At 42.1% G+C, this 52,278-nt stretch carries 79 protein-coding genes and 1 tRNA gene (1 of these 80 cut by a window edge); 39 read left to right on the top strand and 41 right to left on the bottom strand.

Features of this window, described 5'->3' with window-relative positions:
• The 28 genes from PR767_RS14500 to PR767_RS14365 all read right to left on the bottom strand — a co-directional run.
• Positions 1–1,155: the 5' portion of a hypothetical protein gene (locus PR767_RS14500; protein WP_272520512.1), read on the bottom strand. 120 nt of this gene lie to the left of the window's left edge; only the first 1,155 of its 1,275 coding nucleotides appear in the window; it begins with the start codon at positions 1,153–1,155; its stop codon lies off the left edge, out of view.
• Positions 1,156–1,157: 2 nt separating this feature from the next.
• The gene (locus PR767_RS14495) at positions 1,158–2,087 is read right to left on the bottom strand and encodes a phage minor head protein (protein ID WP_272520511.1); all 930 of its coding nucleotides are present in this window, start codon (positions 2,085–2,087) and stop codon (positions 1,158–1,160) included.
• A complete protein-coding gene (locus PR767_RS14490; RefSeq protein ID WP_272520510.1) occupies positions 2,023–3,393 on the bottom strand; it encodes an anti-CBASS protein Acb1 family protein in 1,371 nt (456 codons plus the stop codon). The genes PR767_RS14495 and PR767_RS14490 overlap by 65 nt, the downstream gene beginning before the upstream one ends.
• Positions 3,394–3,402: 9 nt before the next feature.
• Positions 3,403–3,546 (bottom strand): hypothetical protein, encoded by a 144-nt coding sequence (locus tag PR767_RS14485; RefSeq protein WP_184957470.1) that lies wholly within the window; start codon positions 3,544–3,546, stop codon positions 3,403–3,405.
• The gene (locus PR767_RS14480; protein WP_272520509.1) at positions 3,546–4,790 is read right to left on the bottom strand and encodes a PBSX family phage terminase large subunit; all 1,245 of its coding nucleotides are present in this window, start codon (positions 4,788–4,790) and stop codon (positions 3,546–3,548) included. Before PR767_RS14480 ends, PR767_RS14485 begins: the two co-directional genes overlap by 1 nt.
• On the bottom strand, positions 4,771–5,217 hold the full coding sequence (locus PR767_RS14475; RefSeq protein ID WP_196718618.1) for a ubiquitin carboxyl-hydrolase: 447 nt from the start codon (positions 5,215–5,217) through the stop codon (positions 4,771–4,773). Before PR767_RS14475 ends, PR767_RS14480 begins: the two co-directional genes overlap by 20 nt.
• Positions 5,218–5,356: 139 nt before the next feature.
• Positions 5,357–5,614: a DUF2560 family protein gene (locus PR767_RS14470; protein ID WP_105881130.1), complete on the bottom strand. Its 258-nt coding sequence runs from the start codon at positions 5,612–5,614 to the stop codon at positions 5,357–5,359.
• A gap of 269 nt (positions 5,615–5,883) precedes the next feature.
• Positions 5,884–6,570, bottom strand: coding sequence for a Rha family transcriptional regulator (locus PR767_RS14465; protein WP_004918425.1), 687 nt, complete (start codon positions 6,568–6,570; stop codon positions 5,884–5,886).
• Positions 6,571–7,030: 460 nt separating this feature from the next.
• Positions 7,031–7,396 carry a hypothetical protein gene (locus tag PR767_RS14460; protein ID WP_209102090.1) on the bottom strand — a complete coding sequence of 122 codons (366 nt, stop codon included), beginning with the start codon at positions 7,394–7,396 and terminating at the stop codon, positions 7,031–7,033.
• Positions 7,396–7,845, bottom strand: coding sequence for a lysis protein (locus tag PR767_RS14455; RefSeq protein ID WP_272520508.1), 450 nt, complete (start codon positions 7,843–7,845; stop codon positions 7,396–7,398). Before PR767_RS14455 ends, PR767_RS14460 begins: the two co-directional genes overlap by 1 nt.
• Positions 7,842–8,261, bottom strand: coding sequence for a structural protein (locus PR767_RS14450; protein ID WP_110732164.1), 420 nt, complete (start codon positions 8,259–8,261; stop codon positions 7,842–7,844). The genes PR767_RS14455 and PR767_RS14450 overlap by 4 nt, the downstream gene beginning before the upstream one ends.
• Positions 8,254–8,583, bottom strand: a complete 330-nt coding sequence (locus tag PR767_RS14445) for a phage holin, lambda family (protein ID WP_110732165.1) — start codon at positions 8,581–8,583, stop codon at positions 8,254–8,256. Before PR767_RS14445 ends, PR767_RS14450 begins: the two co-directional genes overlap by 8 nt.
• 470 nt (positions 8,584–9,053) lie before the next feature.
• Positions 9,054–9,872 (bottom strand): antitermination protein, encoded by an 819-nt coding sequence (locus PR767_RS14440; RefSeq protein WP_272520507.1) that lies wholly within the window; start codon positions 9,870–9,872, stop codon positions 9,054–9,056.
• The gene (locus tag PR767_RS14435) at positions 9,869–10,006 is read right to left on the bottom strand and encodes a hypothetical protein (RefSeq protein WP_336297929.1); all 138 of its coding nucleotides are present in this window, start codon (positions 10,004–10,006) and stop codon (positions 9,869–9,871) included. The genes PR767_RS14440 and PR767_RS14435 overlap by 4 nt, the downstream gene beginning before the upstream one ends.
• A 43-nt stretch (positions 10,007–10,049) precedes the next feature.
• Positions 10,050–10,415, bottom strand: a complete 366-nt coding sequence (locus PR767_RS14430) for a RusA family crossover junction endodeoxyribonuclease (RefSeq protein ID WP_272520506.1) — start codon at positions 10,413–10,415, stop codon at positions 10,050–10,052.
• Positions 10,412–10,702, bottom strand: coding sequence for a DUF1364 domain-containing protein (locus tag PR767_RS14425; protein ID WP_140171636.1), 291 nt, complete (start codon positions 10,700–10,702; stop codon positions 10,412–10,414). The genes PR767_RS14430 and PR767_RS14425 overlap by 4 nt, the downstream gene beginning before the upstream one ends.
• Positions 10,703–10,762: 60 nt before the next feature.
• Entirely contained in the window at positions 10,763–11,425 is a 663-nt protein-coding gene (locus tag PR767_RS14420; RefSeq protein WP_131681042.1) for a metallophosphoesterase, read from the bottom strand.
• On the bottom strand, positions 11,422–11,865 hold the full coding sequence (locus PR767_RS14415) for a YbcN family protein (RefSeq protein WP_154636502.1): 444 nt from the start codon (positions 11,863–11,865) through the stop codon (positions 11,422–11,424). Before PR767_RS14415 ends, PR767_RS14420 begins: the two co-directional genes overlap by 4 nt.
• Positions 11,866–11,874: 9 nt before the next feature.
• Complete coding sequence (locus PR767_RS14410) at positions 11,875–12,126, bottom strand: DUF4752 family protein (protein ID WP_272520505.1); 252 nt, start codon at positions 12,124–12,126, stop codon at positions 11,875–11,877.
• Between the two features lie 2 nt (positions 12,127–12,128).
• Complete coding sequence (locus PR767_RS14405; RefSeq protein WP_272520504.1) at positions 12,129–12,296, bottom strand: hypothetical protein; 168 nt, start codon at positions 12,294–12,296, stop codon at positions 12,129–12,131.
• A complete protein-coding gene (locus PR767_RS14400; RefSeq protein ID WP_272520503.1) occupies positions 12,296–12,490 on the bottom strand; it encodes a DUF551 domain-containing protein in 195 nt (64 codons plus the stop codon). Before PR767_RS14400 ends, PR767_RS14405 begins: the two co-directional genes overlap by 1 nt.
• Positions 12,491–12,523: 33 nt before the next feature.
• Positions 12,524–12,790 carry a hypothetical protein gene (locus PR767_RS14395; protein ID WP_272520502.1) on the bottom strand — a complete coding sequence of 89 codons (267 nt, stop codon included), beginning with the start codon at positions 12,788–12,790 and terminating at the stop codon, positions 12,524–12,526.
• Between the two features lies 1 nt (position 12,791).
• Positions 12,792–13,088, bottom strand: a complete 297-nt coding sequence (locus PR767_RS14390; RefSeq protein ID WP_272520501.1) for a hypothetical protein — start codon at positions 13,086–13,088, stop codon at positions 12,792–12,794.
• Positions 13,089–14,483: a replicative DNA helicase gene (locus PR767_RS14385; RefSeq protein WP_272520500.1), complete on the bottom strand. Its 1,395-nt coding sequence runs from the start codon at positions 14,481–14,483 to the stop codon at positions 13,089–13,091.
• Positions 14,480–15,364 carry a replication protein gene (locus PR767_RS14380; RefSeq protein WP_272520499.1) on the bottom strand — a complete coding sequence of 295 codons (885 nt, stop codon included), beginning with the start codon at positions 15,362–15,364 and terminating at the stop codon, positions 14,480–14,482. The genes PR767_RS14385 and PR767_RS14380 overlap by 4 nt, the downstream gene beginning before the upstream one ends.
• Positions 15,357–15,524: a hypothetical protein gene (locus tag PR767_RS14375; protein WP_272520498.1), complete on the bottom strand. Its 168-nt coding sequence runs from the start codon at positions 15,522–15,524 to the stop codon at positions 15,357–15,359. Before PR767_RS14375 ends, PR767_RS14380 begins: the two co-directional genes overlap by 8 nt.
• Before the next feature lie 48 nt (positions 15,525–15,572).
• Complete coding sequence (locus PR767_RS14370) at positions 15,573–15,920, bottom strand: hypothetical protein (protein ID WP_272520497.1); 348 nt, start codon at positions 15,918–15,920, stop codon at positions 15,573–15,575.
• Positions 15,921–16,026: 106 nt separating this feature from the next.
• Positions 16,027–16,257, bottom strand: coding sequence for a helix-turn-helix transcriptional regulator (locus PR767_RS14365; protein WP_316927703.1), 231 nt, complete (start codon positions 16,255–16,257; stop codon positions 16,027–16,029).
• 98 nt (positions 16,258–16,355) lie between these two features.
• On the opposite strand from PR767_RS14365, the gene PR767_RS14360 reads away from it, so the two are divergent.
• The 3 genes from PR767_RS14360 to PR767_RS14350 all read left to right on the top strand — a co-directional run bounded on the left by PR767_RS14360 (position 16,356) and on the right by PR767_RS14350 (position 17,627).
• Positions 16,356–17,003, top strand: coding sequence for a LexA family protein (locus PR767_RS14360; protein ID WP_272520496.1), 648 nt, complete (start codon positions 16,356–16,358; stop codon positions 17,001–17,003).
• 121 nt (positions 17,004–17,124) lie between these two features.
• Positions 17,125–17,259, top strand: a complete 135-nt coding sequence (locus PR767_RS14355; protein WP_255254513.1) for a hypothetical protein — start codon at positions 17,125–17,127, stop codon at positions 17,257–17,259.
• 26 nt (positions 17,260–17,285) lie between these two features.
• A complete protein-coding gene (locus tag PR767_RS14350; protein WP_442959053.1) occupies positions 17,286–17,627 on the top strand; it encodes a DUF3024 domain-containing protein in 342 nt (113 codons plus the stop codon).
• 106 nt (positions 17,628–17,733) lie between these two features.
• On the opposite strand, the gene PR767_RS14345 is transcribed toward PR767_RS14350, so the two are convergent.
• A complete protein-coding gene (locus tag PR767_RS14345; protein WP_211889549.1) occupies positions 17,734–17,940 on the bottom strand; it encodes a hypothetical protein in 207 nt (68 codons plus the stop codon).
• 346 nt (positions 17,941–18,286) lie between these two features.
• Here PR767_RS14345 and PR767_RS14340 point away from each other — a divergent pair.
• The 22 genes from PR767_RS14340 to PR767_RS14235 all read left to right on the top strand — a co-directional run bounded on the left by PR767_RS14340 (position 18,287) and on the right by PR767_RS14235 (position 28,454).
• Positions 18,287–18,354: transfer RNA gene (locus PR767_RS14340), tRNA-Tyr, on the top strand.
• Positions 18,355–18,410: 56 nt separating this feature from the next.
• A complete protein-coding gene (locus PR767_RS14335; RefSeq protein ID WP_136134175.1) occupies positions 18,411–18,614 on the top strand; it encodes a hypothetical protein in 204 nt (67 codons plus the stop codon).
• Positions 18,615–18,627: 13 nt separating this feature from the next.
• Positions 18,628–18,951 carry a hypothetical protein gene (locus tag PR767_RS14330; protein ID WP_272520494.1) on the top strand — a complete coding sequence of 108 codons (324 nt, stop codon included), beginning with the start codon at positions 18,628–18,630 and terminating at the stop codon, positions 18,949–18,951.
• 63 nt (positions 18,952–19,014) lie between these two features.
• The gene (locus PR767_RS14325) at positions 19,015–19,362 is read left to right on the top strand and encodes a hypothetical protein (RefSeq protein ID WP_272520493.1); all 348 of its coding nucleotides are present in this window, start codon (positions 19,015–19,017) and stop codon (positions 19,360–19,362) included.
• Between the two features lie 2 nt (positions 19,363–19,364).
• Positions 19,365–19,685 carry a hypothetical protein gene (locus tag PR767_RS14320; RefSeq protein ID WP_272520492.1) on the top strand — a complete coding sequence of 107 codons (321 nt, stop codon included), beginning with the start codon at positions 19,365–19,367 and terminating at the stop codon, positions 19,683–19,685.
• A gap of 17 nt (positions 19,686–19,702) precedes the next feature.
• Positions 19,703–19,894 carry a hypothetical protein gene (locus PR767_RS14315; protein WP_272520491.1) on the top strand — a complete coding sequence of 64 codons (192 nt, stop codon included), beginning with the start codon at positions 19,703–19,705 and terminating at the stop codon, positions 19,892–19,894.
• Between the two features lies 1 nt (position 19,895).
• Entirely contained in the window at positions 19,896–20,168 is a 273-nt protein-coding gene (locus PR767_RS14310) for a hypothetical protein (RefSeq protein ID WP_210835245.1), read from the top strand.
• Positions 20,169–20,250: 82 nt separating this feature from the next.
• Positions 20,251–20,433 (top strand): hypothetical protein, encoded by a 183-nt coding sequence (locus PR767_RS14305; RefSeq protein WP_131679861.1) that lies wholly within the window; start codon positions 20,251–20,253, stop codon positions 20,431–20,433.
• A 272-nt stretch (positions 20,434–20,705) separates the two neighbouring features.
• Positions 20,706–21,059 (top strand): hypothetical protein, encoded by a 354-nt coding sequence (locus PR767_RS14300; RefSeq protein WP_272520490.1) that lies wholly within the window; start codon positions 20,706–20,708, stop codon positions 21,057–21,059.
• A gap of 15 nt (positions 21,060–21,074) precedes the next feature.
• Positions 21,075–21,695 (top strand): ERF family protein, encoded by a 621-nt coding sequence (locus PR767_RS14295; protein WP_272520489.1) that lies wholly within the window; start codon positions 21,075–21,077, stop codon positions 21,693–21,695.
• Positions 21,696–22,133 carry a single-stranded DNA-binding protein gene (locus PR767_RS14290; protein WP_222960529.1) on the top strand — a complete coding sequence of 146 codons (438 nt, stop codon included), beginning with the start codon at positions 21,696–21,698 and terminating at the stop codon, positions 22,131–22,133. It abuts the gene before it with no gap.
• A 14-nt stretch (positions 22,134–22,147) separates the two neighbouring features.
• Positions 22,148–22,699: a 3'-5' exonuclease gene (locus PR767_RS14285; protein WP_210843802.1), complete on the top strand. Its 552-nt coding sequence runs from the start codon at positions 22,148–22,150 to the stop codon at positions 22,697–22,699.
• Between the two features lie 45 nt (positions 22,700–22,744).
• The gene (locus PR767_RS14280; protein WP_272520488.1) at positions 22,745–22,873 is read left to right on the top strand and encodes a hypothetical protein; all 129 of its coding nucleotides are present in this window, start codon (positions 22,745–22,747) and stop codon (positions 22,871–22,873) included.
• A gap of 45 nt (positions 22,874–22,918) precedes the next feature.
• On the top strand, positions 22,919–23,773 hold the full coding sequence (locus PR767_RS14275) for a hypothetical protein (protein WP_272520487.1): 855 nt from the start codon (positions 22,919–22,921) through the stop codon (positions 23,771–23,773).
• A 44-nt stretch (positions 23,774–23,817) separates the two neighbouring features.
• Positions 23,818–24,573, top strand: a complete 756-nt coding sequence (locus PR767_RS14270; RefSeq protein WP_272520486.1) for a hypothetical protein — start codon at positions 23,818–23,820, stop codon at positions 24,571–24,573.
• 90 nt (positions 24,574–24,663) lie between these two features.
• A complete protein-coding gene (locus PR767_RS14265; protein WP_272520485.1) occupies positions 24,664–25,356 on the top strand; it encodes a hypothetical protein in 693 nt (230 codons plus the stop codon).
• Between the two features lie 200 nt (positions 25,357–25,556).
• The gene (locus PR767_RS14260; RefSeq protein WP_272520484.1) at positions 25,557–25,745 is read left to right on the top strand and encodes a hypothetical protein; all 189 of its coding nucleotides are present in this window, start codon (positions 25,557–25,559) and stop codon (positions 25,743–25,745) included.
• Between the two features lie 44 nt (positions 25,746–25,789).
• Positions 25,790–26,488 (top strand): HNH endonuclease signature motif containing protein, encoded by a 699-nt coding sequence (locus PR767_RS14255; RefSeq protein WP_272520483.1) that lies wholly within the window; start codon positions 25,790–25,792, stop codon positions 26,486–26,488.
• A gap of 6 nt (positions 26,489–26,494) precedes the next feature.
• Positions 26,495–26,710 (top strand): DUF4060 family protein, encoded by a 216-nt coding sequence (locus PR767_RS14250; protein ID WP_336297928.1) that lies wholly within the window; start codon positions 26,495–26,497, stop codon positions 26,708–26,710.
• Positions 26,707–26,934, top strand: coding sequence for a hypothetical protein (locus tag PR767_RS14245; protein ID WP_272520481.1), 228 nt, complete (start codon positions 26,707–26,709; stop codon positions 26,932–26,934). The genes PR767_RS14250 and PR767_RS14245 overlap by 4 nt, the downstream gene beginning before the upstream one ends.
• Positions 26,927–27,163, top strand: coding sequence for an excisionase family protein (gene xisR, locus PR767_RS14240; protein WP_006659470.1), 237 nt, complete (start codon positions 26,927–26,929; stop codon positions 27,161–27,163). Before PR767_RS14245 ends, xisR begins: the two co-directional genes overlap by 8 nt.
• Positions 27,164–27,170: 7 nt before the next feature.
• Entirely contained in the window at positions 27,171–28,454 is a 1,284-nt protein-coding gene (locus PR767_RS14235; protein WP_272520480.1) for a site-specific integrase, read from the top strand.
• Between the two features lie 20 nt (positions 28,455–28,474).
• Here the strand turns inward: PR767_RS14235 and fliE are convergent, their stop codons facing one another.
• Entirely contained in the window at positions 28,475–28,786 is a 312-nt protein-coding gene (fliE, locus tag PR767_RS14230; protein ID WP_272520479.1) for a flagellar hook-basal body complex protein FliE, read from the bottom strand.
• A 246-nt stretch (positions 28,787–29,032) separates the two neighbouring features.
• On the opposite strand from fliE, the gene fliF reads away from it, so the two are divergent.
• From fliF to fliR, 13 genes are all read left to right on the top strand, one after another.
• Positions 29,033–30,718: a flagellar basal-body MS-ring/collar protein FliF gene (fliF, locus tag PR767_RS14225; RefSeq protein WP_164528946.1), complete on the top strand. Its 1,686-nt coding sequence runs from the start codon at positions 29,033–29,035 to the stop codon at positions 30,716–30,718.
• Positions 30,715–31,707, top strand: coding sequence for a flagellar motor switch protein FliG (fliG, locus tag PR767_RS14220; protein ID WP_004909913.1), 993 nt, complete (start codon positions 30,715–30,717; stop codon positions 31,705–31,707). Before fliF ends, fliG begins: the two co-directional genes overlap by 4 nt.
• Positions 31,700–32,428, top strand: coding sequence for a flagellar assembly protein FliH (fliH, locus tag PR767_RS14215; RefSeq protein WP_109911169.1), 729 nt, complete (start codon positions 31,700–31,702; stop codon positions 32,426–32,428). Before fliG ends, fliH begins: the two co-directional genes overlap by 8 nt.
• A complete protein-coding gene (gene fliI / locus PR767_RS14210) occupies positions 32,425–33,789 on the top strand; it encodes a flagellar protein export ATPase FliI (protein ID WP_004909909.1) in 1,365 nt (454 codons plus the stop codon). The genes fliH and fliI overlap by 4 nt, the downstream gene beginning before the upstream one ends.
• 11 nt (positions 33,790–33,800) lie before the next feature.
• On the top strand, positions 33,801–34,244 hold the full coding sequence (gene fliJ / locus PR767_RS14205; RefSeq protein WP_210838241.1) for a flagellar export protein FliJ: 444 nt from the start codon (positions 33,801–33,803) through the stop codon (positions 34,242–34,244).
• The gene (locus PR767_RS14200; RefSeq protein WP_272520478.1) at positions 34,245–35,612 is read left to right on the top strand and encodes a flagellar hook-length control protein FliK; all 1,368 of its coding nucleotides are present in this window, start codon (positions 34,245–34,247) and stop codon (positions 35,610–35,612) included.
• A 162-nt stretch (positions 35,613–35,774) separates the two neighbouring features.
• The gene (gene fliL, locus PR767_RS14195; protein ID WP_109911167.1) at positions 35,775–36,254 is read left to right on the top strand and encodes a flagellar basal body-associated protein FliL; all 480 of its coding nucleotides are present in this window, start codon (positions 35,775–35,777) and stop codon (positions 36,252–36,254) included.
• Positions 36,255–36,259: 5 nt separating this feature from the next.
• A complete protein-coding gene (gene fliM / locus PR767_RS14190) occupies positions 36,260–37,267 on the top strand; it encodes a flagellar motor switch protein FliM (protein ID WP_004909898.1) in 1,008 nt (335 codons plus the stop codon).
• Positions 37,260–37,676 carry a flagellar motor switch protein FliN gene (fliN, locus tag PR767_RS14185; RefSeq protein ID WP_004255621.1) on the top strand — a complete coding sequence of 139 codons (417 nt, stop codon included), beginning with the start codon at positions 37,260–37,262 and terminating at the stop codon, positions 37,674–37,676. Before fliM ends, fliN begins: the two co-directional genes overlap by 8 nt.
• Before the next feature lie 22 nt (positions 37,677–37,698).
• Positions 37,699–38,157, top strand: coding sequence for a flagellar biosynthetic protein FliO (gene fliO / locus PR767_RS14180; protein WP_272520477.1), 459 nt, complete (start codon positions 37,699–37,701; stop codon positions 38,155–38,157).
• Between the two features lie 13 nt (positions 38,158–38,170).
• Positions 38,171–38,914, top strand: a complete 744-nt coding sequence (gene fliP, locus PR767_RS14175; RefSeq protein ID WP_004909893.1) for a flagellar type III secretion system pore protein FliP — start codon at positions 38,171–38,173, stop codon at positions 38,912–38,914.
• A gap of 22 nt (positions 38,915–38,936) precedes the next feature.
• Complete coding sequence (gene fliQ, locus PR767_RS14170) at positions 38,937–39,206, top strand: flagellar biosynthesis protein FliQ (RefSeq protein WP_004255630.1); 270 nt, start codon at positions 38,937–38,939, stop codon at positions 39,204–39,206.
• Between the two features lie 2 nt (positions 39,207–39,208).
• Positions 39,209–39,988, top strand: a complete 780-nt coding sequence (fliR, locus tag PR767_RS14165; RefSeq protein WP_272520476.1) for a flagellar biosynthetic protein FliR — start codon at positions 39,209–39,211, stop codon at positions 39,986–39,988.
• A gap of 885 nt (positions 39,989–40,873) precedes the next feature.
• Here the strand turns inward: fliR and flgL are convergent.
• The 11 genes from flgL to flgB form a co-directional block, all read right to left on the bottom strand.
• Entirely contained in the window at positions 40,874–41,809 is a 936-nt protein-coding gene (gene flgL / locus PR767_RS14160; RefSeq protein WP_004909889.1) for a flagellar hook-associated protein FlgL, read from the bottom strand.
• Between the two features lie 28 nt (positions 41,810–41,837).
• Positions 41,838–43,481: a flagellar hook-associated protein FlgK gene (gene flgK, locus PR767_RS14155; RefSeq protein WP_110731852.1), complete on the bottom strand. Its 1,644-nt coding sequence runs from the start codon at positions 43,479–43,481 to the stop codon at positions 41,838–41,840.
• A 141-nt stretch (positions 43,482–43,622) separates the two neighbouring features.
• Positions 43,623–44,603 carry a flagellar assembly peptidoglycan hydrolase FlgJ gene (gene flgJ, locus PR767_RS14150; RefSeq protein WP_004909883.1) on the bottom strand — a complete coding sequence of 327 codons (981 nt, stop codon included), beginning with the start codon at positions 44,601–44,603 and terminating at the stop codon, positions 43,623–43,625.
• Positions 44,603–45,706, bottom strand: a complete 1,104-nt coding sequence (locus PR767_RS14145; protein ID WP_004909881.1) for a flagellar basal body P-ring protein FlgI — start codon at positions 45,704–45,706, stop codon at positions 44,603–44,605. The genes flgJ and PR767_RS14145 overlap by 1 nt, the downstream gene beginning before the upstream one ends.
• Positions 45,707–45,741: 35 nt before the next feature.
• The gene (locus tag PR767_RS14140; protein WP_004909879.1) at positions 45,742–46,524 is read right to left on the bottom strand and encodes a flagellar basal body L-ring protein FlgH; all 783 of its coding nucleotides are present in this window, start codon (positions 46,522–46,524) and stop codon (positions 45,742–45,744) included.
• A gap of 70 nt (positions 46,525–46,594) precedes the next feature.
• A complete protein-coding gene (gene flgG, locus PR767_RS14135) occupies positions 46,595–47,377 on the bottom strand; it encodes a flagellar basal-body rod protein FlgG (protein WP_004909875.1) in 783 nt (260 codons plus the stop codon).
• An 18-nt stretch (positions 47,378–47,395) separates the two neighbouring features.
• On the bottom strand, positions 47,396–48,151 hold the full coding sequence (locus tag PR767_RS14130) for a flagellar basal body rod protein FlgF (protein WP_109911160.1): 756 nt from the start codon (positions 48,149–48,151) through the stop codon (positions 47,396–47,398).
• 15 nt (positions 48,152–48,166) lie between these two features.
• Entirely contained in the window at positions 48,167–49,435 is a 1,269-nt protein-coding gene (gene flgE, locus PR767_RS14125; RefSeq protein ID WP_164528950.1) for a flagellar hook protein FlgE, read from the bottom strand.
• 27 nt (positions 49,436–49,462) lie between these two features.
• The gene (locus PR767_RS14120) at positions 49,463–50,320 is read right to left on the bottom strand and encodes a flagellar hook assembly protein FlgD (protein WP_198641273.1); all 858 of its coding nucleotides are present in this window, start codon (positions 50,318–50,320) and stop codon (positions 49,463–49,465) included.
• Positions 50,321–50,332: 12 nt separating this feature from the next.
• Complete coding sequence (gene flgC / locus PR767_RS14115; RefSeq protein ID WP_004909868.1) at positions 50,333–50,737, bottom strand: flagellar basal body rod protein FlgC; 405 nt, start codon at positions 50,735–50,737, stop codon at positions 50,333–50,335.
• Between the two features lie 5 nt (positions 50,738–50,742).
• On the bottom strand, positions 50,743–51,156 hold the full coding sequence (gene flgB / locus PR767_RS14110; RefSeq protein ID WP_004255669.1) for a flagellar basal body rod protein FlgB: 414 nt from the start codon (positions 51,154–51,156) through the stop codon (positions 50,743–50,745).
• 206 nt (positions 51,157–51,362) lie between these two features.
• On the opposite strand from flgB, the gene flgA reads away from it, so the two are divergent.
• On the top strand, positions 51,363–52,031 hold the full coding sequence (gene flgA, locus PR767_RS14105; RefSeq protein ID WP_004909866.1) for a flagellar basal body P-ring formation chaperone FlgA: 669 nt from the start codon (positions 51,363–51,365) through the stop codon (positions 52,029–52,031).
• The last annotated feature ends 247 nt before the right edge of the window (positions 52,032–52,278 follow it).

The raw sequence follows: 52,278 nt of genomic DNA, 5'->3' as shown, positions 1-52,278 counted from the left end.
TTGGCCTTGCAGTGAATTTGCAACCACTTCGCCATATTTAGCTGCTACCTCTTTGCGCATTTCTGTTTCTTCAGCGCGTTGGTTAGCGGTTAGTGATTCTTCTAACTTCTGATGGTTAACTTGAAGCGCATCAACCTTTTCATTGATTGGCTTTAATTGCTCTGCAAAGTTTGCCGCTAATGCCTGTGTGATGTCGCCTACTAAGTCGTTCTTTTCTTCTTGAGTTAAAGGCATGTCGCCCTCCGTGCTATTGTTGATTGCAGGGCTTGCCTGCGGTTTACTGAATACCGATTTAAGTTTGTTTGTTACCACTTTGACCCATGACTCTTGGCGCTCTACTTCTTCGCCTTGAATATCAAATGTGATAACGCCATCTTCGTTAGTGTAGGAATGTAATTTAGCCGTGCCGTTATCTACCATGATGACTGCGTGTGTATCAGTGAAATCAGATACCCATACATATTCGTCACCAGTAGCAAACTGCTTGCGAGCCGCCATTGTTAACTTGTGTTCTTTCTCGCGATAGGTTTCGCCAGTAAGCGCACCGTTGTTGATTTGCATTTCGGTTGCTTGGTCAGCGTTGACCATCATTCCAACGCCTTGAGTTGGTGTTGCTGCGCCAGATTCATGAAGTAATATTGCGTCATGGTCCATGCTGTGGATTTTTGCAATCCAGTTATAGCCTTGTGCTTTCTGCTCTTCGTTGGCTTCAAGTTGCTCCAAGAAAACAGCCACACTGGTATGAATTGGCTCTGAGCTTTCGCCGCTTTCCAGCGCTTCCACTCTTGCCAATACTTCGCGGCCACCTTCAGATTCTTTGGCCTTGTTTACATCAATCCATTTTTCGACATAGATTCGATTGCCGACTTTAGCAACATTACGATTCCATGCCCCTATATGCCCCTGATTGATACCCTCAGCGGATAAAGCAGATACAAACTCACCATTTACCGTTGGGTGACCAAGTGGCGCGAGAGTGCCTTCTAGGCCTCTGTAGTGAGCATCGATTTCTGTGCTTGGATATAAGCCACCATTCATGATGACATTTGCTGGCAGTGTGTAACTCGGGATGATGATATGCTCACGACCGTTATAGGTTTCACGCCTGATTGATGCGCTGTTAACCTTGGTCGTGACGTTTACTTGAATCGGCATCGTTATTCCTCCGCCCATTGGTAACCACGTTCTTTCATGGCTTCTTTTTCCTCTTTCAGTTTATTGAGTAACGTATCGTTGTACGGCCTACCCTCTTTGTCGGTCAGAATAGTCACCGTCGAGCACTTACAGTTGATTGAATTGCCATCTATAGCCCACCAATCACGCTGCTCGTCAGTGGTAAATATCTTCCCATGACGTGATGCATGATTAGGTCGAGTTGTTGGGCTCAGTGCTGATATGTGGACCTGTCGAGTTTCAAGGTTGAGAACTTCACTAGCCTCATCAGACTCATCCATTCTTGCCCTACGTAGTGCTGTGGTAATTTCCGTTCTAGCTACTCGATTAGCTCGACGGATTTCGATACCTGATTGCTCATTCAGATTTCTAGCTACCTCACGAGGATTTAGTCCTCTCGCTATGCCATCGGTAAGAATGCGCGCCATATCTGCCTTGACTTGTGCTGATAGCCCTTTCATTTCCTCAAACACACGAGCGCGAACCAATGCCATGCGAAGTTGATAAGGCTCACTGAGCAATACCGTTGCTACGCTTTGCTGTGTTGCTGCGTATGCTGTCGATTGCTGCGCTAGGTTTGCATATTCCTGCGCCGTTCCTCGCTCATATGCTGTGCTGACGTACTCATTGAAAAAGAAGTTATTGAATTCACCACCCTGCAATAGCACCTCATCAACCATGAGCTCACCGTCTCTCAAGATGATTGAAAGATAGTTAGGGTCTAGGTCGAATTGGTATTTTTTATTAACTACGGGCTCGGATGGGATTCTATTGAGTAGCTGTATGTAGCCTTGTGATACTTTTTTAATGCGCTTTGCAAATGCTTTCATTGCTCCGCGCTCTAATTTATCAACCGCTGTCGGATCTGCTTTCGTTCCTGCTCTTATCGCGGCTCGTATCTTCTGGATTTTCATCGAATTCACCTAACGGGTCATCACTGTCGTTTTCATGCCCTGCCGCCGTCCTGATTTCCTCTACCGTAAATACAGGCTCGCCAGTTGCTAGTGATGTCTGATTAATGCGGCTCATCTTCTCAGCACTATCAAGCTTCTCAGTAGCCGATTGCTCGTTCAAGTCATCCCAAATAACCGTTTTCTCTGGCACGGGCTCTAGCACTTTGATTCGTGTTAAGTGGTCAATGAAGTCCTCTACTTCGAATGAAAGTTCACTCTCCCTACGCGACTGACAGCGTGAATTAAAATACTTCTGGTCTTCGGTGCTGGCTCTTTCTCCTGTTTGCATGCCGACGAGTATTTTCGATGGGATATCCATTGCTGCGGCGGCAGTTTGAAGATTGACGTTATATGTAGGCGTTGGGTCTGATACAGCAGTAACTAACGGGTTAACGTTAGCTCCCTGAGTGATCATAACTGCGTCATTGCCTATGTTGATTTCCCTAGCAACATCGTTATAAATCTCCTGCAACTCTGACATTTCAACGCCGTAGGCTCTTGCTAAATCATCAAGCTTGGCCTCTTTGTCAAAGTTCACTGACAGCTGTCTGGCTGCATTTTTTAGGAATGACTCACCAGAACCGCCTTCGACTTTTTCAAGGCTCACAAATGCGTTGTAGGCTGGCTCAAGGAAGCCAATCGCATCAATGGAGTAGTCACCTAGAATGAACACGCGGTCAGGATGAATATTGATGTTTCTAGTGCCGCCATTGGGTAGTGACTCGGTGTATTGCCACATCTTCGGCTGACCGTAGTCAGGCGAGTTAATATCAGTAACCCACTCAGTAGGTTTGATAGCACTAGCCCATGCAGGAGTGACCTTTCTCAAAAGTTTGGAGGCTTTAACCGGTTCGTGCCATTTACCATTGTCATTGATGTGAAGGATTAGGCCAGAATAGCGACCTACAAGACGGCGCTGATCTGCCTCTTTAAACTCTTTCCATATGCGTTTGTTAATTGCTTTTTTGAAAGACTTCTCCCACGCCGTTTCATCTTTCGACTCATCGGCACTATCTCCTTCAATGACTTGCGGAGATGTTTTCCAGCACGTTCCACTTAATTTAGTCACCCCACCGTATGCAATTCCACCACGGCGAAATAGTTTGTATAAATCATCAAAGGTTAAATCTTGTTTGAATCCGTATTCGCACCAAGCAGATGACCGCTTAGCATCAAGCCCCATGGTTGGATTGACCAAAGCCATACGGGCACGAGCTATCGCATCATTCACTAAGTGATTGACGGCTAGTTTCATGTTTTCTTGCATTTTATCCCTCTATGGATTCTTTGGTGGAGGCTTGATTTTTCCTGTTAACTTGCGGTTAGGGTGATATCCAAGAGATGATTTGTGGCGGCACTTCATATCATCGATTTTTTCAATAATTATCAGCACCAAAACAATCAACAATGCCTCCATCATTACCTCCTAAGTAATCTTTTTGGAACCAGTAGACCTGCGTTAGATTTTTGTGTGATATACCCATCAAGCCCATATCTAACGGCATCCCAACAGTGGTTGTTAGCATCCAAAATCACAGGCAATACTTCACCAGTGATCCGGTCTGTTTTGTATGAGTAGAGACGGGCTTCTTTTGCTGTTTCTTTACAGCGAGGATGGATAATGATTTGTTTGAAGCCACGTAAATGAGTAATGCCATCCTCAACACTACCCTGCCACTTTTTAGCGGCTGAGATATTGAATCCCTGCCGCTTTAAATAGCTGATAGTTTCGGGTCGCGCGGAGTCGGCTTTAATAGGCCACTTACGAGCTTCAGGTATTTCATCGTAAAAAGCTGGCATGTGGTCAAGTTCAACACCAACACCGTAAGCCTCGCGCTCGATGTACAGGCAATCATCCAAGATAAACATACGAATAAGCGTGTTAGGGTCTTTAGCGAAACCAAAGTCAGCACCAAATAGCAGTCTATCTGCTTGCTGCCATAGGTCATCAGGGAATGACTGAACGACGTATTTATTTGCTAATACTTGCTTATCGGAGTTTTCAAGATAAGCGCCTTCCCATATCCACGCATAAGTAGCGGAATCTAATCTGGCTTGGTCATTTAACCGCTCATCTTCCAACACTGATGGAAACCACGGGTTATCATCGTAGTTCATCTCAACCACGATGGCGTTATCAGGTGGATTCTTTCTAAATCGCTTATCTGTCGCGCTACCGTCTCGCTCAGGGTTCCACGTTACCCATATTTCAGAGCCAGCCTCACGAACCGTAGGAGCAAGTTTTGTCCATGCTATTTCTGATACTGACTCAGCCTCATCTACCCATGCGATTAATATTCTTGCCTTAGATTTGATGCTATCTAAGTTATGCCGTAACCCTGCGAATACATAGCTAACCGAACGGCACTTAGTACGAATGTATTTCTCACCGAGTTCATAGAAATCATTTAGCCAAGGTACAGACCTAATCGCCTGCTTAACCTCTTCCATTGATGATTCTTCTAGTGAGTTCATGTATTCACGAGCACAGAGTATTACGCCTGATTGACCATTCATCGCAGCCATATAGCCACGAATAGCCGTCATTAATGCGAATGTTCTCGTCTTTGCTGAACCGCGCCCACCATGTGAGCAGCGATAGCGATAGTTACCTTCGAATGCTGGAATTAATTTAGGCGGTATTTCAATCCTCGCTACCGTCATTGTTACCTCCGGCAACCAGAACTATTTTTGTTGGCTGTGGCGTCATTGACCCATCAGACGACTTAACATCAATATCTTGACTAATTTTATCGCCATACTTTTTAGGGCTCATTCTTGCCAAAGCCCACTTTCTCGTATCAATTCTTAACTTAGCCTTGGCTACTGCCGCCGACTCCTCGGCAACATCATCAGCAATATCAAATAGCTCCTCAAAAACAGCGTCAGCCCTAGACTCCATTGCTTTCGCGTACTGTTCACGAAAGTCTGGATTTTCCCGTAACCAGCGCATGACTTTTGTAGTATTTGGCATGCCTTTTCGTTTACATACCGAGCGCAAACTTTCACCATCGGCGATAAGAGCACATATATCGTCCGCCACCTCTGGTAAATAATCAGAAGGGCGACCCATTTTTGTTTTAGTCGCCATTAATTAACCTCAATCAGAACAATTAACTGGTTATGTTTATATACCATCGGCAACCAGTGATACCTTTGCCGTCATAAACTTATATAAAGCTCTATTAACGCCACTCAGTGAATGACGTTTGTAGAATTTTATAAATCAGTTATTCTGCTACTTCATCGTTGAATAACGTTTTCTTTGTTTCCTGCACTCGTTGATAGACGGAATCAACTTTAGTTAATGTATCGACGCTGCCGTTATCAAAGTTGCCGTTGTTGCTATTCCACAGCTGGACAAATAACTCATATTCAAGTTGGTCGTCGTTGATGAGCTTAATTGCCTTTGCTGTTGCTGCGGTGTTATTGCCTGTTAGCTTAAGTAAGCCTAAGCGGATTTTTTGATGTGATTCTAGTTCAGTCATGATTTACTCGCTGTTAGAGAATATTACCATTTAGAAACAAATGGTTACTTGATTGTTACGCATTTGATTTGTACTCTTACAAAGCCATGTGCATTCTATGTATTGCTACCTCCTACATGGCATCTTTCATAGTACTACTTCACACTTTGCCGCCGTCCATTCCTTGGCGGCTTTTTTGTTGCCAATAAAAAAGGCCGCTGAGCGACCTATTCAGGCGATGCAACTTTTAGTGCATCGGTAATTTATTGATTTACAAGCAAAGCGCATTTTTACGCCGCCAATCTATGCATCTCATCGAGCAATGGTTGCTTATGATTTTTATTAAACAACTTAGTTAATTCCTCCTTTCGTTGTTCAAAGTTCCATCCCATTGAGATAAACACTGTGTTGGCTCTTTGTAATTCAGTTACGCAATGTATTTGTTCTGGTGTTAAGTAATCACGGATAGGCTCTTTCTTTCCTATTTCGTTATGTACACGAAACTTAGCAGACGTCATACCAAGCACAATGCGATTAATTAAGTCTGCTTCATTACTAAAATGGTGAGGTGAAATAGTCTTGCCTTGTTCCTCTCTCGCCTTTTTGACCGCATCGGTCATTGGCTTATATTCCAATCTTGACGTATTTCTATCTAACTTTTTGGCAGCTAAAGCAGAACGCATCTTGAAGAATTCAGAAACAAGTCTTTTCTTGAATGCCCTGACTACATCATTGTTACGCATGTATGTAATTAACAATGTTGCCTGCTGTTCATTAAGTAGTGCTACTTGCTGCTTTTGTCGTCCACCGTCTGTATCAAAGGATCGCATTTCAAATGCCACCCTTCCGAATTCATTTAAGTCATCGACATAATGGCGAACAAGTTGAATTACTGTTTTGTGTTTCTTTTTAACTCCATCGGCGATTGCAGAGGAGCTAGTCAATAAATCAAATTTTTTAATTTCCACTAAAGACATAGTTAGTTCCTTTTAGAGATAAACCTTGCGCTCAGGAGTAACCAGCCCAAAGAGGATTAACCAAACCACTACTGGTTATCCTCAAGGCTTATCCTGAAAGGTTCTTTGGTGTGTATGTGCCGAGCGTGGCACAGGGTGAAATGCGTACTACTGATTACAAAACTTGAATAAATGTAACTTTCTTTTAACTTTACTTTCGTAACGTAACATTAAGAGGGGTATGGTTATTACATCGCTAAGTTATTAACTTCATATATACTCCTACACTTTTAAGCCTCAACACCAGGGGCTATTTTTTTGCCATTAAAAAGCCCCCTAATTGGAGGCTCATATTTGTAATATCCGTTTGAGATTACTACCTTTTTAAGGTTGTGGTCATTCACGATTAACGTATAGTTGCGTTACATTCATGAACTACTATTCTCGCTTCGCCCCGATATCTGGGGCATTTCTTTGTTGTTCAATTTCCCGTATTGCTTTCTTGTTGAGCTTTCAGTAAATCTTTTTCTATTGAGCTTTTCATGCCAGCTTTCGATATCGCACCGATTGCAAATAGCGAAGCCAATACAAACCAGCCAGAATAAGCAGCAAAAGCAACATATAGAGCATCAGTTAAAACATCATATCCGCGCCATACAATTGACTGGTGTTTATAGTCTTTAGCAAGCTTTTCTTTACCCAAGAATCCACCAAGAATATTAATAATCGCGAATAACCACCCAGCGAAGTAGCCTATGTTAATGAGTCCATCCATGCCCATGGTGAGACCAAAATAAAAAGATGCAGCAACTGCCGCATCAATAACAATTGCAAATAATCTAACCATTATCGTTTGCACTCCGCATAGTAATAATCCCTTAAACCAAGATATTGCTTTTCGAGTGTTTCAAGCTGTTTAAGGAGATCGAAATAATCTTGTTCAGCGTCTCTCGCCAAGGAGGGGGATCCGCTAGCATCCACGCTGGAGGTGGAACTATTTTCGGGCTTTGGACATTCGGCTTTGATCCGCAGGCGCTTAGTGCCATTGATAACATCAATGCGCAACTGGTCAATTTCAGCTTTTGCATTTGTGAGTTCCGTTGTGTGTTTGGTGTCGAGTTCGTGAAGTGAGTTGATGCGCTTTTCATAGTCTGCGGTGATAGCTGCTTGTGTCATTAGGTCATTATTAAGCTGTTTAATTTTCTCGTTTTTACTGTTTATCGAGTCACTTAAAAAGTAAATAACACCTACCATTGAAGCCAAGATAACAATTAGCGCTTTTTCAGCCCAACTCACAACAAACTCCACGCTTTTTCGAACGTAGCCTCATCATATGGCTGATAACCTAACTCAACGCTGACAATGGCTTTTGCTAATGCAATGCCTGTCTTTTTATCGCTGGTATCTATTTTATCCAGAACAGCTACGCCGATATCATCAGCAGCCCTTCGGATATAGCCAGTTGTATTATTCTCAACTGGCGGCGCGTATTTGTTAATAATTGCCGCTACAGAATTCAGTCCATATTTACGTTGGTAAGTCTGCAGTAATTTATAGATAGCTCGAATACCATACTCAGCAGATTGAAACCGACAGAAGCGAGATTCAATGCTTGGGTCGTGAGGTAATTGCCCCTGCCATTTGTTAGAGGGGTTGTAGTCAATATTGCCGGGGTTATTGTTGCGTTCGCCTCGTGCTATTTTTCTAGTCATTTCTTACACCTGCTTTACCTTTAATCATATTGCTGACTTTCTCAACACCCCAGTAGCCAATCATGACACTAGCGATATAAGCTAAATCAGGATTCATACCCATGAGCGCTAGCAAGTCCTTTGCAAACCAACCTAAGAACGCGCATAACACACCATCAAGTAATGTCTTTTTCCAGCCGCCGCCACTGTACATACTCCTAAGTACTGCTACAGTTCCAGCGAGCCCAGCTGCTACACCCTGCTCTTTGTATTGGGTAAAAATGTAAGATAGGGAGTTGGATAGCTGCTCCCAAAATTCAGGGGTTTCTTTCATATGATTCATACTCACCCCCTACGTTGGAGGAATTTAGTTAATAAATAGCCGCGCACAATCTCTATGCGTCAATTAAGTGTGTGTGATTAGAATTCTGTGGCGGCGTATACGAAAAAAGGCCGCACTAGGCGACCTCTTGAATGTGAACTTGTAAGGATTACTTACAGGTTGGAATTAATTGTGGATGCAGGCGCTGAACTCCTGCGTGTCATGCAGTCCGCAAATACGGGAATGACTCGTTACACTGCTTTTTCATCGTAGCCAATCAGCCTTGGCATTCTCCACAATGGTTAAGATTCGGCCTCCATGCTAAGCAAGGGTGATGTTACTCACCAAGACGAACCTTACCATTATAGAGAAGCCCCACCGAAGTGAGGCTCTATTTTCTTGCTTTGGGATAATGAAATGCAAAATTCCCATCATTAGAATCATGATAGTCCATAAATCCGAAAAGTCAATAGTTGCTTTCTATTTATATTCTAATTTATAGAAATAGGTTCTCTTTTTGTTACCATATGTAGCATTTTTTCAGCGTGAGCCTCTTCTTTGAAGCAGTCTTCCACTAAGAACTCAAATATTGGCTTGAAGTTGTCATAGCATGTGGTTTTCGGGATATCTATGACCGTTTGTAGCTTAATGAATACCTCATTAAATTTAAGTCTTGAATATCCACGCCCTGAGCACTTGCAGCATGTTTTATAAACTGGAATACCTTGTTTCTCGGTTTCCTTTTTATCCAACACCTCGCCACGCCCATTGCATCTGCACGAATGACTAACCTCGCCTTTGCCATTGCATGTCTTGCAGATTATTCTAGTAGTGCCTCTAACCTCTCTAGCAGTGTTAGTGATCCGAAGTGGCGTTAATCCTCCTGAAGACACAAACACCTTTGCTCTAGTGGAGTATTTAGTGTCGAACACCTCAGCCTCAATAAACCCGCCGTCACAATCAGGGCAAGCCTTTTTACTGGCTGCGCTTCTTGCATAGTCCTGAAATGCATAATTTGCGAGTATTTGCAGAACTGATGTCCTATCATCTTCATCAAGCTTTTGGATAGCGCTGTATTTATGCGCCTGAGTTAGTGCATATTGATAGAGACTTTCCACCGCTTCATCTGGCTTATTGATACCGTGTTTAGCCAAAAACAATTCAATCCCCATTCTCGCTTTCGAGGTCGCCAAACCAAGCGAGGCCATTACATCGGTGATTGTTAGGTTATCTGAAGCTGTAGCGGCAGGAGAGTCACTAAACATTGGGCTCTTAGGTGAAAAATACTTAGGTAAATCTTCAAGTCTCATTTATCCCCCTTCGCATGTTTATACTTAGTCATCAGTCGACCATTTATAATCGCGTGGTCAAAGCCAAATACATCACCAGAATATTTCTTGACTGTTGCCCTATTGCAATTAAGTCGTCTTGCTACTTCACTCATATTCCCGTGCGTCTTGACAAGCAACGCTGGAATGGTTGTTATTTCAGTCTGCATCACCTATCTCCCATATAGTGATATCCAAAGAACCGCCTTTAACTCTCTCGCCACGCTTAATGCGAAAATCATCTATCTGCTCGTCGTCATCCCAAAAATTGGCGTGAGTAAGCGAATCGAAAACAGCTTTAGGCAAGTTATCGAGGTCTCTTTTGCGTTTATCAGGGGGATTTGCAGTGATGATTATTTTGATGCGGGAAGTGGTTTTGATATCTAGGTTTTGCTGTTCTATGTAATCTATGACTTGCTCTCGGTAGGTTTCGCCTTTTTTTGATATATAGTGACGTCCTTTGCAGTGTCGCCAATACGTATTTACTGAAGGCGGCCACGGTAATTTAAGGTGATATTCATTCATGCCTTAATCTTCCCCTCACTTTGCAATATGGCCTGAGTTCGCATAACTCCCTCTAGGTGACATTGCTTTGCATATTCAGCGTCCGTGATTCGCGTTCTGCGGTCGATTTCGTCATGACAAGCACTACATGCCCAGGCTATAAATAAATCGCTAGGCTTGCATCCTGTGCCGCATAATCCAGCCATTCGATAATGAGCGCCAACCACTGTTTCAGAATTTCCGTTGCAGACTGAAGGTATTCTGACTTGGCACTCTCTGCCTTTTGCTTCTTTGCGTAAGTTAGCCATACATAAACCCCATCGCTAAAGTAACAATCGAAAAGAATATAAATACGTGTCGGGTTCTAATCATTTTATCTTCCTTAATGTCAGTCCATAGCCAAACACCGCGCCAGTGTCGATATACTCTTGGTTAGCTCGTTTAACAGCACCTTTAGGCATTGGCGTGTGGCCAAATAGAAATAGGTCAGCACCTTTAATCTCACGCACGTTATTGTTACTAATGCGCTCACGACTCCAAATTACATACTGTTCATCTACTGGTTTGCCGAACTCATATTCATCGGATGGATAATCAGCATGTGCAATAACCGTCTTTTTGCCATCAGTATTTACTTCGATAATGAGTGGTAGCTTCTCCGCTTTGGCTAAACAGGCTCGAGATAAAACTTCGTTATCGTAGTCCTGCATGAAAAACCAATTGCCGCCGTTGTATATCCAGTTATTAACGTTGCCTCCATTAAACAAAGCATCGATAGCCATTTGCTCATGATTACCACGCACAGCCCTAAACCACTTCTCATTAATCAGGTCTAGGCATTCGACGTTTTGATCACCCCTATCGATTAAGTCACCAACTGAAACTAATAAATCTTTTCCTTTATCAAATTCAATGTGTTGTAACTTATCACTTAGTAAATCAAAGCATCCGTGAATGTCGCCAACAGCCCAAATATGCCGATATTGCTCACCACCGATTTTAAGGTAAATTCCGTTGCGTTCTTCATTCATCTCTCTTGCTGCTCCTTGAGTTTCATGTATTCCGAATTGTTTGGGATTGTCACGAGACAACCTATACCCGCCGCCCAGCATTCAACCTGCTCCATGAAGTGGAACATTTCACCTGTATCTAACTTTGATGTTTTTCGTAGCGTCCTGACGCGCTCTATATCTTGCGTGGTGGCATCTATCATTTCAGCGACCTCATAGCCTAGGAATGTGTGCTTCAACATCTCCTTGACGGTCTCAGGCGTGAAATTAGACTTGTTCTTGCATAGATATTTGCTTATCTCTCCACACCACAAATGAAAAGTGGAATTCTGAGATAGTGAACGCTTGTTCTTCCAAGGCTTGATAATGATTCGGTGTGGTTGGTTTGTTGCTAGAACTTCTTTGAGGTGTTGCCATGCTGCGGTTTTGGTTGATTCGTGGAAGAGGAAATCTGCTTCCAAGTTAACCTCCTATTGACGATAAATCATAACGACTAAGCCGCCTTTGGTTGCAACCTTAATAGTCTGGTTATCTTTAATTTCGCCCAGTTTAAACGCATCGTACAATTCATCAATTGCCGCTTGCTTTCGCTCCTTTGATTTGCGTTTAAATAATTTGCTGAATACCAAACTTACGAACCAGCAAAACGCTTGTGTAACAATCCACACGTAACCCATCATTGATAACGTGGCTACTATCCATTTGTATGTTTCATCACTCACTGTTAGCTCTCCTGTTCATCAATTAGTTTTAACTTAACAATCTCAAGAACTCCAACAGCTTCTGCCAAGCTTATTTCACCGTCGTATTCGTGAATCAACTCCAGCATGCGTTTAGATAGCTCTCCGTTGGCTTGGAATTTTTTATCGAAGGGTAATTTGGTGATGTTCATTATTCACCCTCTGGCATTGGTGGGAGTGGCAAGGGCATCCAGTGGGTTGCTGTTACTTCTTGACCGAATCTATTAAACTTATTGCCAAAATATCTTGCTGCCTCATAAACAGATGGGTAATCAGTAGCAATAAGAACCCTCTGTCCTACTTCTGGTAATTTATCTGAGCACTTAACCCAATTAGTTCCCTGCATTAGATGCCCCCTCTGTTAACGTTGTTCCTTTCATCACTCAACGCCTCGCTTAATTGCCCGCTTAGCTTCTCTGCGTATTGCTATTCCCATTCGTTCTAGCCAGTCTGCATATTTCAGCATTGCTTCGATTTCATTATCCATGCTTGGGAAATCATCAATACTCATGTCGACTTCAACTCTCCCGCAATCATCAGATTTAACTGTTAAATCTTGCTCAAGGATGGTGTCGCCATTGTGGTGAGTTACTTTAAATTTCTTTAGTTTGAAATCATCCCCAAGTCTGAATAGCGTTAACTTCATCTTAGTTTGCTTGGTTTTCATTGCTAACCTCGCCTGTCAGTGGTTCAAATGAAACTAATTCAAATGTTAGTTCCCGATGGTAATCGTAATAATCAACCATTGGTTTTAACGTATAAACGCCTTCACCCTGAAAGTAATCCTCACCAGTCAAAACCATTGATATTTCATCTTGGAAATCTTGAATATCTCTAGCGTCAAAATCACCATGGCAACCCTTCAAATAAACATCGCCATCGTCCTCGTCGATTTGGTGAATTACGACAATAGTTCCGAATGGTATTTCCTTTTGTTTGCTCATCTAGAAGTCCTTATGATTTGGTGTGTTACGGTTGGCGGTTGCCATGTCAGCGCGAGCCATTGCGTGAGTTTGGTCGGTGTCGAATAAGCAAAGACCTTTCTGGTCTACAAATGCTGTTCCTGCTTTCCCGTGGCGGTTAAGCCTTACAATAAGCTCTGTAAGCGTCTTGTCGGCTTTGTCGTTGTAAACTGAGTCTTTGTATATTCCCATCCAGTAATCGCAATCCTGCTCGATTTGACCAGTGTCACGGCTATCACTTGGCATAGGTCGTTTATTTGGTCTGTCTTCAAGTTTCCGGTTTAGCTGTGTGAGTAACACCACGGTAGTATCAAGCTCTTTTGCTAGCTGCTTGAGTCCTTTGGTAATTTCGCCGTAGGCAATATCGTTGCGATCTGCTTTCCCAGCTTTCATAAGCGTTAAATAATCCACACCGATAAACCCAATTTTCCCAACCTTGCGCTTCAACTTCCGGCACTCTGACTGAATGTGCTCAAGTGTCATCCCTGCCGTATCATCGACCCAAATGTTAGGTTTTTCGCTCAGGTCACTGATAGCCTTGCCAAGTAGCGCCCACTCGAAATCATCCTCAGTACCGCCGTAGAACATGTCAGAGTTTAATCCTGACTTCTGGCTTACCATCCGCTCAACCAATTGCTGATTGGACATTTCCATGCTGAACAGAGCCACTGGCAGTCCATCATCAGAAACGTTTTTCGCCATTTCAGTTAGAACGGTTGTCTTACCCATTTTCGGACGAGCTCCGATAACGAATAGGGATCCACGCACAACAAATTTAGGTGCCAGCATGTCATCAAGTGGCTTAATGCCTGTCTTGAGCCCTACAAACTGCTCGGGATTGTTAAACATGTTTTCTACACCTTCGAACCATTCAGGCAATAGCTCAGCCATGTTTTTCAAACCTGACTTTCGACCAGTTACACCGTTTTCGCTTGCGTCAGTTACCAGCTTCTGCACGAACTCCATTTTTTCACCAAAGCTTAGAGTGCTGGGCTCAATCAGTAATCGTGTGGCTTCGTTGATTTTCTCAATTGCGTAACGTTCACTGGCATACTCTTTGATTTTCTTCGAGTAGTGGATCACATTTGCAGCGCTTGGTGTGTTCTTTGCAATTTCAGCTAGATAACCCAATCCGCCAGTAGTTCCTTCGCTGCCAATTGCTTTCAAGCCGTCAGACACGGTTAAAATATCAATCGGTTGATGCTTGCTAGCCATTGACCTCATTTGCTCAAAGATAATCTTGTGGTGTGTGCCGTAGAAATCATCTGGCTTCAGCACGGAAAATACACGCTGAGCATTGTCGCTGTTTGGGTCAATCAGTAGGGATCCGATAACACTCTGTTCGGTCTCCATGCTGTGTGGTACTTGGTAACTCATAATGAACCTTCCCTAGTTTTTAATACTGTTGCTGGTCTTAACAGGTAATCGAAATTCGCTCTCCAACCAGAATCGTTTTCGCCAAAATAAAACTCCTTGGCTGAATTCATGAAATATTCAAAATAGTTTTTAGCCGCTTCGACCGTTGGCTCTTTGAGTTCTTTCAGGAATTTTGAGATAGCTCGTTTTCGTTTGTCATTCAGTGATTCAGCGTTTGGCAATCTGTCACCTGCTGCTTCGTTGAACGCATTCATAATTTCGATGTAGGGAATGTTATTTTTTCGATTAGTTGAAATTAACTTTTCACAGTCCCCCTCTTGAGGGGTTAGGGGAGTATTTAATTCTTGTTCAAGTACATTCTTATTCTGTTTCACTTCTTTTGTTACTAGGTTAGTAACCTCAGTTACTCCGCTAGCGTTGGTATCACTGAGTTTGTTTGTCACCTCGTTAGTAACTTGCTTTGTCCCCTCGTAATTCACCTGATATTCAAGGTAATTTGTGATTGTAATTATTGTTCCGTGTCGTGTTCCAGTGCGGGTTATCATCCCTTCCTGCTCAAAAAAATCCAGCATGTCTCTGATTTGTTTTTCAGTCTTTTCCTTTCCCTTTGCATCTTTCAGTTTTCGAGCTAAAACTTTTGCTTTTGTTACCAACTGACCAGTCCGAAGATCCCAAGATACACCACCAAATTCAACCGTTGTTGGCTTATGCCTTGCTTGCCCTAGTAATCTTACCCATAGTGCAAGCTTCACTGTATCTTCTGCCCAACTTGCATTAAGCAGGCTCCTGAATATCGCGACATGACCAAGCTTAGAGTTATCCATGCGAGAACTCCCAGTGTGGTTCTTGTTGCTAAAATCAGCGTATGCAACGTTACTCATGCCGTTTCCCTCCAGTGACTTCCTGACGATGCTCAAGCCGTAATTTTGCATCTTCCAATGCTGACCTGAGCGCCTTAGCTCCCTGCTCTGTGACCGAGCGATTAGCCCGATCACGCATGACGTTTTTATGAACAGCGCTGTAATTAAATTTTCGTTTCATGTATAATTACCTCACTCTATAGTTGTACAATTAGTTAATTACGCACGTTTAAATTGACAGTTCAATTTGAGCCTCATCTTGTGCCAGATTTGAGGCTTTTCTTATTACTTTCCCTTTCCCTTCTAGAACCTGAATTAATCGCTCTGCATAGTCACCTTCAATCACTACGCTTCTAGACTTCTCAGGCATTGATACAGCCTCCGCAGGTAGCCCGTAATGAGCTATTGCCTTACAAGCTAGTTTGAATATCCGATTCTTTTCTCGGCTTGATGCTGTTGGATGTATTCCCATTTCACTAGCGAATGAGTTATTACCTTCGTCTAGCATTCTCTTAAAAAAGTAACTTTCGAGAATTTCAGGCTTACATGTGATGTTTATAGTTTTTGCGTAGTCCATTTGTTAAATTCCTTTTGACGTAGTTAGTCCGTTGCTCACGATCCTGTGAGTTAAGTTTTCTCCCGTTTGCAAGGAGAGCGGATAAGATGTTAAAGAGCGAGTAAATCTATGCTGCTTTAGGCGGAAAAATGTCATCGATAGTGACGTTAATCCCGTTATTGTTAAAAAAGCTAACTAGCTGTCTGCATACTTCAAGGTCAGCTTTACGTCTGCCATTTTCATAATGGCTAATGTTTCCTTTTGTGCAGCCTAGCTCTTTAGCTAAATCTGTCTGTGTAAGCCCAAGCTTTTTTCTATATCGGCTTATGTAATTCATCTGAACCTCCTTATTGTTCATTACGAGAGTATACATAAAGTATCCGTAATTTCAATATAAAAGTATACATATTGTCTGTCTACATTTATGTATACATATCGTATTATTGGGTTATGAAAATGAAATGGTATGAACTAGCCAAGTCCCTCATGAAAGATAAGGGCATTACATACGATCATCTGGCTGAGCATTTTTCAGTATCGAAAGGTGCCGTTGGGCATTGGATGACAGGAAAGAGAGAACCAGCATTTAGTGAAATAGCTGGGATACTTGCATATGTTGGAGTCAATAACCCGACTATAAATCAAGATGGCACTATTAGCATTGATGAAGAGTCGATTAGTAGAGTTGAACCAACCTATGAATACCCATTACTCTCTAAAGTACAGGCTGGATCATTTACCGAAAACAGCCATTCATATACAGAGAAAGATGCCATCGCATGGATACCAACAGCCAAGAAGGCAAGTGATAGCGCATTCTGGTTAGAGGTTGAAGGTCACTCAATGACAGCCCCTCAAGGCGGTCGCCCGAGCTTCCCTGAAGGGATGCTGATACTTGTTGACCCTGACCAGGATGTAGAATTTGGTGATTTTTGCATAGCTAGATTACACGGTGATGAGTTCACATTTAAGCGATTGATTAGAGAGTCAGGGCAAGATTATCTGGAGCCGTTAAACCCACGGTTTGACCTTATTCCAATTAATGGTAACTGCCAGATTATAGGCAAAGTGGTTAAGTCTCAGTGGCCTGATGACACGTTTTAATATGAAGAAGCTGCTAGAGCTGATATCCAACTCCAACATAATGATACTGCTAGTTGTTATAGCGGTGCTGGATATCATTCTATTGTTACTGATTGCATTTGATAATTAGTGAGGGTTCGATATGAAAAGATTATTAGAACTCATCAGTAAAAATAAGCTGCTGATTGTTATGTTAATAATAGCGCTAGCAGTTGGAGCAGTATTACAGTTTGCAGAAGAACCTTTTGCTTGGATTTCTATTTTCAATGCAGAGTAGAGTAAATATACGTTTTAGAGGGATGTATGGCATTTAACGATATTGAAGTAGCGAACATTAAGAGATGCATGGAATTTTTCATGGAGAAACGTAGGCCTGCTGAACACATTAGAGATGAGCTAGATTTAAGCTACAACATTGAAGATGACTCCGTTGTCATATTTGAAGTAAGACGCCTTACTTGGAGTAACGGCCAAGCTCAAGAGCCGATTGCTAAAATTACACATAACAAATCTAACAGCTCTTGGTCTCTATTTTGGATGGATAAAGATAACAACTGGCACAACTACGATGAAAAAATGTTAGGTAGTTTCTCTGACGCTATTAAGCTCGTTGAAGATGATGCGCAAGGCTGCTTCTTTGCGTGACGACACGTTTTAGGATGTGGTTTTACAACAGTATTATTTACTTCTTAAGAAATTAAAATCAGACAAATAACCCACCCAGCCCTCCCAACGAGGGCTTTTTTGTGCCCTATCCAATCTTCCCCATACTTCTAACCACTTGAGCAGCATCACGTAAAGCGCCTTTGTGTAAGGTGTTCGTTACCTCTTTACGGTATCGCTCAAGTTCATCAATAATCATTTCTTTGGTGATGGTGTTGGTATTGTCCAGTAGCCTAAACACCGCCCCGCCCACTTCCATTACCACTTTTACAACTTTCTCGTCATCTAAATTCATAAATCCTCCTGAGTTTTACGACAATTTAGCATAGGTTTCGCTATATCGTGTGATTTTCCTCGCAAGATAAATAATTTTTGAAAATAAATTACCTGAAAATACAAATAGTTGACACCGTTACGCAAACAAAGTCTACATTTTGTATTTACAATCATCTACGAATCGTATACATTTAATTCCATCGAAGGCAAGCAACATGAAATATACGCCTCATGCTCTTTAATAATTTAGCTTCCTCCTTGAAAACGGGAGGCCAAAGTGAAGTTAGCTTTGGGATTGGTGAATGCTAAGGCTGATTAGCTAAGCATGAGGGTGATCGGGTTCCTAGGCCGAGTGTACCGATTGTTAGCGTGTAGCTCAAAGGTAGAGCGAGGCCATAAAGCTAGGGTTGCGGGTTCGAATCCCGTCACGTAAGTAGGAGATCAGCGCCTACCACCAATCACCAAAGTTAACTAACTGAGGATTTTATTATGAACTCAAGACAGCGTTATAAATTGCGCAGGAAAGAGAAGCGAATGGAACAGCGCAAAGAAGAATCACGGAAGGTTAATTCGTTCGATGTTATGGCGCAGATAATCGTTGAGTTGAAGAAGCTCAAATCAGCGCCAGACACACGCAAGCAACCACGGCTACGCAAGCCGATTATGAGTGATGGAAGTGTTACAGCACGTTAAATAGGAGATAGATATGGGAATTGAATATTTTTTTGCGGACGGAAGAGGAAGAAACGAAGGGGCTTTCGACCATTCCGCAGTAGACATCGATAACCCACATGTGCCATGTACAGTAGAGTTACTCAGAAAGCTGCGCTGTTTTCCCCTTAAGAAAATGGCAAAGGAGTGGTGCGAACAATGGAATGTGGATCACGTCCGTATCGTTAAGTTGCGTACGCGCTTTCAAGAGACGTGGGTGATTGACCTAGGTCGTAATCGCTTTGTGCCAGAATTTGCAGAGGGATACTTGACTGCCAAGTGCTTTGACAAAACTTTTATTAGGGCAGAACGATGCTAATAACTAATTACAGTCCATCAAGGTGGGCTGTGGTGAGTTGATTAATAGATAGGAGATAGGGATATGTTTCGCATAGACAGAGAAAAAAATATTGAAATATGTGAAGGGATTTCAAGGTGGGGCTACAAGTGGAGAATAGATAAGTATTTTGGCGACACTGAATTTTTCTATATAGTTCAAAACGACATAGATAAAGAGATTATTTCTGTAAACACAGCCATTGCTGGAAGGGATGGCTGTCACATGATTATGACTTCATATGACATTTTAGATATTACATCTAAGTTACTAAGCAAGCTAAAGACACTGATTGATGATAATCCAGAAACAAAAACAAAAGAGGTCGAATATGTTATAGAAAATGCTGAATGGGTAATAGGTGTTATTAATAATTCTTTTGGGAGTAATTAACTGTGGGAAATAACAAGCATGTCAAACATGAATGGCATATTGAAATAAGCCAAGAAGATTTTGAGGTTGCAGACGGTAATGGGAAATCTGTATGTAGTTTTCTTGATCATAAAGATGTGTTTAGAAGTGCAATTTTAGTTACCAATAGTCCATTTCTACTAAATTCATTAGTGAACATTTTTTTGGAACTTAGAAGGCTTAATAAAATTGATGGGTTAAATGGCCTTAAAGGAAAGACAGTGTGGGGAGATAACAGCGATGACCTTACATTTGCAAGAGATTTAATTGAATTTTGTCACGTTAAAATACCAACAGAAACTTAGTTAATAACGGAGGGAGTATGGCAGATAAAACAGAAGCTAAAGAGTTGATGTTGGCTGATATCTCTTTTAGAGATTACCTAGCTGCTGAGGCTATGAATGCAATTCTAGCCAACAATGCAATGATTGATACGGCAACAGACCAAACGCTTGAATGGGTAGCGAAAAACGCATATCAAATGGCAGATGCAATGTTAAAGGCTAGGGGGTGATATGGAATTTAAGCATAGTCCAGCGCCTTGGCATTTAAGGGATGGAATAAATGAACGCTCCATTTTAGTTGATGATAATTATAACGTTATTTTTGCATCGCTAGATGACATTAAAAAAGAAGACGCCGACCTAATCGCAGCAGCGCCAGAGTTATTAGAGGCTCTGATTGAGCTAACTGAAAGTGCCAAAGAAGCAATCGACGGCCTAGGTGACTTATCGGACGCAATAGACACAGCCAAAGCAGCAATCTCAAAAGCCCTCGGTCAGCAGTAACCCACCGCACCAACACCAGAACACTTTCAATAACAATCGCTATCAATCGATAAGTGATGGTTTCGCACATCCAGAGGTAAGCATGAATATTGATAAATACAAACTTTGTTTAGCTCAACAGCAAGCTGGAATTGCACGTTATCTCAAGGATGAGAACGGATGGAGCGAAGCAAACGAAACATTAAAAACAGCATACGGAGTACAGCATGAACGCAAAGCAGAAACACGCAAAACAGCAGATATTCACCCTACTTCGCGAATCTGAAATGACTGAGAAGCAAATCGAATTGTTATTTGCTGATTGGAAATTTAAACAGCAATGCGAAAAGACAAATCGCATTTTACATCAAGTTAATACTCGTGGAACGTATGCATTCACGTAAGGACGCAGCATGAGAATTTCAGAGTATGAACTCAAGCAAAGGCAGGATGCCGAGAAGCGACGCAGGGAACGTGAGGAGGAAGAAGAATACTATCGCATGGAAAGCCATGGTATTCAGACTCAGTCAACTCCTAGTAGGTGGATGAGAGGTGAATATGGGTAAATATTTAATACCTGCATTTCCTAGTCATAAAAGCAAGGATGCTGCCCTGAAATATGCTTTATCAATGATTGATGAAGATATCGAAAGGCGAAGAGTACGTGACTTAACGGGCAATGAAATTCAACCAGTTGAAAGGATTTCAACACTAGAATTAGCTCATGCCGCACTAGTTAAAAGTCAAAACTTAGAAATGTCCCAATCCTACCCTCCTCTACCTGAACACATTCAAGCGCAACGAAGACAGGCTGACTTGGAGCGATACGCAAGGCATTTATTCAGAGATAACTTTGACCCTTATCGTGGCGTCACAGAGCTGCCATTAGGTGGCAGGGTTGTGGGTGACTAATTTTCAGAGGTAATTATGAGTGAGGTATACAAAGCAATAAGTAATGTTGCCAAGGAGCTGGCAGAAAAAGGCATTAGCAAGGAAAAACCCAAAGGCGGCGGTGTAAATTATGCGTTTAGGGGTATTGATGCGGTTTATAACGCCTTAGCTCCTGCATTAGTTAAGCACGGATTACTTATCTTAACTCGCTGTACTGAGCGGTCGGTATGTGAACGCCTTAGCCAAAAAGGAACTCCATTATTTTACGTAACCGTCAAAGCTGAGTTTGATTTTGTATCTGTCACGGATGGCAGCAAACACACAGTCATGACTTATGGTGAAGCTATGGATAGCGGAGATAAGGCTACAAACAAAGCAATGTCTATTGCATATAAATACGCAGCCTTTCAAGCGTTTTGCATACCGACAGAGGAAACAGCGGTTGATGCTGACGCAGAGGTGCATAACGTAGCACCGAGAACACCAGAGCAAATATTAAGTGATTACACAGGCTTTTTGCATGAAGCAACTAGCGAACTTGTAGTCATGAATGAGTACAAAAAAGTATGGAATGAATTAAATGGAAGTGAGGCACAGCAAGCGGAGTGCAAGCGGTTAACTGGGATTAGAATCAACGAACTTAAAGAGGCGGCGTAAATGGCAATTAATACAATAACGGCAAGCGGAAACTTGGGTAAAGACTGCGAACAGCGATGGACTCCAAACGGAAAGGCGGTTGCATCTTTTAGCTTGCCAGTAAAACAAGGTTATGGAGAGCACGAAAAAGTATCGTGGGTTATCTGCAAAATGTTTGGCACTAAAGCTGAGAAGCTGCCTGAATACTTAACAAAAGGAACAAAAGTTACGGTCACTGGTGAGTTCGTCATGGAAGAATGGACAAGCCAGAATGGAGAGAAGAAATCAGCGCCAGTGATTATCGTTAACCAGTTAGATTTCGGTGGCAGTGGTAATCAGGCAGGAAGCCAGAGAGCCCAGCAGCCAACACAACAACCTCAACAATCACAACAGCAGCAACAAACAGCACCTCAAAATATCGAACCACCATTAGATTTTGATGACGATATTCCTTTTTAAATCAAGGTAATACAATGAATAATTTAATGTTAGACCTAGAAACAATGGGTAATACACCTAACTCGCCAGTAATTTCAATTGGGGCTGTATTTTTCGACCCAAAAACTGGTGGTTTAGGCGCAAGTACTGAAATTAACATTTCCCTAGAATCATCAATGCAATATGGCGCGATACCCGATGCAAGCACAATCATGTGGTGGATGAAGCAAAGTGATGATGCTCGATTATCGGTATCAGACGCAACGAAAACGCTAGAAAGCGCACTTAGAGAGTTCCACCTATTCGTCAGTGAAAAAGTAAATACAAATTACGTTCAGGTATGGGGGAATGGCGCATCTTTTGATTGTGTGATTCTGCGTAACTCATACCAATTGGCAGGTTTAACTCCACCTTGGCAGTGGTGGAATGATAGGGATGTTAGAACGGTTGTTGAAATGGGTAAAGTTATCGGAATGGATCCGAAGCGCGATATGCCATTCGATGGAGTTAGACACACAGCAGTAGCTGATGCAATTCATCAAGCTAAATATGTTTCAGCAATCTATCAAGCACTAACTACAAAATAACCCCCTTCAGCCCTTCCCTATGTGATTTAACCAAAGGATATAACCATGAACATTCTGACACGAATAAAACGTATTGAGTGGAAAATAAATAATGGACTTCCATTAAATGATTATGACATTGAAGAAATTATGGAAATCTTCAGTGAAGTAAAAAACATACTACCAACTCAATAATCATTCAAACCCCCACAAAAAGCTAAACCAATCAGGTAATAAATCATGGTGTTATTCAATGATAGACCATCCTTTGAAAAGGCATGGTTCGCTACCTCATTCCGCGTAGTCATGGGTGGCATGGGCGATGATACGGCAATGCTCATTGCTGAAATGTACAAGCGAGGTTACGAGCCTGACGAAATTGTATTTTGTGATACTGGCTCGGAGTTCGAACACACCTACCATTTCATCGGCTGGCTAAGAAGTTGGTGTAATGAGAAAAAATGGTCAAAAGTAGTCGTCCTACGTAAGTGGGACAAAGATGGAAATCCACTTAGTGTTATTGAGAGCGCAGAGAAAAACAACACTCTGCCAGCTGCCGCATTTGGCAGTAAATCATGCTCACTTCGCTTTAAAGTTGAGACAGCTGATAAGTATTTCAATAATCATCCAGAATGCCATAAAGCATGGGGAATTAAGGGAAAAGGAGAGCCGCTTGATTCCCACACTGGGAGTATTTTACGTGTTATTGGCATTAATGCCGATGAGCCACAGCGTGCAGATAAATGGAAAGCAGAGCATAAATGGACGCAAGTTTTCCCTCTTGTAGATTGGAATATTGGTGAAAAGGAGTCGCTCGCAGTTGAAGAGGTTGGCTTGTATTACCCCGGTAAATCTTCATGCATTTGCTGCCCTCATTTGACTGGCTCTGAGCTAGTCATGCTGCGAGATACTTATCCAAGTGATTTTGCTCGAATCATAGCAATGGAAAATAACTATATTCGCCACGAACTCCGACCCGATTCAACGACAAAAGGAATGTGTCGCAGGAAAACAATCAACCAAAAAATAGAAGAGTATGAGCAAGACCAGTTGGATATTGCAGAAGGTCAATGCCAACTATGCTTATTACAGTAACAAAGGGATATATTTGCAAGGATGCAAACAATAAAGGAGTACATATGATTCACTATCATGGTGGACCTATTACACCTGACACGTGCGCGATTAAAGCATGGAAAGCTCGTCATGCATTTGTCAGTTTTGCTCACCCTTCCCAACTAAATTTAGCGTCTGAAATTTGCCAGTCTTTTGCTGTAGATAATGGAGCGTTTACAGTGTGGAAAGCCGCTGGCAAAAACAAAATTGATTGGTCTGATTACTATACTTTTGTGAGCAAATGGAAAAATCACCCTCGCTTCGATTTCGCAATCATTCCCGATGTTATTGACGGCGGAGAGGAAGAAAACGAAGCGCTTCTGGATGAGTGGCCACACGGTGATTTTTATGGCGTTCCAGTTTGGCATATGAATGAATCAGACGAGCGATTTATTCGTCTATGTAATGAATATCCGCGCGTCGCAATTGGCAGTTGTGGCGAATATGACGTTAAACGCCCCCGAACAGCTGTCGCGAGAATGAAAGATTTAATACGTCATGTTGTTGATGAAAATGGGTATCCAATAACAAAGTTGCATGGGCTTAGGATGCTTAACCCGCAAATCTTCACTCAACTGCCGTTAGCTTCTGCTGACAGTACTAATGTTGCAAGAAATATTGGGATAGATAAAGCATGGAAAGGCGCTTATTCACCATCATCAAAAGAAACAAGGGCGTCGATTCTTGTAGAAAGAATTGAATCTCACAATAGCGCAAGTTCACTTGATTATTGTGAAGAAAAGGATCGCTTTGATTACCAACTTCAATTGGCAGTTTAACTCGCATGGATGCAATGAAGGAGATCAGTTTTGACAGTGGATTAGTCACATGGATGTGAGTATGATTTCTGCTTTGGATAAGGAGGAGCTATGTCTTACAAAAAAGAGGATTTTTTTTGCAGTGCAATGAAAACTGCTTTTTTAATTATATTGTGTTTAGTTATTTTTTTTCTTGGCATTTCATTTATTTATTATTCAAAAATGGATTACTCAAATAAAGTATCTTCAGGGTTCGGTTTCCTGTCGGCACTTGGTATATTTGCTACAATTGTAGTGTATTCTCTAGAAAAAAATGAAGCAGAAAAAAAACAAATGGTTATTGACCGTTTTATCAAAAGAAATCTAGTAACCTCCTTGAGTGAAGTGTTAATTGCAATTGAGGATATTGAAAAATTCACTAACAGTGATTTCGCATCAAAATATGCAAGTATTTCATGTACAGTCAAAAGAAATAAATACTTAACACTAAATGCTTTCGGGAAAAACAATGAGTTTATAAATAGCAAAACTATAGCTACAAACTCTACAGATGAAATGATGCGTGAATCAATGAAAAACAGATTCATGACTAGCATGGATTTGATGATTATAGTTGAAGATGTGAATTTCACAATAATCGAATTAAAAAATATTATAGATAGAACAATTATATCTTCAATGAAAAATTATAATTTAAAAGATACTCAAAAAGTGGAAATATTAAATAGGTTTGTCAACGGTGATTTGATTTTAATAAAACAAAAAATATATAAAATATATGAAAAAATAGAAGATATGACATGACCCTGCACTAGCAGGGTTTTTTATACCTAAAACTCAGAGTAACAATTAATGTAAATAATCGGATATGTATTGCTCATGCTAATACAGGGCTCTGCTGTGCCTGTATCTGAGCAAATATACACACAGCAAGAATGCGAGAGTCTTGCTATGCAGATAATGCAGGTGCGGGATGTTGAAATTAAGTGTGGTGAGGTGATTAGATGATGAATAAATTAAGAGAAGAAATAACAAACCATTTAAGATACAACAAATTAACCATAGATGAATTATATTATTTATGTAGTTCTGAATATTCTAAAAGTCAGGTTAGTTGCGTGGTCGGTCATTTGGAGGCAGGTGGAATTATCAGGAAAAGCATTTGTGAGTATTTGGAGCTAATCAATGAATAAATACACCAAACTATCTGATTTCGAGATTAATAAGGATTTACGTAATGGGGAAATTAATTGATTTAACCAATAGAAAGTTTGGATTGTGGACTGTATTAAAAAGGAATGGAATTAAAAGCAAATGCGCTGCTTGGGATTGTTTATGTGAATGCGGAAATATAAGAACAGTTTCAAGTGGTCATTTATTAAATGGAAACAGTACATCTTGTGGGTGCGTAAGAATAGAAGGAAGAAGGAGAAAGACACCTCTACCTGAAATGTCAGTTAGTAGATTAAAGGAAGTATTATCATACAATGATAAAACAGGAGTGTTTACATGGGTTACCCCTTTGTCGCCAAATGTGTCAGTTGGTGATATTGCTGGAACTGTTTCATCGCATGGATACATAAAAATAAGCATAGACAATGTCAGCTACATGGCTCATAGGCTGGCGTGGCTATATATGCATGAAAGATGGCCTAAAGGTCAAATAGACCACATAAATAGAAGCAAGGGAGATAACAGAATACACAACCTCAGAGATGTAACTCAGTCACAGAATTCAAAAAATAAAGGATTAAACAAAAATAACACCAGTGGGTGCTCAGGGGTTTATTATAAAAAAGACAAAAGAACGTGGATTGCATCAATACGAGATAATGGAAAACTTAAATATTTAGGTTCGTTTAAAAATAAAGAAATGGCGATTACTGCGAGGAGAAATTATGAAAAAAATTGCATTGATAGTGATTATTTCTATTGATGAAGGATGCGGAGAATGAAACTAATAATAAAAGGTGACGTATCTGATATAGAAAGAATCGCAATTAATGCCGCACTAGAAGCCCACAAAAAGAATCACAATCGAACCGGAATAATCGTTAATCACAAAATAAAGATAGGAAAGAATATCTACCCTGTCGAAATTCAAAACTGTCAAAAGTCTTATATGGTAACAATGAGAAATAAAAGGCAGAGGATATGACACCGCAGGAGCATGAAAACGGATTGCGAGCAGTGGCAAGGAAATGCCACACGGAACTGAAGAAATACGACAAAATAACCGACACAATAACTAAGCAAGTTTTAATTAAATACCTCCCTGAATTTGAATCAACCCTACCTTTAGATAAAAAGCAAAGATACACACCGAATATGTGGCTAAACCTTTATGTAAAAAATTTAGATAAGGAGATTAATAATGGATAATGTTGTTCTTCTAAATCCGAGTAAATGGGTTACTGAAGATGTGCTTATGATGATTACTGGCATGCGATCAGGGACAATCAAATCAGCACGGAAAAAATCTTGGGCTGCTGGCAGGGAATATCTTCACATTTCACCGGACGGAAGCCCTAAAGAAAATTCAGAATGCATGTACAATCATGAGGCGATCATAAATTGGATCGAGAAGCAAAGAAATTCACAACCTCAATAGGTGCATTATGAAAATAAAATACCCAACAGGTGTTGAAGTGCATGGTAAAAGCCTTCGTATATCATTTACATACAAAGGGAAGAGAGTGAGGGAAACTCTTGGAATACCTGATACACCCAAAAACAGAAAATTAGCAGGTGAGCTAAGGACAGCCATCTGCTACAAAATAAAAACTGGCGCTTTTGATTACTCGGCTGAATTCCCTGAGTCAAAAAACATCAGCACATATAGCTCTGGCGATAGAGTGATAACCTATGGTGAATTAGCTAACAAGTGGATAGAAATTAAAAGCGTTGAAATATCGTCAAGCACATTAAAAAAGTACATCACTATTTTAAATGCAGTATCTAATTTTATTAATACAAAAAGAAACGTATCAACATTTAAAACTGAGGATATTTTATTAATACGAAATAACTTATTAACATCGCCAACTTTGGATAGAGGGCATAAAACAAACAAAATAGGTAGAACAGTTCCAACAGTAAATAATTATATTGGATTGCTTCGACATATTTTTAATTTTGCTTTTGATAATGGATATATAAACACAAATATATTCTCATCAATAAAGCCATTGAAAAAAGATAGGCCAAAACCAGACCCAATAACACAAAATGAGTTTCCTAGACTTCTGAGCGCCGCTAACAATGAGCAGTCTAGAAACATGTTAATTACATCTGTGTATACAGGATTGAGACCGGGTGAACTTTGTTCGCTTGCTTGGGAAGATATAGACTTCACTGAGAAAACACTAACAGTAAGAAGGAATCTATCGATTGTAGGTGAATTTACATTTCCAAAAACTCAGGCAGGAACAGATAGGGTTATTTACATGCTTGACCCTGTTATTGAGTGCTTAAAATCTCAAATGCCCTTAACTAGAATGACTCAACCAGAGATTGTTAATGTATCAACAAGGGAATTCGGCAAATCAAGAGAGGATACATGCACTTTTATTTTTCAACCAAACATCGTTGCAGCGAATGGGTTGAAAACAAAATTCTACTCTCCGGGTGGATTTGGTCAAATATGGAACTATCTGGTAAGAAAGTCAGGAATTAGACACAGGAAAGCATATCAGACAAGGCACACATATGCATGTTGGATGCTATCGGCCGGAGCAAACCCTGCATTCATTGCATCGCAAATGGGACACGCATCATCAAAAATGGTTCATGATGTATATGGAGCATGGATGACAGAAAATGATGCTAGCCAAATTGATATTTTGAATAGAAATGCCCCATCACTGCCCCACAAAGGCAATGACAAGGCAGTTAATTCATAATATTCAAATAGATAAACAAATCACACTGGCATTGACATAATTTCTTGATACGCCGCCACCAGCTTATTACGCACTTGAATACCCATTTGTAAACTTAAACTGGCTTTTTGCATATCGACCATTACATCATTCAAGGAAATATCTTGCTTTTCTAACGTGAAATTTTCAATTTGCTTGGCAGAATCATTACGTGTTTTATTAATTTGATTTACAGAAGCAACCAGATGGTCAGCAAATCCAACTGGCTCTATTGCTGGTTTTATTGGGTTAGTGGCTTGGGTTGCCACGACATTTAATTGTGAAATAACCCCTTCAATGGCTTGAACTGTCATTCGATTCTCTTCTTATTAATTATTGTGAATTTTTCACTAACCTATATTGGCCAGCTTACCCTATCACACCCTTTTTAACTTGAAGCCGATAAATAACACCAATTTTATAGGCTGATTCCGTCATTAGATTCCCGCAAGACAAGAAATAATAGCAAAGTGAAAAAGTGACGTTACGAAGAGGGAAATAACATTGTTTCACCAAAAGTATTTTCATCCGTCTAGTAGTCTGCCAAGCAGGGAATATTTATGAGTGCCGCATCTAAAGACACGGGGGAGGCCAAAAAGGGTTTTGCCTCTATAGTTGAAAGGATTAAAGCTGATCCTAAAATACCGTTAATGATTGCGGCGGCTGCGGCTGTTTCAATTATTGTCGCCCTTCTCCTCTGGTTACGCAGCCCTGACTACCGTGTACTTCTTAGCAATTTAAGTGCTAAAGATGGTGGCGATATTGTTGGCCAGCTAACTCAGATGAATGTGCCATATCAAATTGCTGATAATGGTAGCGCTATTTTAGTTCCTGCAGATAAAGTGCATGAATTACGTTTAAAGCTCGCTCAATCAGGTTTACCTAAAGGTGGCAATACGGGTTTTGAATTATTAGATAAAGAACAATTTGGTATTAGCCAATTTAGTGAACAAATCAACTACCAACGTGCGCTAGAGGGTGAACTCTCTCGAACTATTGAATCATTAAGCCCAGTACAAAGTGCTCGGGTACATTTAGCGATTCCTAAACCGACCTTATTTGTGCGTGAGCAAAAGCTGCCAACAGCTTCGGTGACGGTCGGTTTATTACCAGGAAGAATGCTCGATGAGGGGCAAATTAGCGCCATTGTGCATATGGTATCCAGCAGTGTCACAGGATTAACTGCAAGCAATGTTATTATTGTTGACCAAGCGGGCCGTTTACTGACCAATAATGATAATAGCCAGCAGTCGGTTAATAGTGCGCAAATAAAAATGACCAAAGAGATGGAGTCGCATCTCAAACAGCGTATTGAAGATATTTTGTCCCCTCTCGTGGGGCGCGCCAATATCCATGCACAGGTTACCGCACAAATGGATTTCTCTAAAGTGGAGCAAACTTCAGAGGAATATAAACCTAACCAAACGCCAGATAGCGCTGCTATTCGTTCCCGCCAGAATAGCCAAAGTATGCAAAATAATAATGGTGGAACTGGTGGAGTACCAGGAGCGCTTTCAAATCAACCCGTTAGTGCACCAAATGCACCAATTGAAACCAATAAAGACAATAAAGACGGCACTCAAACAGCAAATAACCGTAATAGTGTCTCAAACTCACAAAGCGATGAAACTACGAATTACGAGGTAGATCGCAAAATTAGCCATACCCAACGGCAAATTGGTGTCGTTGATAGGCTCTCGGTCGCAGTTATTGTTAATTACCATTCACAAGATGGCGAAAATGGTCCAGAAATGAAGCCATTGCCGCCAGAAATGCTGCAACAAATTGAAGCATTGACACGCGAAGCCATGGGTTTTTCCACTGCACGAGGTGATTCCCTCAACATTACTAATTCATTGTTTACCAATGAGACGCCTGTTGAGGAAGAACCATCGTTACTGGAAAGCCCACAATTTATTGCTCAGCTTCTGGATTACGGAAAAATACTGCTTATTGCCATTATTGCTTGGTTTATGTGGCGTTTTGGTATCAAACCACAATGGGTTAAATACCGTAAGACACAGCAAGCTCAAGCCGATGCTGAAGTTTTCGTTGCAACACAAATGAAAACCCCTCTCGTGGTTGATGAAGTGATTGATGAAGATATGGATGAGCAAACGCGTCGTCGTCTAACTCGTCAACGTGTTAGCGCAGAAATCCAAAGCCAACGCATACGTGAAATGGCAGAAAAAGACCCACAAATCGTGGCAATGGTTATCCGTCAGTGGTTAGGAAAATCCCAATGAGTTTAAGTGGAACAGAAAAAAGTGCCGTCATGTTAATGACACTCGGTGAAGATCAGGCTGCTGAAGTGTTTAAGCACCTGAACCCTAAAGAAGTTCAGCAATTGAGTATGGCGGTGTCAAACATGCGCCAAATCTCAAATAATGAACTGGCGGAAGTGTTAACGGAATTTGAAGAGTCCGCAATTCAATTTGCGGCGCTTAATATTAACACCAACGATTACCTACGTTCTGTATTGATAAAGGCTCTGGGCGAAGAACGTGCTGCGAGCCTGCTGGAAGATATCTTTGAAAAACAAGAAACCACCTCAGGGATCGAAAGCCTCAACTATATGGAACCACAAACCGTTGCCGATATTATTCGCGATGAACATCCACAAATTATCGCCACCATTTTGGTTCATTTAAAACGCAACCTTGCAGCAGATGTACTTGAATTATTCGAAGAGCGCCAACGCAACGATATTATGCTACGTATCGCCACCTTTGGTGGCGTACAACCTGCGGCATTAGCGGAATTGACTGAGGTATTGAACAATTTACTGGATGGTCAAAACCTCAAGCGCAGCAAAATGGGTGGCGTAAGAACCGCGGCAGAAATCATCAACTTGATGAAAAGCCAGCAAGAAGAAAGCGTTATCGATGCAATGCGTGATTACGATGGTGAACTGGCTCAACGAATTATTGATGAAATGTTCCTATTCGAAAACCTTATCGAAGTGGACAATCGCAGCATTCAACGTATTTTGCAGGATGTTTCGACAGACTCGCTGGTTATTGCCCTCAAAGGCAGCAACCAAGCTCTACGCGACCACTTCCTCAACAATATGGCCGCTCGTGCAGCGGAAATCGTACGCGACGATTTGGAATCTCGCTCTCCTGTACGTATGTCTCAAGTGGAAAACGAACAAAAAGCCATTTTGCTTATCGTTCGTCGTTTAGTCGAAAAAGGCGAAATCGCTATAGGTGGTGGAGACGACGTGTATGTCTAAGTCAACAATTCCAAATGACCAATGGCAACCTTGGCAGCTTCGTGAGCTTAATCAATGGGATCTCAACTCAGGCATTCCTGCATTAAGCGATGTTCCTGAACCTGACGCCCCCAAAGTCCCATGCCTTGAGCCGAAAGAAGTGTTAGAGCAAATTAACTTGCTCGATAACATAAAAGAAGATGCGCAGCGCACCGGCTACCAACAAGGGCATGAAAAAGGCCAGCAAGAAGGTTATCAAGCTGGCTTTGAACAAGGCTTGCGTGCTGGAGAAGAGCAAGGCCGTGAGCAAGCGCTCGCTATGCAACAACCCGTAATTGAAACATGGCAAAAATTGCTGTCTGAGTTCAATTATTCACTCGATACCTTTGATACGGTGGTGACCACTAAGCTGTTGCAGATAGCGTTGACCGCCGCTAAGCAAGTCTTAGGCCAATCTACCGTCTGTGATGGTACGGCATTACTGGAAGAGATCAGTCATTTACTCCAGCAAAAACCAATTTTTGCTGGGCAACCTGAGCTGCACGTCAATCCAAATCATTTTGAATTAATCGAGCAGCATCTCGGTTCCCTACTCAACTTGAATGGCTGGCGCTTAGTGGCTGACCCTAAACTGCATATCGGTGGTTGCCGAGTCGTCGCAGAAGACGGTGAAATCGATATGACTGTGGCGACACGCTGGCAAGAATTGTGTCGTTTATATGCACCGGAGAGCTTTTCATGACGGCACGATTGGGACGCTGGATTGCCTCGTTGGACGATTTAGAATCGCGGATGAAAGGGATCCCGATGGTGCGTCGTTATGGCCGCCTCACAAAAATCACTGGCTTAGTGATGGAAGCCGAAGGTATTAAAATGCCTTTAGGGGCAACCTGCTTTATTGAGCGCTCTATTAATGGCGGTTCAGACGAAGTGGTATGTGAAGTCGTCGGTTTTAACGGCCCAAGAATGCTATTAATGCCCCTTGCTGACCTTGAAGGAATTGCACCAGGTGCGCGTGTTTATGCGCAATCAACTGGCGATGACGGGCAAACTAGCCGCCTATTACCCATTGGTAATGAATTATTAGGTAGAGTACTTGATGCGCAAGGTAATCCATTAGACGGAAAAGGTCCATTGGAGGTAAAAACCCGCGCTCCGTTAATCACTCCACCAATTAACCCATTGGAACGAACGCCTATTAGCAGTGTATTGGATGTTGGAGTTCGTGCAATCAATGCGTTATTAACGGTTGGTCGAGGCCAGCGCATGGGGCTATTTGCAGGCTCTGGTGTGGGTAAAAGCGTGTTACTTGGCATGATGGCACGCTTTACGCAAGCCGATATTATCGTAGTCGGGTTGATCGGTGAACGTGGGCGCGAAGTCAAAGATTTCATTGAAAATATTTTAGGGGCTGATGGCTTAAAACGCGCCGTTGTCGTGGCGGCTCCCGCTGATGTTTCACCACTGCTGCGAATGCAAGGCGCATCTTATGCCACACGTATCGCTGAATATTTTCGCGATAAAGGTTTAAGTGTGCTGTTGATTATGGATTCACTCACCCGCTACAGCATGGCACAACGGGAAATTGCCTTAGCCGTAGGTGAACCACCAGCAACCAAAGGCTATCCACCTTCTGTGTTTGCCAAGTTACCGGCATTAGTTGAGCGTGCGGGGAATGGTAAAAATGGTGGGTCAATTACCGCTTTCTATACTGTTTTAACGGAAGGGGATGACCAACAAGACCCAATTGCTGACTCGGCTCGCGCCATTTTGGATGGCCATATTGTTCTTTCACGTTCACTGGCAGAGTCAGGGCATTACCCTGCGATTGATGTCGAGGCATCCATCAGCCGAGCAATGACGGAGCTCATTCCTAAAGAACATTACCGAAAAATTCAACGTTTCAAGCAGTTAACGTCTAGTTACCAACGCAACCGAGATTTAATTAACGTCGGTGCGTACGCCATGGGCAGTGACCCCATGTTGGATACGGCAATTCAATATTACCCACGTATGTCGAAGTTTTTGCAGCAAGATATTGATGAGCGATGTGATTATCAAACCGCATGCGAACAGTTGACACAAGTGGTTCCCAACGAATAACGAGGGGATAAATGGCCAAAAATAATGCCTTAACAACATTACTCACCTTAGCTGTTGAAGCCTCGGAAGAAGCAGCGAAAGTGTTAGCTCAAGTACGCCAAACCCATACACAAATGGCGCAGCAACTGAGTATGTTGGAAAACTATCAATCCGAATATCGCCAAAAACTCAACCAAACCTTGCATACAGGTATGGAATCGGATAAGTGGCAGAATTATCAACAATTTTTGGTCACATTGGAACTGACCATCGAGCAACAGCAACAGCAACTGAATTTATGGGAACAACGGGTTAACGACGCTAACCGTCATTGGCAAGAAAAACAACAACGTGTCAATGCCTTCGATACGTTAATTCAACGCGCTGAACATACTGAATACCAACGTCAAAACCGCTTAGAACAAAAGCAAATGGATGAGTTTGCTCAACGAGCGACTTTACGGAGACCTCAATAAATGGACATCAACGCCCTGAATATGCCAGCTTCGTCATCGACAAAAAATGGCAATCTACCACAAAATGAATCGCGCGCTGATGAAAATCAAGCCCCTGCTCTTCCCTTTCAAGCCATGCTTGATAGCCAGCAACCGATTGAAAAACAAAACGTTACCAATAAACCTGTTAACGAAGAAGCTCTTAATAAAGACATTGTCGACAACAAATTGGCAATAGCGAGTAAAGAAACGATAGAGCAAACCCAAGCTGGACAAAAAACGGCTGAAAGTGCCATAGAACAGCTCAATTTTAGCCGTAACTTACGGGCAGATAGTGTACAAACTGCCCTTAATACTGATTTATTGACTGGTAAAGACGCCAACGAGCAAGCATGGTTAAATAGCTTGAAACAGTCATTAGCAGGCCAAGTACAAACAGCGGCGAATACTACAATCCGAACTGAAGCTCATCCGGCATTAGGCGCATTTAGTCAAAAAATGCAACATCTAACGGATAATGCGAATGGCATCATTAATCAAGATGATGGCAAGCATCTTGAGGGTTCACAGTTACAGTTGGCAGGCGAAGAAGACAGTCCAGAGCTTGGGGTATTTATTAAGAATGAAAAAGAAGAACGTCGTGACCAATCTCTTTTTCCCCTTGATAACCCAAAAGATATACGTGGCAAAAATTTAACTACCGATTTTATGGCATTGAATAAAAAAGTGAGTGATAAAGAACCCGCATTAAACCTACAAAATGTTTCAAGCGATACCCTAAACCAAACCACAAAAGGTGCGTTTACCTTACAAACTGAAACTGGTGCTTTTACCACCACATCGTCACAACCTACAACAACTGCGCCGATTAGCATGATGCCAACCACATCAACAGCCCAAGCGGCAACGATGAATGCGCCGACGGCTACACCAACCCTGCATTTAGCCAGCCAATTAGGCAGCGAAGCATGGCAGCAGCAATTAAGCCAACATATGCTGTTTTTCTCTCGCCAAGGGGTTTCTCAAGCGCAAATTCGTTTGCATCCTGAAGAGTTAGGTTCACTAAATGTGCATTTACGTATCGAAGATAACCAAGCGGTGATGCATTTTGTGTCACCACATAGCCATGTACGTGCCGTAATGGAGTCGATGATGCCAGTGCTACGCAGTGCATTACAAGAAAGTGGTATTCATCTTGCTCAGGGCTCTGTTGGCCAAGATAACTTGAACCACCAGTCTGATAGCTCGCAGCAAAATACCCACCAACACGATGGACAAATTCAAGCAACACATCCATCCATGGGGGCTGTTGGTATCAGCGAAGCGAATGCCACTGTTACACCAATAACAACGGCATCACGACAAGGTGGAATTAACACTTTTGCATAATAAATAAACAAATTGCGGTAATTTCCTAGCTAAAGCGCCGAGTTACCGCCTTTTTGTTTCGTTTTTCACTCCTTTAACTCTTGGCAACCAAGCCATAATGCTAGAGATCATAACGTAAAAACCCATTTGGGTTTAGCATCCAAGAAACAGGAATTCAGCTAAATGTCGTCGAGCAAAAAATCAAAAAGTTCCAACAAAGGGTTGCTTATTCTACTTACCCTTATCGCCCTTGCTGGTGCAGGGTTTGGGGGTTATACCTGGTGGACGACACAACAAGGCACACAAACGGCGAATGAGGAAGAAAAGCGTCCGAACATGCCACAACCTATTTTTATGGAATTAGAGCCATTTACCGTCAATTTAACCGGTGCTGCCGATGCGCCGGATCGTGTGCTTTATATCCATGTGACCTTGCGACTGGCGAATGAAAAATCGCGTAAACAACTTCATGAATACCTCCCTGAAGTACGTAGCCGTATGTTACTGCTGCTTTCAGAGCAAAAAGCAAAAAATATCGAGACGCATGAAGGTAAGTTGCAGTTAATGAAAGATATCAAGCAAACTCTTACCCCTACCCTGATCCCGGGGGATACCGATCAGGATATTTCTGATGTGTTATTTACTACTTTTATTCTGCGGTAATATTCATGAGCGATAATATTTTATCTCAGGCCGAAATTGATGCGCTGCTTAATGATGATACGCCATCAAGCAGTACGCCTGTGCCAGAGACTCAAGGGAAAGATAATGTTCGCCCTTACGACCCGAACACTCAACGTCGGGTTATTCGTGAGCGAATGCAGTCTCTCGAAATCATCAATGAACGTTTTGCTCGCCAGTTCCGTATGGGTTTGTTCAATATGCTACGCCGCAGCCCAGACATTACAGTAGGCGGAATTAAAATTGAACCTTATCATGAGTTTGCGCGTAATTTACCGGTACCAACCAACCTCAACTTAATTCATATGCCTCCGTTACGCGGTACGGCATTGTTTACCTTTGAACCCGCACTAGTTTATATCGCTGTCGACAACCTATTTGGTGGAGATGGTCGCTTCCCTGTACGGCAAGAAGGTAAAGAGTTTACCAATACTGAACAACGCATTATCAATCGCATGCTCAAATTAGCTTTAGGGGCTTATCGCGATGCTTGGAAACCAATTGCTGATATTGAAGTGGAATATGTACGTTCTGAAATCCAAGTCAAATTCACCAATATCACTACCTCTCCTAATGACATTGTGGTGACCACACCGTTTTTAGTGGAGATAGGCAATACCGTTGGTGAATTCAGTATATGTATTCCAATTGCCATGATCGAGCCATTGCGTGAGCGCTTGATTAACCCACCAATGGAGCAAGGTCACCAAGAAAATGAAACTTGGGTAACCAATCTTGTTACCCAAGTAAAACGCTCTGAACTTGAATTGGTTGCCAACTTTGTTGACATTCCAATGCGAATTTCTCGCTTACTGCAACTGCAAAAAGGGGATGTGATCCCAATTGAGAAACCTGACCGCCTCATCGTTAATGTTGATGGTGTTCCCGTATTAACCAGTCAATACGGTACTCAAAATGGCCAGTATGCATTGCGTGTAGAACATTTGATTAACCCTGTATTAAACACTCTAGATGAGGAAAGTACCAATGAGTGAGGCGAAGAACTCTCCTGATGCATCAACCAATCACGACAGTGAAGACCTATGGGCTGAAGCGCTGGAACAGCAAAAAAAAGCGGAATCCGCCTCAGCTGGTGCACAGGCTTTCGACAACTTTGATGGACAAAACCCGTTAAATCAGCTGTCCGATATCGATATGATCATGGACATCCCAGTGCGTCTTTCTGTTGAATTGGGTCGCACTAAAATGACCATTAAAAAGTTACTGAGCTTATCCCAAGGTTCAGTGGTTTCTCTGGATGGCTTAGCGGGTGAGCCGCTGGATATTTTAATCAATGGCTATTTAATTGCACAAGGTGAAGTGGTCGTGGTTTCAGACAATTACGGTATTCGTATCACTGATATCATCACGCCTTCTGAACGTATGCGCCGTTTAAGCCGTTAATTAACAACGTGAGTCGCTAATAATGGCAATATCCAATCAAACTGAGCAGGCACCGACATCTGTGCCTTTTTTATCAACAACCGTTTCCTCGAGTGAACCTAATGCGCCGGCTATTGACCATAATGATAGCTTAACGCAGATATCCGGTACTTTAGGGGGGATCATTTTATTGATATTAGCAGGGGCTTGGTTGGTGAAAAAATTAGGATTTGCGCAAAAAAAAATGGGCAATGAGCAAATCATAAAAGTCAAAAGCCGCTGCTCATTAGGAAATAAAGAACGTATTGTGGTGGTTGAGGTGAATAATGAGTGCTTAGTATTAGGTGTTACCACACAAAATATCAGCCTGTTACACCAATACTCATCAGAACCTGAAAGCACAACGGGATTGCCAGTTGAACCGCTCACATTTCAGTCTTTATTAAAGAAAAAACAAGAGGCTGCAAAATTTGCAGCTTCAGTGACATCTATGCATAAGTAATCGGAAGCACTCAATGTTACCTCTAAAATCTCTTTTCACGATTACTGCGCTCTTGTTTTTACTGCCGAATTCAGCTTCTGCGGCACTACCTGCCGTTATTAGCCATTCTCTAGCAGATGGGGGACAAACTTGGTCTTTACCCGTTCAAACTCTATTATTTTTAACCTTATTAGGCTTTATTCCTGCCTTATTGTTAATGATGACCAGTTTTACTCGCATCATTATTGTTTTAGGTTTATTACGTAACGCTCTCGGAACGCCCTCCGCGCCTCCGAATCAAGTCTTACTAGGCTTGGCGCTATTTTTGACCTTTTTTGTGATGTCACCCGTTGCTGACCAAGTTTACCGCGAAGCCTACCAGCCGTTTAGCGAAGATAAAATTAGCCTCGAAACCGCTTTAGAGAAAGGCACTGCACCATTAAGAACCTTCATGCTAGGGCAAACGCGAGAATCCGACTTGGCCCTGTTTGCAAGGATAGCTAAAGTCGGTGAAATTCAAGAAGCGAAAGATGTTCCGTTACGTATTTTAGTGCCCGCTTTTATTACCAGCGAACTAAAAACCGCATTCCAAATTGGCTTTACCATTTTTATTCCATTTTTAATCATCGACTTAGTGGTTGCCAGTGTTTTAATGGCATTAGGGATGATGATGGTTCCACCTGCAACAGTTTCCTTGCCATTTAAATTAATGTTGTTTGTTTTGGTTGATGGCTGGCAATTATTACTTGGCTCATTATCGCAAAGCTTTTTTAATTAGGATTATTTTACTCGGAGTAGTTATGACACCTGAATCAGTGATGGCGATGGGAACTGAGGCGATGAAAATCGCACTGATGCTAGCGGCTCCCTTGTTATTAGCCGCTTTAGCCGCAGGTTTAATTATCAGCTTACTGCAAGCCGCCACACAAGTGAATGAAATGACGCTATCTTTTATCCCTAAAATTTTATCGGTCATTTCTGTGATTATTATTGCAGGGCCCTGGATGCTGAACTTGCTTACCGATTATATGCGGTCATTATTGAGCAATTTACCGTTTATTATTGGCTAACAATGCTAACTATCACCAGCGAAACACTCACATTGTGGTTAAGCCAAGGTTTCTACCCTTTTATACGCCTTTTGGCGCTGCTTGGTACAGCGCCCTTTTTTAATGAAAAACAGGCAATTACCAAAGTTCGCGTCGCATTGGCCTTTTTTGTCGTCTTGATTGTTTCCCCACAACTTCCTGTCGTAAATATTCCCCTATTTTCTGCCATGGGGCTATGGGTGATCGTGCAGCAAATGGTGATTGGTATTGCGATGGGACTCACAATGCAAATGGCGTTTGCTGCCGTGCGTCATGCGGGAGAAGTGATTGGTTTGCAAATGGGGTTATCATTCGCCACCTTTTTTGACCCGACCGGTGGACCTAATATGCCAATTTTAGGGCGCATATTTAACGTCATCACCATTTTATTGTTTCTCGCTTTCGATGGGCACCTGTGGCTTATTTATATTGTGGTCAATTCATTTGAACTTAACCCAATTCAAACCGCACCATTAAATCGCGATGGTTTTTGGGTGTTTGTTCAATTTGCTAACACTATATTTATTAATGGGTTAATGCTAGCACTACCGTTCATTACACTATTTCTCATTCTTAACCTTGCTCTCGGTATTCTAAACCGAATGACCCCACAGCTATCCGTGTTTGTGGTAGGTTTCCCCCTTACATTAACCATCGGTATCAGTATGTTAGGGTTGATTATTTCTATACTTCCCCGCTACACGGAACGGCTTATCCACCAAGCATTTGAGCAGCTATCATTGATGTTTAATTTGTTTGTTTGAGAATAGATAATTAATCAATTAATTAATGATTAATTGATTATCAAAGTAATTTTTCGAATTTGATAATTAAAGTAGCCCAAGAAAAACTGATTTAATTTCCTATTTGTAGTCTATATTAAAAGCAACTAGTATAGTTGTAAATATCACCTATTATTTGATACATTTCTAAACTATCTAATGACAGTCTCAGTAAATACCCAATACTAAACCTAACTAAAATTTAGGTATAAAATTAATTTATTTTCGCAAATAAATTTATATGCCAGTGTCGCTCTGAACATGTCACAATAGCCATTCTCTCACATCATTGACTTCTCATTAATATTTTAATAAGTGTCATTATATTTTGTGTATTGTTTCATTTCTTTAATGAATGTATTTAAATATTGTAATTTATTTATATTTTCATAAAGAGGAAATCAGATGAATGATGTAATGGTAGTTACCCCACATAGTAGTTTCCGTGATAATTTGATATACGATGGAATCGCTCCCACAGCACATGGTAATATTTCGTTAAGTGATGCTGCTAATGTATATTGCATGAAACTCACCCAACCAGTTATTAATATTAGTTACAGTAGAATTTGAGAACACATTTAGCCATATTGCAGCTAAAGGAATAGCTCCTAATAAAACAATAATAGTGAAAACCCATTTAGTATTTACCTTAAAAACTCGCATAAATCTCCTATATCACAAAACACTCAAATGAGAATAATACATATTATCATTTAATTATTAAAGTTTATTGCGTAATAAAACATTAATTCAAATTTTTTACATCAAATCTATAACATATTGTCTAACATAGCATTTTTAAAGCTCAAAAAAACCGCGCTTGGATCACTCCAAAGCGCGGTGAGTAAAAATAATATTAAATAATTAACGGCTGCCGAAAAGTGACATGCTGTTTAAGTCTTTAAAAATACTTTGTGAAGCTTCAAACATCGCTTTTTCTTTATAATAATCTGTAGTGGTGCCAGTCCAGTTGGTTTCTAACAACTCACTTTTACGGGCTGCATTTTGAATAGAGCGCGTGTCAGCTAAAAAGTCTAATTTATCAATTTCCTGTAGCTGTAGACCTTGCTTAGCTTCAATGTTGGAAATTTGATCTAATGCGGACTTGATGGCACTGTTCGCTTCACCCAACTCTGCTTGCGCTTGGTCTAAATCTGCTTGTGGTGCTCCTTGCAATGGTTTTTTCAGTGATTCGATACCCGTGTTCAACGCTTTAAAAATATTGACCACACCATTACTGTCTGTATCAAACACTTGCGCACCGGTGAAATAGGTTGTCATCTCACGGTCACTCGCCACATTCTGCATAATGGCTTTATCACCACCGTGATAGAGCACTTCACCACTAGCATCAATTTCAAATGGCGGTTTATCTGATTTAAAACCCGCAAAAATATACCGACCATTTCCATCTGTCGAGTTACCTAACGCCACTAATTGCTCTTTTAAACCCGTTAGCTGTTCAGCCAAAGTATTGCGGTCTTTATCGCTTAAAGCACCTTGGTTTGATGCCTGAATAATCGTGGTATCGATTTGCGTCGTCACATCCGTCATCTGAGTCAAAATACTCATTTGCAATGTCATTCCCGTTTTCGCAAATCCACGGCTTGCTACATATTGTTGGTTACGGTTTTCTGACTGATTAATCCGCACCGCTTGCGAAGATGCTTGCGGGTCATCAGAAGGCTTGCTTACACGCTTACCAGAAGCTAATTGGCTCCCTGCATCCATCCAACGCGCTTGCGCACTATTCATGTCTTGCAAGCGTTGGTGATAAATCATATTGGTACTTAAACGCATCGCTAAATCCTTATCCTATCGCTAATATTTAGAATGCACGCATCAATGCGTTAAATAAATCATCCACCGTTTTTAGCACTTGCGCATTGGCATTGAAAAACTGTTGGATTTTCTGCATCTGAATACTTTCTTCATTCATATTCACGCCCGAGATAGCTTGTTCTTGCTCATAGAAGCTCTCGGTCATCTTGTTCTGTGTTTCTGAATCAATTTGCGCTTGTTTGGTTTTACTACCCACATCATTAACTAACGTTGCATAGAAATCGGAAAACGTAGAACTACCATCAATCAGTTTTTCGTCTTGTAATTTAACCAGTTCTTTAATGTTTTCATTGTCACCAGGGCCACTGTCTTTGCTTCCCGCTGCCGCAAAATCGGATGCATTGCTGACCAAGGTCTGCATACCGTTGATCACACCACTCACTGGCTTCACCAGAAATGAGTCACCTTTTGACATACCCGTACTATTGCTGATTTTGATTTCTAAACCATCAAATTTCAGTGTCCCTGCCGTATTTGAATCCACAGGTACTTTGGTACCTTCTGGTAAACGTGTGACATTCCATTCACTGCCGTCAAAACGCATCTCGTAGTTATTGCCTGTGACTTTAGACACATCGCTATAACTGAGATCAAAGTCCGCTTTGCCACTATTATGGGTGTTGCTAACGACAGTTCCTTTACCAATTTCAAAGAAGTCTTTGCCCGTGTTGCCGTTGGCATCATAACCTTTGCTATGTACTTCATTAAATTTAGTCGCGAAAACCAATGCTAACTTATTGAGTTTTTGATAAGCCGGGTCCATGACTTCTTGGCGAGAACGCAAGATACCACTGAGTTCCCCACCACGAAATGATTCGTCAGGAATTTCACGGACTTGGCCATTAGCTCCAACAAAGCCAATACTAAAACGGCTATCGTCTTTAGAAGACGGAACCGCTTCCAGACGATTAGCTTTCTCCCCCGTGACTAGTGGTAAACCATTGGCAAAAGTCACGTTATAGTTACCGTTTTGCTCAATAACCTTCACTCCAATTAATGAGTTAATTTCATTGACTAAACGGTCACGCACGTCTAATAAATCGTTTGGCTCTGAACCACTTACTGAACGGATCCGTGAAATTTGCTGGTTTAAGCCGGCAATTTTTTCAGCGTAGATATTGATGTCTTTTACTTTATTTTCTATCTGATGATTGGTATCGCGTTCCATTTCCTGCAGACGACGATCCGCTTCTTTAAACTGGCTTAGTAGTGCATTTGAATTGCCTAAAAAAACGTCAATCAACGTTTTGTCACTTGCATCACTGCTAGCTGCATCTAACGCGGTGAAAAAGCTACCAATATTGCTTGAGATATCTTCAATATCATTAGTAAGCAAATCATCAACTTTATTACAATTCTTAACGTACGCCTCATAGTCACCACTACGTGCGCGGGATTGGCTGTACTGCGCATTGATAAATTCATCAAACTCACGGCGAACATGGCTGAAATAAGTGCCGTTACCAAAATAGCCATTAGGTGTCATCGTACCGGGATTCTCCCCGAAAACAGCACTTTGGCGGTGATAGTAACCCACACCAGCGTTGGCTAAGTTGTTAGAAATAACACTTAACCCGCCTTGTGCAGCGTTCACACCACTGAGCGCATTATTCATTACATTGTTCAGCATAAGCTTTTCCTGTTCTGGGTGCTTATCGCCACCATTGGCTGACACAATGAAAGCGATAGCAACTCAAATTATTTAGAGCATATTTGGTTATCGGAAATTCAGCGTAATTGTTTAGTCCAAACTCCCAATAATTCCGTATTTTTAGAAGATATCGTTCAAATCTATGGTATATGCCTGTACAGCCCTTGAAGCAGAATGACTACCTATTGGTTGATGACCACGTATTTGATTAATCAAAGTAATCAGTTTGTCCGAATAACTCGGGTCTGTGGCATATCCTGCTTGATGTAAACGGCGTGCAGCAATCTCTGGTGTCGGCGCTTTTTTGACGTCTTTATAACGCGGGTTTTCTGTCAATAGATTGATATAATCCGCAATCGCCTCTTCATAAGAGCCATAAACGCGGAAATCATCACGTATTTTGATGGTTTTGCCGTTAATCACTTCTGTTGTCATAATATTCGTAACAGGCCCTTGCCAGTTTTTTCCCGCTTTGATACCAAATAGGTTATGACTGGTTTTTCCATCTGACTTCAGAATTTCTCGCTGACCCCAACCACTTTCTAATGCCGCCTGTGCCAAGACCAGAAAATGTGAAATACCGCTGTCTTGGCTCGCGGCTTTTGCGGGGCCAATTAATCGGCTAATAAAATTGCTGCTGTTAAGCGATAATGCTTTGATTTTTTGGAATGGTGCCGATAGTGCATCGCCCATTGGCGCAAAGTGGCGCATCATTTGTTCCATATTAAATGGTGGTAATGATTGCGCTGTTTTTTCATCTAACGGTAGCAGGCTGTTGGATGTTGGCTCGCTTGAAGTGTGTTGGTCTCGAGTGAGCTGTTGGTACATCATTTCCCCGAAACCTAAACCTTTTTGCGAAAGATCTTGGGCGATTTGCTGGTCATACATACTGGTCAGCATGCGTGTTTGGTCGCTGGAAAATAAGCCATCTTGCGGGAGTGCGTCACGCATACTTTTTAGCATCAATTGAACGAATGTTGCCTCAAGTTGCTGCGTGACATGGCGCAGCCCTTGCTCCGAATTTTTATTCAGTTCACCTTTTAACTGCCCCAGTGACTGTAAATCAAATGCGGCACCTTGCAATAGCTGCATGTCACTCATTAGATGATCTCCAGTTTCGCGCGTAAACAACCTGCGCTTTCCATCGCTTGTAATATCGACATCAAATCGTTTGGTGTTGCACCGAGTGTATTCAGTGCTTGAATAACTTGGTTTAATTGCACACTTGCATTGACTTTTTGCAGCGCCCCACCTTGATCACGCACCCCAACATTGGTATTACGAGTCACTACGGTTTGCCCTCCCGCAAATGGGGTATCCGGTTGGCTAACTTGAGTTTGTCTTTCTACCGTAACCGCTAAACTGCCGTGTGCAACAGCACAGCTATCTAAAGTGACACTGCGGTTAATCACCACAGATCCCGTACGTGAATTGAGAATGACTTTCGCCTCAGCCACTGGCGCACGTACATTCAGTTCCTGTACCCGGGCTAAAAAACGCACTTGGTCACGGTTATTGGCAGGCACCAGTAGTTGTACTGTTCTTGAATCTAACGCCGATGCAGTCCCCATACCGCCCATACGGTTAATTGCATCAGCAATATCTTGTGCCAATGTGAAGCTATCTTCGTTTAATTGCAGGTTAATCGCACCGTTTTGCCCGAAACTGCTCGGTAATTCGCGCTCAATAGTCGCTCCACCTGTAATACGGCCACCATTGAGTTGATTAACCTTAATACTACTCCCACCGCCACTGGCACCCGCACCACCCACTAAGATGTTACCCTGAGCCATTGCATAAATTTGCCCATCTACCCCTTTTAGGGGGGTCATCAGCAGCGTACCACCACGTAAGCTTTTCGCGTTACCCATTGAGGAAACAACAATATCTACGGACTGCCCAGTACGTGCAAAAGGCGGCAATTTCGCGGTGACCATGACCGCTGCCACATTCTTTAATTGCATATTGGTACCCGGCGGAACCGTAATCCCCATTTGTGACAGCATGTTATTCAAGCTTTGTGTGGTAAACGGCGTTTGCATGGTTTGGTCACCTGTCCCATCCAGACCAACGACTAAACCATAGCCAATCAACGCGTTATCTCGTACACCTTGTACGGTAGTTAAATCTTTAATACGCTCACTGTATGCTGAAAAAGCGAAGCAAAAAAATAGTGATAGCAAAATTAATACTTTGTTTTTCATTGAATTATCTCGGCTGTTTTCTCGCTAATGTTTAATTAATAAGGCGAAACATTTAAGAAAAAGCGTTGTAGCCATCCCATGTTTTGCGATTCGTTAATATAGCCGTCGCCCACATATTCAATACGTGCATCAGCGACTTGTGTCGAACTCACATGATTGTCTGAACCAATTGTGCGTGGGTTAACCACTCCCGAGAAACGAATCGACTCAGTACCTTGGTTTATCGCGATACGTTTCTCACCAACCACATGTAAGTTACCGTTCGCCAATAATTGATCTACTGTGACAGTAATAGTGCCTTTAAAGGTGTTGTTGGCATTGGCACCGCCTTTGCCGCTAAAGTCACTGTTACCTTTAATATCTAATTCTGTGTTTTTACCGCCAATCCACCCTTGCATGAAACCCGGTAAGATCGCAGCTAAGAAACCTGTTTTCCCACTACGATTCGCATTCGCAGAGGAATTTTTGCTCGCACTTACGTTTTCTTGCAAATTAATGGTTAAAATATCGCCAACATTACGAGGGCGCCTGTCTTCAAACAACGGTTGATAACCATAATAAGCGGGTTGCGCGCTTTGAAATATCGAGCCATTGGGTGCAGGTGCTGTCGGTGCTGTTGGAATTGCAGTGGTTTGTGTGTCCACTAATGGACGCGATTTGATTTGTGCACAACCGCTGGTAACTAAGACCAAAATGGCAAGTAACCCTGCCTGTTTAGGCGCTATGAAATGCGTTAGCAACGCTGTTTTTTGCTGTTGAGAAATCGTGCCGCTTTCAATCATCATGTTACTCTTTTGCTGCTGTGTACGTTTTATCATCACGAAGAGATCCCTCTCATTGATAACTCATCACTATCGCAATGAGTTATTTTTACGTATTTTTTACCAATTACAATTGCGTTAAGCGCTGTAACATTTGGTCAGAAGCGGATACCGCCTTACTGTTGATTTCATAAGCACGTTGAGTTTGGATCATGTTGACCAACTCTTCTGCCACGTTAACGTTAGAGGTTTCTAACATATGTTGATAAAGTAAACCGGCGCCGTTAGTACCTGGTGCGCTCTCATTTGGTGCACCAGAACTGGCCGTTTCCATATACAGGTTTTCACCCATACTTTCCAAACCGGCGTCATTGATGAAGGTGGTTAATGTTATTTGGCCAATTTGCTGTGGTTGGTTATCGCCATATACAGTGATAGTCACGGTACCATCGCGCGCAATTGACAAGCTATTCGCGTTATCGGGGATCATAATCGCAGGAACGATTTGATAACCACTTGAGGTCACTAACTGGCCATCTTGGTTTGGCTGTAATGCCCCATCACGAGTATAAGCATCTGTACCATCCGGCATTTGCACATGTAAAAAACCTTGCCCTCTGATAGCGATATCGTTGGTATTTCCCGTTTTATTTAATGCGCCTTGCGCATGAATACGCATTGTGGCAACAGGGCGTGAACCTGTACCCATTTGTAAACCAGATGGTAACGAAGTTTGTTCTGAACTCATGGCACCCGGCTGGCGAATATTTTGGTACATTAAATCTTCAAAAACAGCACGTTGGCGCTTAAAACCATTCGTACTAACGTTGGCTAAGTTATTGGAAATAACATCAAGGTTAGTTTGTTGAGCATCAAGCCCTGTTTTGGCAATCCATAATGAGCGGATCATAATAATTCCTTTGTGAAATTAGCTAACAGCGAGCAATTGGTTCGCCCGTTGTGCATTTTCATCAGCACTGCGGACAACTTTCATTTGCATTTCAAAGTGCCTTGCATTAGCAATCATAGAAACCATCGCTTCCGCGGCATTGACATTACTGCCTTCAATGACTCCCGCGGTGACAATTCCTCGTTCACTTTGTGGCAAAGCATTGCCATTTGCCGCTTGCCCTTGTGGTGATAAATGGAACAAACCATCTTCGCCACGGATCAAGTCTTGCGGTTGCGCTTCAACCACTTTCAAACGCCCGATTTGCCCTAACATCGTTGGCGGGTCAGTGGCTAAAAGTGCGGTAACTGTCCCGTCTGCACCAATGGTTAATTCTGCATTTGGCGGAACGTTAATCGGCCCACCATCACCTTGTAAGCGGCGCTCGCCAATGACAAGTTCACCTTCGCTAGACACTTGGATGTTGCCGTTACGGGTATAAGCCTCTGTGCCATCGGCTAACTCAACAGCCAAAAAATGCTTATCGTTTAACGCAACATCGGTTTGTTTACCCGTATAATTGAGTGGCCCTTGGCTCATATCAGCACCAGGAGTCGATGCCACCACCAGCGTTCTGGTTTGCTCGCTGTCACCATTTATTGGAACGGCACGCATTGCGGACAATTGCGCTTTAAAGCCTGCAGTTGACACATTGGCAATGTTATTTGAAACAATCGCTTGGTTTTCCAGCGCATGACGCGCTCCCCCCATCGCGGTATAAATGACGTGATCCATGGCCACCCTCTTGTTTTATCGTAAGTTAACCAGCGTCTGTAACATCTGATCTTGTGTTTTTATGGTTTGCGCGTTTGATTGGTAATTACGCTGCATCACAATCATGCTGATTAACTCTTGGCTCATATCGACGTTAGAAGATTCCAATGCACCACTGGTTAATTTACCAAACTGGCCGACACCCGGAACACCGTCCATTGGGTTACCAGAGGCATTAGAAGAGGCCCAAACGTTGCCACCTTGGGATACCAGACCATTTGGGTTTGCGAACGCAGATAACGCCACTTGGCCAACCACACGTTTTTGTTGGTTAGAATAGTTAGCGGTAATCAAACCGTTATCTTCAATTTTAAAGGTGGTGTATTCACCAGCAGGATAACCATTCACATCAATCGCACTGACGGAAGATTCGCTGACTTTTTGTTGACGAGTTTTCCCTAAATCAACTTTTAAGGTGCCATCATTTGCACCATTTAGCCCTTTGTATGCAAAATCAAACGTTGTTTCTATTGGCGTTACAACAGGCTCATCACCTGGATTCGGGCCCGGTGTTACCGTTTCTGTCACCAATTTTCCGTTACCATCAAATGACATATCCCCCAGCTTAGTTGCTGCTGTGTCATTCGCATCTTTAGCGTAAGCCGTCCACTTGTTGTCCGCTGTTTTTACAAAATAAACAGAGATTTCATGCGTGTTACCTTGGCTATCATACGCCGTCATGGTTGTACTGAAATTATAAGTCGCGGAATCATCAGGGTTATCAACATCGAAAGCTTTATCTTTGATTTTGTCTTCTGAATTCAAATTAATGGTTAATTTCGCTAACTCCGATGCTTTTGCATCCATCATATCCGTTGGGATATTCAAGCCCTCAGGTACACCACCACTTTGAATGGTAACATTGCCTTTTTCGTCGACACTCGCAGGATAGCCTGTGACCACCATACCTTGGTTATTCACTAGGTTACCGCTTTTATCCCGTAAGAATTGGCCATCTCGGCTGTAATAAGTATCACCGTTTTGGTCTTGTACACGGAAAAAGCCATTTCCGGAGATAGCAACATCTGTCGCTCTATCAGTACGCGTGATTGGGCCATCTTTAAAATTTTGTGTCACCGCGGCCACATTAACACCGAGACCAACACCTGAACCTGCAAACATATCTGCAAATGAGGTTGTCGCTCCTTTAAAACCATTTGTTGCGGAGTTGGCAATATTATTACCAATTGAATCAAGCCCCGCTGAGGCTGCATTTAAGCCACTGACTGCTTGTGAAAAAGACATATTTTCTCCATGAGTATTGGGGGTAAATTAAGAAGATGGATAAACCTTGAAAATGCTGCTCAGCGGGACACTTTGCCCAATGCCAACATCAAGTAATGGTGCGTCAGCCCCTGGAGTCACACCGTTAACACGGGTATACCCCAGTTTGGTGACTTCGATTTCAGCCCCCGAACTGACGGCTTTCACATCAAAGTAATATTTTCCTGTTGTATCTGTGACTAAGTTTCCGTTGTTATCACGACCATCCCACGCCATATCATAGATATCGGGTTTAACTTCCGTATCATAGGTAATGGTTCGCACAACCATTCGGTTTTTATCACGAATAGTAATTTCAACTTTGTCTGCCAATTTCGGTAAAAAGAAACCAAACGGCGAAGAAATATATTCAGATTGCGGCTCTTCACCGCCTTCTTCACCTTCAATAGCCTCTTTATTACTCAGTCCAAATGTTGAAGGACTATCTGGGCTGATACCTTCATCAGGAAGCGGGTTTGATGGCTTAGTCACATTGCTGTCTTCACCTGTGCTCTCTTTCTTGAGCGGCGCTAAGATGATTTCATTGCGCGGAATAAGCACACCCTTACCAACCAGCTGAGTGGCTTGTAATGACTGACCTGAACCAATTTGTTGGGAAATACCACTCACGCTATCGCTGAGTTTATTCATACTTTCAAGCGTGGCAATTTGCGCCAATTGGCTGGTTAAGTCCGTGTTTTCCATTGGCTTGGTTGGGTCTTGGTTTTGCATTTGCGTGACAATCATTTTTAAAAAAGTGTCACGCATATCGTCACTTTGACTTTTCTTTGGCACATTACTCGCAGCCGGCTCAGGGCCAGCTGTCGTATTATCCAAAGGGTCGTACATTGTGGCTGCAATTCCCATGAAAACGCTCCCTTACTGGCCTATTGTTAGTGTCTTTTGCAGCAAGGTTTTTGCTGTATTCATCACTTCTAAATTGGCTTGATAGCTACGGGAAGCTGAAATGGTGTTGATCATTTCACCGACCATGTCGACATTTGGCATTTGCACATAGCCTTTTTCATTCGCTGACGGGTGGCCGGGCTTATATTCCATACGAGGTGGCGTAGGGTCTTCTATCAACTCGCTCACACGTACACCACCTACTTCATGGCGCCCTTGTGGTGCCATTTGAAAAACCACTTGTTTTGCACGGTATGGTTGGCCATCAGGCCCTGCTATACTTTCTGCATTGGCCATATTGCTCGCACTGACATTCAAGCGTTGAGATTGCGCGGTCAATGCTGATGCAGAGATATCAAAAATACTCAGTAAAGCCATGAAGATTACCCTTGCTGTAAGACAGCCAACATACTTTTGACGCGGCTATTGATGAATGTAAGGTCGGCCTGATATTTCAGAGTGTTATCTGCGAATTGGCTACGTTCAATGTCCATATCTACCGTATTACCATCCATTGAGGTTTGGTAAGGAACTCGATATTTCAGGTCAATATTGGGGGCTTTGCCTCCTCGCCCTTCGATATGCCCTTTCGAAGTGACAGCAAGAGTCACACCTTTTCCCCCTACCACACCTTTATCCATGGCTTGTTGAAGTTGACGATTAAAGTCAATATCACGTGCTTGGTAGCCGGGTGTATCGGCATTAGCAATGTTTGAAGCTAATACGGTCTGCCTTGCTTCGCGTATTGACAAAGCCTGTTGCTGGAAAGCAAACGTGGCGTTTAATTTATCAATCATAGTGGCCCTCAATGGAGATAACGCGATCCCTGATTTGAACGTTCGCGAGTAAAAATTAAAATTCGACCTGCATATCTTAGCGGCCTACGAAAAATTCTAATGGCGAGATAAAGGCAAAATAATTGACCTATTTGGCTCATTCGTTATTTCAGAGCTGCGTAAACTGCAATCGTGAAAAAGTTTGCTTGCTGGGGGAGATAAAAGGGATGTATTACGCTAAAAAATTGCCATTATACTTGGTAATCAGCTTATTAGGGCTTACTCCAACGCTTTCTCAAGCGTCGTTACCTCAAGACATTAACCAATACTTTCGACAAATTCATGGGAAAGGCAAGCAAGTTTCAATTGAGATTAAAACACCGATTGAGCGTTGGCCGACTTGTGAAAACCCCCAGCTCAACCCCCCAGTTGGTGGGCGCAATATGGGTAATGTTTCCCTACCGATACAATGTGGTAAGAAAAAGCAGTTTATTCAGCTTACCGTGAATGTGACAGGTCAGTATTACGTGGCAACACGTAATATAAATAGAGGGGAATCCATACAATTTGTCGATATCGGTACCAAGAAGGGCTTATTACATAAACTCCCCGCAGGTGCAAGCACCGATAAAATCGCGCTACGTGGTGCGATAGCCCTGCGTAATATTCCTGCCGGGCAAACATTCACAAAATCAATGACAAGACAGCCTTGGGCAATAAAAGCGGGACAAACGGTATTTGTGTTCGCCAATGGTGATAATTTTTCAGTGAAATATGAAGGTCGTGCCATTAATAATGCCACTGCCGGCCAAAATACCCGAGTACGCTTGTTAAATGGGCAAGTGGTGAATGGGGAAGCGTTAGAAAATGGCAGTGTCCAAGTGGTATTGAGGTAAAGATAACCCCATTGATACGCTAAATAATTCGAGTTACAGCTAAGCGACAAGTGAAGATAGACCAATGAGCATACATGAGTCTATGATTCGGCTAGCTGAGTGCAGTCAACAACGCCGCAACTTGTAGTAATACGAGTATATACGCTAAATAATTCGAGTTGCAGCTAGGCGACAAGTGAAGATAGACCGATGAGCATACATGAGTATGTGATTCGGCTAGCTGAGTGCAGTCAACAACGCTGCAACT

The sequence above is a fragment of the Providencia sp. PROV223 genome, assembly GCF_028479245.1.
Classification (GTDB): domain Bacteria; phylum Pseudomonadota; class Gammaproteobacteria; order Enterobacterales; family Enterobacteriaceae; genus Providencia; species Providencia rettgeri.
The sequence above is the reverse complement of the archived record's forward strand: the minus strand, read 5'-3'. Positions and strand labels throughout refer to the sequence as shown.

What these genes read in the sequence shown, in the direction of transcription:
- PR767_RS14495 (WP_272520511.1), bottom strand. Translation starts at nt 2,087, where the DNA reads ATGAAAATCCAGAAGATACGAGCCGCGATAAGAGCAGGAACGAAAGCA.
- PR767_RS14490 (WP_272520510.1), bottom strand. Translation starts at nt 3,393, where the DNA reads ATGCAAGAAAACATGAAACTAGCCGTCAATCACTTAGTGAATGATGCG.
- PR767_RS14485 (WP_184957470.1), bottom strand. Translation starts at nt 3,546, where the DNA reads ATGATGGAGGCATTGTTGATTGTTTTGGTGCTGATAATTATTGAAAAA.
- PR767_RS14480 (WP_272520509.1), bottom strand. Translation starts at nt 4,790, where the DNA reads ATGACGGTAGCGAGGATTGAAATACCGCCTAAATTAATTCCAGCATTC.
- PR767_RS14475 (WP_196718618.1), bottom strand. Translation starts at nt 5,217, where the DNA reads ATGGCGACTAAAACAAAAATGGGTCGCCCTTCTGATTATTTACCAGAG.
- PR767_RS14470 (WP_105881130.1), bottom strand. Translation starts at nt 5,614, where the DNA reads ATGACTGAACTAGAATCACATCAAAAAATCCGCTTAGGCTTACTTAAG.
- PR767_RS14465 (WP_004918425.1), bottom strand. Translation starts at nt 6,570, where the DNA reads ATGTCTTTAGTGGAAATTAAAAAATTTGATTTATTGACTAGCTCCTCT.
- PR767_RS14460 (WP_209102090.1), bottom strand. Translation starts at nt 7,396, where the DNA reads ATGGTTAGATTATTTGCAATTGTTATTGATGCGGCAGTTGCTGCATCT.
- PR767_RS14450 (WP_110732164.1), bottom strand. Translation starts at nt 8,261, where the DNA reads ATGACTAGAAAAATAGCACGAGGCGAACGCAACAATAACCCCGGCAAT.
- PR767_RS14445 (WP_110732165.1), bottom strand. Translation starts at nt 8,583, where the DNA reads ATGAATCATATGAAAGAAACCCCTGAATTTTGGGAGCAGCTATCCAAC.
- PR767_RS14440 (WP_272520507.1), bottom strand. Translation starts at nt 9,872, where the DNA reads ATGAGACTTGAAGATTTACCTAAGTATTTTTCACCTAAGAGCCCAATG.
- PR767_RS14435 (WP_336297929.1), bottom strand. Translation starts at nt 10,006, where the DNA reads ATGAGTGAAGTAGCAAGACGACTTAATTGCAATAGGGCAACAGTCAAG.
- PR767_RS14430 (WP_272520506.1), bottom strand. Translation starts at nt 10,415, where the DNA reads ATGAATGAATATCACCTTAAATTACCGTGGCCGCCTTCAGTAAATACG.
- PR767_RS14425 (WP_140171636.1), bottom strand. Translation starts at nt 10,702, where the DNA reads ATGGCTAACTTACGCAAAGAAGCAAAAGGCAGAGAGTGCCAAGTCAGA.
- PR767_RS14420 (WP_131681042.1), bottom strand. Translation starts at nt 11,425, where the DNA reads ATGAATGAAGAACGCAACGGAATTTACCTTAAAATCGGTGGTGAGCAA.
- PR767_RS14405 (WP_272520504.1), bottom strand. Translation starts at nt 12,296, where the DNA reads ATGAACATCACCAAATTACCCTTCGATAAAAAATTCCAAGCCAACGGA.
- PR767_RS14400 (WP_272520503.1), bottom strand. Translation starts at nt 12,490, where the DNA reads ATGCAGGGAACTAATTGGGTTAAGTGCTCAGATAAATTACCAGAAGTA.
- PR767_RS14395 (WP_272520502.1), bottom strand. Translation starts at nt 12,790, where the DNA reads ATGAAGTTAACGCTATTCAGACTTGGGGATGATTTCAAACTAAAGAAA.
- PR767_RS14390 (WP_272520501.1), bottom strand. Translation starts at nt 13,088, where the DNA reads ATGAGCAAACAAAAGGAAATACCATTCGGAACTATTGTCGTAATTCAC.
- PR767_RS14385 (WP_272520500.1), bottom strand. Translation starts at nt 14,483, where the DNA reads ATGAGTTACCAAGTACCACACAGCATGGAGACCGAACAGAGTGTTATC.
- PR767_RS14380 (WP_272520499.1), bottom strand. Translation starts at nt 15,364, where the DNA reads ATGAGTAACGTTGCATACGCTGATTTTAGCAACAAGAACCACACTGGG.
- PR767_RS14375 (WP_272520498.1), bottom strand. Translation starts at nt 15,524, where the DNA reads ATGAAACGAAAATTTAATTACAGCGCTGTTCATAAAAACGTCATGCGT.
- PR767_RS14370 (WP_272520497.1), bottom strand. Translation starts at nt 15,920, where the DNA reads ATGGACTACGCAAAAACTATAAACATCACATGTAAGCCTGAAATTCTC.
- PR767_RS14365 (WP_316927703.1), bottom strand. Translation starts at nt 16,257, where the DNA reads ATGAACAATAAGGAGGTTCAGATGAATTACATAAGCCGATATAGAAAA.
- PR767_RS14360 (WP_272520496.1), top strand. Translation starts at nt 16,356, where the DNA reads ATGAAATGGTATGAACTAGCCAAGTCCCTCATGAAAGATAAGGGCATT.
- PR767_RS14355 (WP_255254513.1), top strand. Translation starts at nt 17,125, where the DNA reads ATGAAAAGATTATTAGAACTCATCAGTAAAAATAAGCTGCTGATTGTT.
- PR767_RS14350 (WP_442959053.1), top strand. Translation starts at nt 17,286, where the DNA reads ATGGCATTTAACGATATTGAAGTAGCGAACATTAAGAGATGCATGGAA.
- PR767_RS14345 (WP_211889549.1), bottom strand. Translation starts at nt 17,940, where the DNA reads ATGAATTTAGATGACGAGAAAGTTGTAAAAGTGGTAATGGAAGTGGGC.
- PR767_RS14335 (WP_136134175.1), top strand. Translation starts at nt 18,411, where the DNA reads ATGAACTCAAGACAGCGTTATAAATTGCGCAGGAAAGAGAAGCGAATG.
- PR767_RS14330 (WP_272520494.1), top strand. Translation starts at nt 18,628, where the DNA reads ATGGGAATTGAATATTTTTTTGCGGACGGAAGAGGAAGAAACGAAGGG.
- PR767_RS14325 (WP_272520493.1), top strand. Translation starts at nt 19,015, where the DNA reads ATGTTTCGCATAGACAGAGAAAAAAATATTGAAATATGTGAAGGGATT.
- PR767_RS14315 (WP_272520491.1), top strand. Translation starts at nt 19,703, where the DNA reads ATGGCAGATAAAACAGAAGCTAAAGAGTTGATGTTGGCTGATATCTCT.
- PR767_RS14310 (WP_210835245.1), top strand. Translation starts at nt 19,896, where the DNA reads ATGGAATTTAAGCATAGTCCAGCGCCTTGGCATTTAAGGGATGGAATA.
- PR767_RS14305 (WP_131679861.1), top strand. Translation starts at nt 20,251, where the DNA reads ATGAATATTGATAAATACAAACTTTGTTTAGCTCAACAGCAAGCTGGA.
- PR767_RS14300 (WP_272520490.1), top strand. Translation starts at nt 20,706, where the DNA reads ATGGGTAAATATTTAATACCTGCATTTCCTAGTCATAAAAGCAAGGAT.
- PR767_RS14295 (WP_272520489.1), top strand. Translation starts at nt 21,075, where the DNA reads ATGAGTGAGGTATACAAAGCAATAAGTAATGTTGCCAAGGAGCTGGCA.
- PR767_RS14290 (WP_222960529.1), top strand. Translation starts at nt 21,696, where the DNA reads ATGGCAATTAATACAATAACGGCAAGCGGAAACTTGGGTAAAGACTGC.
- PR767_RS14285 (WP_210843802.1), top strand. Translation starts at nt 22,148, where the DNA reads ATGAATAATTTAATGTTAGACCTAGAAACAATGGGTAATACACCTAAC.
- PR767_RS14280 (WP_272520488.1), top strand. Translation starts at nt 22,745, where the DNA reads ATGAACATTCTGACACGAATAAAACGTATTGAGTGGAAAATAAATAAT.
- PR767_RS14275 (WP_272520487.1), top strand. Translation starts at nt 22,919, where the DNA reads ATGGTGTTATTCAATGATAGACCATCCTTTGAAAAGGCATGGTTCGCT.
- PR767_RS14270 (WP_272520486.1), top strand. Translation starts at nt 23,818, where the DNA reads ATGATTCACTATCATGGTGGACCTATTACACCTGACACGTGCGCGATT.
- PR767_RS14265 (WP_272520485.1), top strand. Translation starts at nt 24,664, where the DNA reads ATGTCTTACAAAAAAGAGGATTTTTTTTGCAGTGCAATGAAAACTGCT.
- PR767_RS14260 (WP_272520484.1), top strand. Translation starts at nt 25,557, where the DNA reads ATGATGAATAAATTAAGAGAAGAAATAACAAACCATTTAAGATACAAC.
- PR767_RS14255 (WP_272520483.1), top strand. Translation starts at nt 25,790, where the DNA reads ATGGGGAAATTAATTGATTTAACCAATAGAAAGTTTGGATTGTGGACT.
- PR767_RS14250 (WP_336297928.1), top strand. Translation starts at nt 26,495, where the DNA reads ATGCGGAGAATGAAACTAATAATAAAAGGTGACGTATCTGATATAGAA.
- PR767_RS14245 (WP_272520481.1), top strand. Translation starts at nt 26,707, where the DNA reads ATGACACCGCAGGAGCATGAAAACGGATTGCGAGCAGTGGCAAGGAAA.
- xisR (WP_006659470.1), top strand. Translation starts at nt 26,927, where the DNA reads ATGGATAATGTTGTTCTTCTAAATCCGAGTAAATGGGTTACTGAAGAT.
- PR767_RS14235 (WP_272520480.1), top strand. Translation starts at nt 27,171, where the DNA reads ATGAAAATAAAATACCCAACAGGTGTTGAAGTGCATGGTAAAAGCCTT.
- fliE (WP_272520479.1), bottom strand. Translation starts at nt 28,786, where the DNA reads ATGACAGTTCAAGCCATTGAAGGGGTTATTTCACAATTAAATGTCGTG.
- fliF (WP_164528946.1), top strand. Translation starts at nt 29,033, where the DNA reads ATGAGTGCCGCATCTAAAGACACGGGGGAGGCCAAAAAGGGTTTTGCC.
- fliG (WP_004909913.1), top strand. Translation starts at nt 30,715, where the DNA reads ATGAGTTTAAGTGGAACAGAAAAAAGTGCCGTCATGTTAATGACACTC.
- fliH (WP_109911169.1), top strand. Translation starts at nt 31,700, where the DNA reads ATGTCTAAGTCAACAATTCCAAATGACCAATGGCAACCTTGGCAGCTT.
- fliI (WP_004909909.1), top strand. Translation starts at nt 32,425, where the DNA reads ATGACGGCACGATTGGGACGCTGGATTGCCTCGTTGGACGATTTAGAA.
- fliJ (WP_210838241.1), top strand. Translation starts at nt 33,801, where the DNA reads ATGGCCAAAAATAATGCCTTAACAACATTACTCACCTTAGCTGTTGAA.
- PR767_RS14200 (WP_272520478.1), top strand. Translation starts at nt 34,245, where the DNA reads ATGGACATCAACGCCCTGAATATGCCAGCTTCGTCATCGACAAAAAAT.
- fliL (WP_109911167.1), top strand. Translation starts at nt 35,775, where the DNA reads ATGTCGTCGAGCAAAAAATCAAAAAGTTCCAACAAAGGGTTGCTTATT.
- fliM (WP_004909898.1), top strand. Translation starts at nt 36,260, where the DNA reads ATGAGCGATAATATTTTATCTCAGGCCGAAATTGATGCGCTGCTTAAT.
- fliN (WP_004255621.1), top strand. Translation starts at nt 37,260, where the DNA reads ATGAGTGAGGCGAAGAACTCTCCTGATGCATCAACCAATCACGACAGT.
- fliO (WP_272520477.1), top strand. Translation starts at nt 37,699, where the DNA reads ATGGCAATATCCAATCAAACTGAGCAGGCACCGACATCTGTGCCTTTT.
- fliP (WP_004909893.1), top strand. Translation starts at nt 38,171, where the DNA reads ATGTTACCTCTAAAATCTCTTTTCACGATTACTGCGCTCTTGTTTTTA.
- fliQ (WP_004255630.1), top strand. Translation starts at nt 38,937, where the DNA reads ATGACACCTGAATCAGTGATGGCGATGGGAACTGAGGCGATGAAAATC.
- fliR (WP_272520476.1), top strand. Translation starts at nt 39,209, where the DNA reads ATGCTAACTATCACCAGCGAAACACTCACATTGTGGTTAAGCCAAGGT.
- flgL (WP_004909889.1), bottom strand. Translation starts at nt 41,809, where the DNA reads ATGCGTTTAAGTACCAATATGATTTATCACCAACGCTTGCAAGACATG.
- flgK (WP_110731852.1), bottom strand. Translation starts at nt 43,481, where the DNA reads ATGCTGAACAATGTAATGAATAATGCGCTCAGTGGTGTGAACGCTGCA.
- flgJ (WP_004909883.1), bottom strand. Translation starts at nt 44,603, where the DNA reads ATGAGTGACATGCAGCTATTGCAAGGTGCCGCATTTGATTTACAGTCA.
- PR767_RS14145 (WP_004909881.1), bottom strand. Translation starts at nt 45,706, where the DNA reads ATGAAAAACAAAGTATTAATTTTGCTATCACTATTTTTTTGCTTCGCT.
- PR767_RS14140 (WP_004909879.1), bottom strand. Translation starts at nt 46,524, where the DNA reads ATGATAAAACGTACACAGCAGCAAAAGAGTAACATGATGATTGAAAGC.
- flgG (WP_004909875.1), bottom strand. Translation starts at nt 47,377, where the DNA reads ATGATCCGCTCATTATGGATTGCCAAAACAGGGCTTGATGCTCAACAA.
- PR767_RS14130 (WP_109911160.1), bottom strand. Translation starts at nt 48,151, where the DNA reads ATGGATCACGTCATTTATACCGCGATGGGGGGAGCGCGTCATGCGCTG.
- flgE (WP_164528950.1), bottom strand. Translation starts at nt 49,435, where the DNA reads ATGTCTTTTTCACAAGCAGTCAGTGGCTTAAATGCAGCCTCAGCGGGG.
- PR767_RS14120 (WP_198641273.1), bottom strand. Translation starts at nt 50,320, where the DNA reads ATGGGAATTGCAGCCACAATGTACGACCCTTTGGATAATACGACAGCT.
- flgC (WP_004909868.1), bottom strand. Translation starts at nt 50,737, where the DNA reads ATGGCTTTACTGAGTATTTTTGATATCTCTGCATCAGCATTGACCGCG.
- flgB (WP_004255669.1), bottom strand. Translation starts at nt 51,156, where the DNA reads ATGATTGATAAATTAAACGCCACGTTTGCTTTCCAGCAACAGGCTTTG.
- flgA (WP_004909866.1), top strand. Translation starts at nt 51,363, where the DNA reads ATGTATTACGCTAAAAAATTGCCATTATACTTGGTAATCAGCTTATTA.